The 57,671-nt window shown below is 27.9% G+C and carries 51 protein-coding genes, 2 riboswitches and 2 other annotated features (1 of these 55 running past the window's edge); of the genes, 16 read left to right on the forward strand and 35 right to left on the reverse strand.

The window, feature by feature from the left end:
* The 8 genes from AACH12_RS09840 to AACH12_RS09875 form a co-directional block, all read right to left on the reverse strand.
* A protein-coding gene (locus tag AACH12_RS09840) for a type II secretion system F family protein (protein WP_338535244.1) crosses the window boundary here: on the reverse strand, window positions 1-92 show its start. 730 nt of this gene lie to the left of the window's left edge; 92 of the gene's 822 nt are visible here — the first part of the coding sequence; the start codon lies at window positions 90-92; its stop codon lies beyond the left edge, outside the window.
* Window positions 92-862 (reverse strand): hypothetical protein, encoded by a 771-nt coding sequence (locus AACH12_RS09845; protein ID WP_338535245.1) that lies wholly within the window; start codon window positions 860-862, stop codon window positions 92-94. The genes AACH12_RS09840 and AACH12_RS09845 overlap by 1 nt, the downstream gene beginning before the upstream one ends.
* Window positions 831-1,928, reverse strand: a complete 1,098-nt coding sequence (locus AACH12_RS09850) for a CpaF family protein (protein WP_338537372.1) — start codon at window positions 1,926-1,928, stop codon at window positions 831-833. Before AACH12_RS09850 ends, AACH12_RS09845 begins: the two co-directional genes overlap by 32 nt.
* Entirely contained in the window at window positions 1,898-2,038 is a 141-nt protein-coding gene (locus AACH12_RS09855; protein ID WP_338535246.1) for a hypothetical protein, read from the reverse strand. The genes AACH12_RS09850 and AACH12_RS09855 overlap by 31 nt, the downstream gene beginning before the upstream one ends.
* Before the next feature lie 35 nt (window positions 2,039-2,073).
* A complete protein-coding gene (locus AACH12_RS09860; protein WP_338535247.1) occupies window positions 2,074-2,970 on the reverse strand; it encodes a hypothetical protein in 897 nt (298 codons plus the stop codon).
* Window positions 2,971-3,205: 235 nt separating this feature from the next.
* Entirely contained in the window at window positions 3,206-3,574 is a 369-nt protein-coding gene (locus tag AACH12_RS09865) for a hypothetical protein (RefSeq protein WP_338535248.1), read from the reverse strand.
* 17 nt (window positions 3,575-3,591) lie between these two features.
* Window positions 3,592-3,789 carry a hypothetical protein gene (locus AACH12_RS09870; protein WP_338535249.1) on the reverse strand — a complete coding sequence of 66 codons (198 nt, stop codon included), beginning with the start codon at window positions 3,787-3,789 and terminating at the stop codon, window positions 3,592-3,594.
* Window positions 3,790-3,989: 200 nt separating this feature from the next.
* Window positions 3,990-5,387, reverse strand: coding sequence for an oxaloacetate decarboxylase subunit alpha (locus tag AACH12_RS09875; protein WP_338535250.1), 1,398 nt, complete (start codon window positions 5,385-5,387; stop codon window positions 3,990-3,992).
* A 198-nt stretch (window positions 5,388-5,585) separates the two neighbouring features.
* Between AACH12_RS09875 and AACH12_RS09880 the strand changes: the two genes are divergently transcribed.
* From AACH12_RS09880 to AACH12_RS09890, 3 genes are all read left to right on the forward strand, one after another.
* A complete protein-coding gene (locus AACH12_RS09880) occupies window positions 5,586-6,017 on the forward strand; it encodes an Lrp/AsnC family transcriptional regulator (RefSeq protein ID WP_338535251.1) in 432 nt (143 codons plus the stop codon).
* A 161-nt stretch (window positions 6,018-6,178) separates the two neighbouring features.
* Complete coding sequence (locus AACH12_RS09885) at window positions 6,179-7,438, forward strand: ABC transporter substrate-binding protein (protein ID WP_338535252.1); 1,260 nt, start codon at window positions 6,179-6,181, stop codon at window positions 7,436-7,438.
* Window positions 7,439-7,471: 33 nt separating this feature from the next.
* A complete protein-coding gene (locus AACH12_RS09890; protein WP_338535253.1) occupies window positions 7,472-9,256 on the forward strand; it encodes an ATP-binding protein in 1,785 nt (594 codons plus the stop codon).
* 43 nt (window positions 9,257-9,299) lie between these two features.
* On the opposite strand, the gene epsC is transcribed toward AACH12_RS09890, so the two are convergent.
* The 5 genes from epsC to ilvA form a co-directional block, all read right to left on the reverse strand.
* Entirely contained in the window at window positions 9,300-9,875 is a 576-nt protein-coding gene (epsC, locus tag AACH12_RS09895; protein ID WP_338535254.1) for a serine O-acetyltransferase EpsC, read from the reverse strand.
* A 25-nt stretch (window positions 9,876-9,900) separates the two neighbouring features.
* Window positions 9,901-10,806: a cysteine synthase A gene (cysK, locus tag AACH12_RS09900; RefSeq protein WP_338535255.1), complete on the reverse strand. Its 906-nt coding sequence runs from the start codon at window positions 10,804-10,806 to the stop codon at window positions 9,901-9,903.
* Window positions 10,807-10,872: 66 nt separating this feature from the next.
* Window positions 10,873-11,101 (reverse strand) — a binding site (T-box leader).
* 66 nt (window positions 11,102-11,167) lie between these two features.
* A complete protein-coding gene (locus AACH12_RS09905) occupies window positions 11,168-12,229 on the reverse strand; it encodes a 4Fe-4S dicluster domain-containing protein (protein ID WP_338535256.1) in 1,062 nt (353 codons plus the stop codon).
* 421 nt (window positions 12,230-12,650) lie between these two features.
* On the reverse strand, window positions 12,651-15,422 hold the full coding sequence (locus AACH12_RS09910) for a right-handed parallel beta-helix repeat-containing protein (RefSeq protein WP_338535257.1): 2,772 nt from the start codon (window positions 15,420-15,422) through the stop codon (window positions 12,651-12,653).
* 192 nt (window positions 15,423-15,614) lie between these two features.
* Entirely contained in the window at window positions 15,615-16,850 is a 1,236-nt protein-coding gene (gene ilvA, locus AACH12_RS09915) for a threonine ammonia-lyase (RefSeq protein WP_338535258.1), read from the reverse strand.
* A 131-nt stretch (window positions 16,851-16,981) separates the two neighbouring features.
* Window positions 16,982-17,201 (reverse strand) — a binding site (T-box leader).
* Window positions 17,202-17,402: 201 nt separating this feature from the next.
* A riboswitch (SAM riboswitch) is annotated at window positions 17,403-17,500 on the forward strand.
* A 46-nt stretch (window positions 17,501-17,546) separates the two neighbouring features.
* Window positions 17,547-17,642: riboswitch (SAM riboswitch) on the forward strand.
* Window positions 17,643-17,714: 72 nt separating this feature from the next.
* On the opposite strand from ilvA, the gene AACH12_RS09920 reads away from it, so the two are divergent.
* From AACH12_RS09920 to AACH12_RS09945, 6 genes are all read left to right on the forward strand, one after another.
* Window positions 17,715-18,878 (forward strand): homocysteine biosynthesis protein, encoded by a 1,164-nt coding sequence (locus AACH12_RS09920; protein ID WP_338535259.1) that lies wholly within the window; start codon window positions 17,715-17,717, stop codon window positions 18,876-18,878.
* Complete coding sequence (locus AACH12_RS09925; RefSeq protein WP_338535260.1) at window positions 18,878-19,297, forward strand: NIL domain-containing protein; 420 nt, start codon at window positions 18,878-18,880, stop codon at window positions 19,295-19,297. Before AACH12_RS09920 ends, AACH12_RS09925 begins: the two co-directional genes overlap by 1 nt.
* A 12-nt stretch (window positions 19,298-19,309) precedes the next feature.
* On the forward strand, window positions 19,310-20,035 hold the full coding sequence (locus tag AACH12_RS09930; protein WP_338535261.1) for a UPF0280 family protein: 726 nt from the start codon (window positions 19,310-19,312) through the stop codon (window positions 20,033-20,035).
* A gap of 5 nt (window positions 20,036-20,040) precedes the next feature.
* Window positions 20,041-20,934 (forward strand): methylenetetrahydrofolate reductase [NAD(P)H], encoded by an 894-nt coding sequence (gene metF / locus AACH12_RS09935; RefSeq protein WP_338535262.1) that lies wholly within the window; start codon window positions 20,041-20,043, stop codon window positions 20,932-20,934.
* A gap of 112 nt (window positions 20,935-21,046) precedes the next feature.
* A complete protein-coding gene (locus AACH12_RS09940; protein WP_338535263.1) occupies window positions 21,047-21,721 on the forward strand; it encodes a vitamin B12 dependent-methionine synthase activation domain-containing protein in 675 nt (224 codons plus the stop codon).
* Entirely contained in the window at window positions 21,718-24,141 is a 2,424-nt protein-coding gene (locus AACH12_RS09945; protein WP_338535264.1) for a homocysteine S-methyltransferase family protein, read from the forward strand. Before AACH12_RS09940 ends, AACH12_RS09945 begins: the two co-directional genes overlap by 4 nt.
* A gap of 292 nt (window positions 24,142-24,433) precedes the next feature.
* Here AACH12_RS09945 and AACH12_RS09950 read toward each other — a convergent pair whose 3' ends face one another.
* The 3 genes from AACH12_RS09950 to AACH12_RS09960 are packed head-to-tail and all read right to left on the reverse strand — an operon-like array spanning window position 24,434 to window position 27,676.
* On the reverse strand, window positions 24,434-25,762 hold the full coding sequence (locus AACH12_RS09950) for a hypothetical protein (protein WP_338535265.1): 1,329 nt from the start codon (window positions 25,760-25,762) through the stop codon (window positions 24,434-24,436).
* Window positions 25,755-27,047 carry a glutamate-cysteine ligase family protein gene (locus tag AACH12_RS09955; RefSeq protein ID WP_338535266.1) on the reverse strand — a complete coding sequence of 431 codons (1,293 nt, stop codon included), beginning with the start codon at window positions 27,045-27,047 and terminating at the stop codon, window positions 25,755-25,757. The genes AACH12_RS09950 and AACH12_RS09955 overlap by 8 nt, the downstream gene beginning before the upstream one ends.
* 8 nt (window positions 27,048-27,055) lie before the next feature.
* Window positions 27,056-27,676, reverse strand: a complete 621-nt coding sequence (locus AACH12_RS09960) for a TetR/AcrR family transcriptional regulator (RefSeq protein WP_338535267.1) — start codon at window positions 27,674-27,676, stop codon at window positions 27,056-27,058.
* A gap of 177 nt (window positions 27,677-27,853) precedes the next feature.
* Between AACH12_RS09960 and AACH12_RS09965 the strand changes: the two genes are divergently transcribed.
* From AACH12_RS09965 to hslO, 4 genes are all read left to right on the forward strand, one after another.
* A complete protein-coding gene (locus tag AACH12_RS09965; protein WP_338535268.1) occupies window positions 27,854-29,017 on the forward strand; it encodes a M20 metallopeptidase family protein in 1,164 nt (387 codons plus the stop codon).
* 8 nt (window positions 29,018-29,025) lie between these two features.
* Entirely contained in the window at window positions 29,026-30,096 is a 1,071-nt protein-coding gene (locus tag AACH12_RS09970; protein ID WP_338535269.1) for a type II CAAX endopeptidase family protein, read from the forward strand.
* An 18-nt stretch (window positions 30,097-30,114) separates the two neighbouring features.
* Window positions 30,115-30,879 (forward strand): class I SAM-dependent DNA methyltransferase, encoded by a 765-nt coding sequence (locus AACH12_RS09975; protein WP_338537373.1) that lies wholly within the window; start codon window positions 30,115-30,117, stop codon window positions 30,877-30,879.
* A 128-nt stretch (window positions 30,880-31,007) separates the two neighbouring features.
* Window positions 31,008-31,895, forward strand: coding sequence for an Hsp33 family molecular chaperone HslO (gene hslO, locus AACH12_RS09980; RefSeq protein WP_338535270.1), 888 nt, complete (start codon window positions 31,008-31,010; stop codon window positions 31,893-31,895).
* 96 nt (window positions 31,896-31,991) lie between these two features.
* On the opposite strand, the gene AACH12_RS09985 is transcribed toward hslO, so the two are convergent.
* The 9 genes from AACH12_RS09985 to AACH12_RS10025 form a co-directional block, all read right to left on the reverse strand.
* Window positions 31,992-32,438 carry a putative zinc-binding protein gene (locus AACH12_RS09985; RefSeq protein WP_338535271.1) on the reverse strand — a complete coding sequence of 149 codons (447 nt, stop codon included), beginning with the start codon at window positions 32,436-32,438 and terminating at the stop codon, window positions 31,992-31,994.
* Window positions 32,439-32,507: 69 nt separating this feature from the next.
* The gene (locus AACH12_RS09990) at window positions 32,508-33,053 is read right to left on the reverse strand and encodes a permease (protein ID WP_338535272.1); all 546 of its coding nucleotides are present in this window, start codon (window positions 33,051-33,053) and stop codon (window positions 32,508-32,510) included.
* Entirely contained in the window at window positions 33,053-33,532 is a 480-nt protein-coding gene (locus tag AACH12_RS09995) for a permease (RefSeq protein WP_338535273.1), read from the reverse strand. The genes AACH12_RS09990 and AACH12_RS09995 overlap by 1 nt, the downstream gene beginning before the upstream one ends.
* A 394-nt stretch (window positions 33,533-33,926) precedes the next feature.
* Window positions 33,927-34,469, reverse strand: coding sequence for an ECF transporter S component (locus tag AACH12_RS10000; RefSeq protein ID WP_338535274.1), 543 nt, complete (start codon window positions 34,467-34,469; stop codon window positions 33,927-33,929).
* A gap of 28 nt (window positions 34,470-34,497) precedes the next feature.
* A complete protein-coding gene (locus tag AACH12_RS10005; RefSeq protein ID WP_338535275.1) occupies window positions 34,498-34,938 on the reverse strand; it encodes a DUF1893 domain-containing protein in 441 nt (146 codons plus the stop codon).
* A gap of 96 nt (window positions 34,939-35,034) precedes the next feature.
* Window positions 35,035-35,796 (reverse strand): MBL fold metallo-hydrolase, encoded by a 762-nt coding sequence (locus AACH12_RS10010; RefSeq protein WP_338535276.1) that lies wholly within the window; start codon window positions 35,794-35,796, stop codon window positions 35,035-35,037.
* Window positions 35,797-36,077: 281 nt separating this feature from the next.
* On the reverse strand, window positions 36,078-37,034 hold the full coding sequence (locus AACH12_RS10015) for an SLAC1 anion channel family protein (RefSeq protein WP_338535277.1): 957 nt from the start codon (window positions 37,032-37,034) through the stop codon (window positions 36,078-36,080).
* Between the two features lie 94 nt (window positions 37,035-37,128).
* Window positions 37,129-38,010 (reverse strand): pyridoxamine kinase, encoded by an 882-nt coding sequence (locus tag AACH12_RS10020; protein WP_463670984.1) that lies wholly within the window; start codon window positions 38,008-38,010, stop codon window positions 37,129-37,131.
* Window positions 38,010-40,565, reverse strand: coding sequence for an HD domain-containing phosphohydrolase (locus AACH12_RS10025; RefSeq protein ID WP_338535278.1), 2,556 nt, complete (start codon window positions 40,563-40,565; stop codon window positions 38,010-38,012). The genes AACH12_RS10020 and AACH12_RS10025 overlap by 1 nt, the downstream gene beginning before the upstream one ends.
* Window positions 40,566-40,802: 237 nt before the next feature.
* Here AACH12_RS10025 and AACH12_RS10030 point away from each other — a divergent pair, with 237 nt between their 5' ends.
* From AACH12_RS10030 to AACH12_RS10040, 3 genes are read left to right on the forward strand one after another with little or no spacing between them, the layout of a single operon-like run.
* Window positions 40,803-41,414, forward strand: a complete 612-nt coding sequence (locus AACH12_RS10030) for a TetR/AcrR family transcriptional regulator (RefSeq protein ID WP_338535279.1) — start codon at window positions 40,803-40,805, stop codon at window positions 41,412-41,414.
* Window positions 41,407-42,507: an efflux RND transporter periplasmic adaptor subunit gene (locus tag AACH12_RS10035; RefSeq protein ID WP_338535280.1), complete on the forward strand. Its 1,101-nt coding sequence runs from the start codon at window positions 41,407-41,409 to the stop codon at window positions 42,505-42,507. The genes AACH12_RS10030 and AACH12_RS10035 overlap by 8 nt, the downstream gene beginning before the upstream one ends.
* Window positions 42,500-45,517, forward strand: a complete 3,018-nt coding sequence (locus AACH12_RS10040; RefSeq protein ID WP_338535281.1) for an efflux RND transporter permease subunit — start codon at window positions 42,500-42,502, stop codon at window positions 45,515-45,517. The genes AACH12_RS10035 and AACH12_RS10040 overlap by 8 nt, the downstream gene beginning before the upstream one ends.
* A gap of 75 nt (window positions 45,518-45,592) precedes the next feature.
* Here AACH12_RS10040 and AACH12_RS10045 read toward each other — a convergent pair whose 3' ends face one another.
* The 10 genes from AACH12_RS10045 to AACH12_RS10090 all read right to left on the reverse strand — a co-directional run bounded on the left by AACH12_RS10045 (window position 45,593) and on the right by AACH12_RS10090 (window position 57,627).
* Window positions 45,593-45,868: a 4Fe-4S dicluster domain-containing protein gene (locus AACH12_RS10045; RefSeq protein ID WP_338535282.1), complete on the reverse strand. Its 276-nt coding sequence runs from the start codon at window positions 45,866-45,868 to the stop codon at window positions 45,593-45,595.
* Between the two features lie 106 nt (window positions 45,869-45,974).
* Entirely contained in the window at window positions 45,975-46,778 is an 804-nt protein-coding gene (locus AACH12_RS10050; RefSeq protein WP_338535283.1) for a Nif3-like dinuclear metal center hexameric protein, read from the reverse strand.
* A complete protein-coding gene (locus AACH12_RS10055; RefSeq protein WP_338535284.1) occupies window positions 46,769-47,458 on the reverse strand; it encodes a tRNA (adenine(22)-N(1))-methyltransferase in 690 nt (229 codons plus the stop codon). Before AACH12_RS10055 ends, AACH12_RS10050 begins: the two co-directional genes overlap by 10 nt.
* Before the next feature lie 97 nt (window positions 47,459-47,555).
* A complete protein-coding gene (gene rpoD / locus AACH12_RS10060) occupies window positions 47,556-48,662 on the reverse strand; it encodes an RNA polymerase sigma factor RpoD (RefSeq protein ID WP_338535285.1) in 1,107 nt (368 codons plus the stop codon).
* Between the two features lie 18 nt (window positions 48,663-48,680).
* Window positions 48,681-50,549: a DNA primase gene (dnaG, locus tag AACH12_RS10065; RefSeq protein WP_338535286.1), complete on the reverse strand. Its 1,869-nt coding sequence runs from the start codon at window positions 50,547-50,549 to the stop codon at window positions 48,681-48,683.
* Window positions 50,550-50,663: 114 nt separating this feature from the next.
* Window positions 50,664-51,668: a deoxyguanosinetriphosphate triphosphohydrolase gene (locus AACH12_RS10070; RefSeq protein ID WP_338535287.1), complete on the reverse strand. Its 1,005-nt coding sequence runs from the start codon at window positions 51,666-51,668 to the stop codon at window positions 50,664-50,666.
* A 101-nt stretch (window positions 51,669-51,769) separates the two neighbouring features.
* Window positions 51,770-54,394, reverse strand: a complete 2,625-nt coding sequence (ppdK, locus tag AACH12_RS10075) for a pyruvate, phosphate dikinase (protein WP_338535288.1) — start codon at window positions 54,392-54,394, stop codon at window positions 51,770-51,772.
* 169 nt (window positions 54,395-54,563) lie between these two features.
* On the reverse strand, window positions 54,564-55,391 hold the full coding sequence (locus AACH12_RS10080) for a pyruvate, water dikinase regulatory protein (protein ID WP_463670985.1): 828 nt from the start codon (window positions 55,389-55,391) through the stop codon (window positions 54,564-54,566).
* A complete protein-coding gene (locus AACH12_RS10085) occupies window positions 55,378-56,013 on the reverse strand; it encodes a helix-turn-helix transcriptional regulator (protein ID WP_338537376.1) in 636 nt (211 codons plus the stop codon). Before AACH12_RS10085 ends, AACH12_RS10080 begins: the two co-directional genes overlap by 14 nt.
* Before the next feature lie 225 nt (window positions 56,014-56,238).
* On the reverse strand, window positions 56,239-57,627 hold the full coding sequence (locus AACH12_RS10090; protein WP_338535289.1) for a glycine--tRNA ligase: 1,389 nt from the start codon (window positions 57,625-57,627) through the stop codon (window positions 56,239-56,241).
* Window positions 57,628-57,671: the final 44 nt, after the last annotated feature.

Genomic DNA, 57,671 nt, shown 5'->3' on the forward strand with positions numbered 1-57,671 from the left:
TTTAGTATTTTTAACCAATCTTCAGTTATTACTATTCTTTTCCTTAATATAATTTTTTGAAATATTATTATAGTTATTAATATTATTGACATTATTCATCCTCTGTAAGTATTCCTTTTAAAATAAATATTCCTAATAAAAAAATCAAATATATTATTAGAATAAACATATATCCTGAAGTGGCTAAAAAAATACTGCTAAAATAATTATTGTCATAATATTCAAGCAAATTTACTAAAATAGGCGGAATTAAAATCATAATACTCGCTTCCAACCTTTTATCAGAATAAGAAGCCCATATTTCATCTTCTATCTCATCTATTTTGCAAATAAATTCAAATTGATTATACAAAGTTTTGCTTATATCATTGCCAGTTTCAATATTACATTTTATTGTTTTAATAACATTATCAAGGTTAACATTTTCAATTTCGTACTGTTTTAATGCGTATATAATACTATTGCCTTTCTTAAGAGAATCAATAATCCTATCAATACTCCTAAATATATTTAAATGTATTAGCTTATCTTTTTCACTTATTCCTTTAAAATACTCACAAAATGAATTTTCAATGTTTAATCCAGAAGCTAATGAAGATAGTAGAGAATATATAAAATCCTTCAATAATTCTAATTCTTTTTTTTTATATTTTTTCAATATTATTCCTTTCAAAGTTAAAAAAAATAATATATAAAAAATAATAAATATAATAATAGAAAAAGCATTTTTAAAAAACATAGTAGCGTAAATAATTGATAATAGTAATGAAATTATAACAATACTATATAAATCCTTTTTTAATAAATTAATACTACTTTTATTAAGATATTTATCTGTAAAATTTCTTAAGAATTTCTTCATAAGCTTCTCCACTTTCAATGATTTTGTACTCGCAATTTTGTACATCATAAATTGTACTAAATAAATTTCTTAATTTATAACCGTTAACACTACTACTTTCTATTAAATCTATCGCTGAAATTCTCCTAACACTATCTTTATATCTTTTGATATTTATTAAAATATCAATTCCAGAGGTAATTTGATTTCTAACAGCTTCAATAGGATACTTTGCATTACTTAGTATCATAGTCTCAAGCCTATATAACATATCAATATTACTATTTCCATGACCTGTTGAAAGTGAACCATCGTGCCCTGTATTCATTGCTTGAATCATATCAATAGCTTCAAAAGACCTTACTTCTCCAACAATTATTCTATCAGGACGCATCCTAAGTGAAGCTTTAATAAGATCTGCAATAGTAATTTCTGAATTTTTGCTAAAATTAGAATTTCTTGTTTCTAAGGAAATAACATTATCGTGTTCCCAAAACTTAAGTTCAGCACTATCTTCAATAGTAATAATTCTCTCGTTATGATTTATATGATTTGATAGAGCGTTTAATAATGTCGTTTTTCCTGAACTTGTACCACCGGAAATAAAAATATTAAAATTATGTTTTATTATATGAATTAAAAATTTTAAAATCTTTTCATTAAATGCATTTTTGAGTTTTAATTCCTCAAGAGAATAACATTTTTTCTTAAATTTTCTTATGGTAACGCTTGGTCCTTTTATTGAAATAGGGTCTAGCACTACATTCACTCTAGAGCCATCGCTAAGTCTAGCGTCTACTATTGGAGAAGTTGTATTCACTTGCCTATTCACTTCTGAAACTATTCTGTAAATTAAATCCATCAATTTTTCTTTATTTAAAAATGAATTCTCCACTTTCACAATAATTCCATTTTTCTCTATATATATTTCATCAAAACTATTTATCATTATTTCATCGACTAAGTCATCATCTAAATATTCCTGAATAATATCATTTCCATAAATTTTATTATATATACTATTTACAATCCCTATTTTCTCATCAAAACTTTTGTCTATATACTCCTCAAAAACTTTAAAACTAATTTTTTTTTTACTTCTTCTGCGTCCTTTACAAAACTTACTTCTTTTAACACTAATTCTTTAATTCTTTCCAAATTCGAATCTGCGCTAACTTCTTTTTCTCTTAAATTCATAATCACCTCTAAAACTATCTAATAATCTTCAAATACTATCTAATACTCAGTATGGCTTCATGTACAATTTTTTCCATGGAATTTTCACATATACTATCTAGATCAATATAATTAGAAATAAATATATGTTTTTTAAACGTTTTATTTTTTTTTAGCTCTTCTAAATACCTTTGTTCTCTATAGTTCCTCTTATAATCAAGTATTAAGCTAATATTCGATTTTTCTATTAAAGAATATAGTAAATCTGAAATTCTAAGTCCATTGTTTAGAATAATATAGTCAAAATTTGCAGAATTCTTTAATTTTTCTAATATAATTAATAAATTATTTATTGAATCACTAATATCAATCTCATTATTAAAAGGTCTATATAACAAAAAATTATTTTCAGATAAAAAAAATGATACGTCAATTTTCTCATTCGAACTTAAATTCAAAATTGAATTTGTAATCTCATCCCAGTTACATTTTTTACTGGCCTCTGATAGATACTGTAGATCAATTTGAAGTATTTTAAGCTTTTTAGCTCCTAAACTTTTGCAAATAAAATTAGCAAAATGATCACAACTATAATAGTTATTCGAAGTTATATTCAAAATTTTAGTTATACTGTTATTATCAATATTATACATAATTTTATTTAAGATTTTTTCACAAGAATCATATTTATAAATACAATTACCTGCCAAAGTTTTACTAGTAATTTCTATGAAAATTAATTCCTCTAAATTATTAATCGTATCATTAGTTATTAAAAAATCATATATCTCTTTTTTGGCTACTACAACATCAATAATATATTTTCTAAAAAATTTTACTAATTCATCTTTTTCAGAAACTCCCAATAAAAAATATGTTATTTTTCTCTTAGATGATTCTTTAAGCAGCATATTCAATTTATCTTTATTTGAATCAAAAAATAATACTTTCATGATTTCACGATATTAATCGAACTCCCCCCTCTCTTTTATTCGATGCCTTAGAGTTCTAATACACTCCACTTCTTAAAAAAGTGGGGATATTAGAACTCTAAAAAGGCCCTGGATTATGTTTTCTTGTATTCAGTGGGAGTAAAAACTCCCTCTGAATACAAGAAGTTCGTTTATGAATATTATAACACTAATGTAAATATATGTATACTGTTTTATAAAAAAAAACCCGTAGGTTTTATTTTTGAGTTTTCATTTTCTTATTTTTTCTATTCTCTCTTTTTATTTTCTTTTCCAAAATAATTTTTTTCATATGTTTTTTATATTTACTCTCTGAAAGATACCATAATGCAATTCCCACAAAAATACCACCAATCATAAAAGTCAGTGTAGGCATTAATACCTGTGATTTAAAACTAATAAGTGTAAAATTTTTAGAAAGTCTATTTATGATTTGAAAAAATAAAGACGTTAAAGCTCCCCACATTAAGACACCATATAATATAGTATATTTAATAATTCCCATTTTTCTTGTTTCTTCCCATTTTTTCAGCCAACTATTATTTTCTCTTTTTTTCTTTTCTGCTCTATTTACTTTTTTAAACATATTTACCCCTGATTAATTTATTTTTTTACTAACCCACTTACATTTATTTCTCTATCGTTTAAATCTGAAGTTGCAGTGTTTTTTGAAAATGATACTATATTTTCATCATTTAGAGTATTTTCTACATATATAGTATATTCATCTTCATAAAAGACAGTAAAATTTTGTTCTTTACCTTTTCTTGGTTTATTAATTCTAACTAGAATTTCATACATAGTAGATCAGCAACTAATAACATCATCAATATAAATTGTAAATTCTTTTTTTCTATGAGCCATAAGTATGTTTTTAACATCTTCATCAATATTAAACTTCATTTTTATCCCTCCTCTTTACTAATTATATTATACTATTTATTATTAGTATTACTATTAAAAAAATACACAAAAATAATTTTGTGTATTTTTAAAATTCATTATACTGGATAAATTTTTTGATCTTCATCCACTAAAGTGGTGTCAATTTTATACTTTTCTGATTCTCTATAGTTAAAATAACTCATAGCAACTTGTGGAAACAAAATATATGATAAAACGTCTTCCTCATTTTCTATAAACTCTTTAATTTCAACCCGTTTATTTTCTAGCATAGGCTCTAATAAATCTGCTGGTCTAGAAGTAATAATTTCTGCATTTCCAATTATTTTTTCAATAATTTCTTTTTTTATTGGCACTGTTGACTTACCATACATTCCTTTAACATAAGCTTTAACTTCATTGGGAATCATTTTATATCTCTCACCAGTAATAACATTTAAAACTGCTTGAGTACCAACAATTTGACTAGTAGGAGTAACCAAAGGTGGATAACCTAAATCTTCTCTAACTCGTGGAACTTCCTTTAGTACTTCATCAAGTCTATCACCAGCATTTTGCATTTCTAATTGAGACACCAAATTTGAAAGCATTCCACCTGGTACTTGATAAATCAAAGAATTAATATTCACTCCTAGAACTTTAGTATTTAAAAGGCCACTCTTAATACTATCTTCCCTAATTGGAGTAAAATACTCTGCAACTTCATTTAATTTTTTCAAATCAAGCTTTGTGTCATACTTAGTTCCATTAAGGGTTGCTACTAACGATTCGGTAGGTGGCTGTGATGTACCAAGCGAAAATGGAGAAATTGCCGTATCAATTATATCTACTCCAGCTTCGATTCCTTTTAAATACGTCATAGAAGCAAGTCCACTTGTAGAATGCGAATGAAGTTCAATTGGAACTTTAACTGTAGATTTAAGTGCTTTTACCAAATCAAAAGCTGCATAAGGCGTTAAAAGCCCTGACATGTCTTTTATACAAATCGAATCCGCTCCCATATTCTCCATATCTCTAGCTAAATTTACAAAAGTATCCAAAGTATGAATAGGACTTGTCGTGTAAGATATAGCTGCTTGAGCATGTGCTCCTTCTTTTATAGTCGCTTCTATTGCAGTTTTTAAATTTCTTGTATCATTTAGTGCGTCAAATATCCTTACTATATCAATCCCATTAGCGACAGATCTTTTAACAAATTCTCTCACCACATCATCTGGATAATGTTTGTAGCCTAAAATGTTTTGACCTCTTAATAGCATCTGAAGTTTAGTATTTTTAACATTATCTTTAATCATTCTAAGTCTTTGCCATGGATTTTCATTTAAAAACCTAAGTGATGCATCAAAAGTTGCGCCACCCCACATTTCAAGTGCATGATATCCAACTGAATCAAGTTTATTTAATATTGGTAAAATTTGCTCAGAATTTAGTCTTGTTGCAATCAATGATTGATGTGCATCTCTAAGTATAGTTTCAGTAATTTTTATTTTTGACATAACAGCCTCCATATAGAATACTTTAAAAGCATTCATTCTAATAGATGAACACTCAATTAAACCTATTTTTCACTATCTGTGACAATATTAACATTTGCTATTTTATATGTACATACTAATAAAAAAGTGATAAAATTGTTTTAATTAATAAATTTAATATTATTAATATATTATCTTTATATATTAAGGAGGATTACCATGGATCAAACGGATTACAAAATATTGGACGAATTGCAAAAAAGCGGCAGGATTTCTATGAAAGATTTAGGAAAAAAAGTTGCTCTTACATCACCTGCAGTTACAGAAAGAGTAAAAAAACTTGAAGATGCAGGAATTATATCTGGCTACTCTGCAATTATTGATCCAAAAAAACTAAATAAACACGTTCAAGCGATTATCAATGTAGATTTACAAGTGCATAATCACAAAAAATTTATTGAGTTAGCAAAAAAAGAGCCTTCTATAATTGAATGCCATCATTTAACTGGAGAAGATTGTATGCAAATAAAGGTCATAGTATCTAACACTGAAGAACTCGAGGAATTACTTAGTAGGATACAATCTATTGGAAGCACAAAAACAACTATTATTCTTTCGACACCACTAAAAAACAAACCAATTTTACCATAGATAAATGAATTTCTAAGATTCAGAGGGAGTTTTTACTCCCACTGAATCTTAGAAAACATAATACATGGCCTTTTTAGAGTTCTTTATCTCCCACTTTTTTAAGAAGTGGGGCTATTAGAATTCTAAGGTATCGGATAAAAAAAGTATAAAGGGAGATTCATATGAAAAAAAATAAAGTGATTTTAATAATCCTATTAATTGCATTTGTCAGTGTAAATTCATATATACTACTCACAAAAAAAACCGTAGTAAACTTTTATTCACACCCAGATAAGCTAGGATTTTTAAACGAGGCTATTAACGAATTTGAATCAAAACATAAAAATATTGATATAAATATGATTGAATTACCTGACAACACTAACGAGAAATATGAAATTATTAGTTCTACTCTTGCACTAAAAGATGGGTCAATCGATGTAATTGATGCCGATGTCACTTGGCCTTCGATTTTCGTTAACGCAGGTTGGGTAGAAAATATTGACACTCTACTTCCAGAAGAAGAAAGAAAGGACTATTTAGATAGCGCAATAAGTTCTGCTACAATCGATGGTAATTTATACGGTATTCCATATAGAATCGATTCTGGAATGCTCTATTATAGAAGTGATTTACTTGAAAAATATGGATTTAAAGTTCCTAAAACTTGGAATGAACTCATTAGAATTTCAAATTATATTATAGAGAAAGAAAATAATGACAAGCTTTATGGTTATGCTGGAAGTTGGTTTAAATATGAAGGGTTAACTTGTAATTACTTAGAATTTTTATGGAGCGATGGTGGCACTTTTATCAAAGATGATCATTCACTTGGCTCAAAAAAATCAGCAATAAAAGCACTAACAACTATGAATGATATGATCTATAAAGATAAAATAGCTCCTCCAAATGTTTACGATTTAAAAAGTGGAGATTTGCGAAAATTATTTATTAACGGGCAATTAATATTTATGAGAGACTGGCCAACTGGTTGGAAATATACTAATAAAGATGAATCACTAGTCAAAGGTAAAGTTAAAGTTTCGCCATTACCTTATTATGACAACTATGGTAAAAGCCATGGCACTTATGGTGGTTGGCTTTATATGATATCAAAATATTCAACTCATAAGAAAGAATCTATGGAATTTATAAAATTTTTAACAAGTTATGAACAAGAAAAAAAGAATGCACTTCTCTATAATTATCTTCCATCTGTTAAATCACTTTATGAAGATGAAGATATTCTTGTTAAAATGCCTTTTATAAATAGAATGAATGGTTATTTTAATGAAGCAAAACCGAGACCAAGAGTATATAATTATGATATAATATCTTATATCATACAAGATGAAGTTTCAAATGCTTTAAAAGGTACAAAAGACCCTAAAACATCTATTGATGATATGTTTTTAAGAATTAATGATTTAAATGAAAAATAATCGTACAAATATGTACATCTGAGGTGTGAATTTATGAAAAAAATTATTATAATTACATTTATTTTAATGATATTATTTTTTTATAATTTTAGTATCATAAATTACTCAGATAATTCTAAGATTATCAAAGAGTTAAATTTCGTAGGAGTAAATAATAATTTTCCTTATATATTTAATGATAAAAATGGTAAAGCAAAAGGGCTTATTGTTGATATCTTAAATGAAATTTCAAAAGAGAGTAATTATAAAATTAATTTTATTCTAACTTCTCCCCAAAATATAATTTCAACTTTCAACGAAAAAGGTGATATTTTGTTTTCAGATAATTATATCGACTCATCAAACTATAATTACAAAAATACTGTTCCTTTTTTAACTATTAGAAATCATATATTTGCTTACAAAAATCTAAAAGAATTACTAAAATTAAAATCATATGATAATCATTCAATAATTGATAAATCTTTAAAAAATAAACAAGTAGGTATAAAAAATAAAGAATTATCTATAAATATGGGATTATTATATACTAATAAATCAAATTTAATTACTTTTGACAATTACTCAGAAGGACTTTTACTTTTAAAAAATAAAAAAGTAGATTTAGTAATTATGCCAGAAACAACCGGAAAAGCTTTAATAAGAGATGAGGGTTATAGCAATTTGTTGATTTCTAAAAAGCACATTTTCTTAGAAAACTATTTTTTTACAGTAAAAAATGAAAATACTGCTTTGCTTGATGAACTTAATAAGCAAATACTGTTACTTCAAAAAGGAACTTTTATATCTGAAACTAATAGCAAATGGATTTCTAATATACAGGTTAATAGCATAAATTATTCGTATCTAAAATATTTTAATATTATTATTTTTTTAACTATAATTTACATTTTGTACCTTATATATAAAAGTAATAGCCTTAAAAACACTGTTGAAAACAAAGAATTTAAAATCAATGAGCAAAAAGAAATTAACGAAGAATTATTATCTGAGCTACTTAAACACGAAAAAGTTAAAAATGATTATTTTATTAATTTATCTCACGAACTAAGAACTCCGCTAAATGTAATTTTAGGCGCTACTCAATTAAGCGAAACATATATAAAAAAAGAAAATTATACAAAATTAATTGAAAATGCTGCATACCACAATTCCATTATAAAGAATAACGGATATCGACTTCTTAGAGTTATTAATAATATTATAGATATTAATAAATTTGATATCGATGAATATGTTATAAATATTGATTTTGTTGATATTGTATATATTCTAGAAGAAATTATCAATTCCACAAAACAATACGTAAATATGAAGAACCTTAAATTAAATTTTACTAGCGATATTGATGAAAAAATTATCCAATGTGATCCATTTGAAATAGATAGAGTATTTATGAACTTACTTTCAAACGCAATTAAATTTTCAAAAATTGACGGAGAAATTTGGATAAATATTTATGATGAAAGTGAAGGAATAAAAATTGTTTTTAAAGATAATGGAATAGGAATTCCAAAGGAAAAACAAAGTTCGATTTTTAAACGATTTTCTCAAGTAGATAACAATTTAAACCGTGCACATGAAGGCAATGGAATTGGTCTTTACCTTGTTAAATCGATTATAAACTTACACGGCGGTACTATTGAACTCGAAAGTGAAGAAAATATAGGTACTACATTTACAATATTTCTTCCTACTAAATCAAATTATACTTCTACTAATACTTCAAATGGAATTAACTCAAATCTAAACAACCAATACAATGTTGATTTAGAATTTTCTGAGATTATACAAGAAAATTTGCAAGAAAAAAACTAGTTCGTATAAACCAGTTTTTTTCTTTTTTTCTTTAATTTTGCTATTAAATAATCATATCATTATAGATTTCAATTTTATCATTAATATTTACGATTTTTTTATGCGAACCTCTATTTCCACCAATCATTCTAGACGGAATTCCTACTGAGGTCGAATTAGTAATCGTATTTTTTAAAACAACAGATCCAGCTCCAATCTTACTACCAGAATCAATATAAATAGGACCTAAAATCTTAGCACCTGAGCCTATTGTAACATTATCACCAATTGTTGGATGTCTTTTGCCTATATCCTTTCCTGTACCACCTAAGGTAACACCTTGATAAATTGTAACATTATCACCAATTTCAGTAGTTTCTCCTATAACAACACCTGTTCCATGATCAATAAATAGATTTTTCCCTATTGTTGCTCCTGGGTGAATTTCTATTCCAGTAAAAAATCTTCCTAATTGAGAAAATAATCTTGCTAAAAATAGTAATTTTCTTTTAAATAAAAAATTACTTAATCTGTATATACCTAAAGCGTGAACTGAAGGATAAAGTAGTAATACCTCAACAGATGTTCTTGCAGCTGGGTCTTGTTTCTTTATATAATCTAAATAGTCAAATATTTTCATTTTATCCTCCAATCCATAAACCAATTTACAAATATATACCTGTTGAAACATATTTTTCTCCGCCATCTGGTGAGATAAATACTATATTTTTATCATATCCATATTTATCGAAAATTTTCATAACTGCTGCTAAATTTGCGCCTGTTGATATGCCAATAAACAAACCTTCTTGCTTTAATAATTTTTTAGTCATTTCAAAAGATTCTTCATCAGTTACAGTAACAACTTCATCAATAAATTCTTCCTTATAGTTACTTGGAATAAAACCAGCACCTATTCCTTGAATTTTATGTGGTCCAGGTCCATTACCTGAAATAACTGCACTAGATTCTGGTTCTACTGCAACAACCTTAATATTTGCATTATATTCTTTCAAGTATTTAGCTACGCCAGTTATAGTTCCACCTGTTCCTACTCCTGTAACAAATATTTCTATATCTTTATTACTTTTTATAATTTCTGGTCCTGTAGTTTCATAGTGGTAAAGGTAGTTGCTTTCATTTGAAAATTGATTTAGCATAAAATAATTTTTATTTGATTCAAATAATTCATTAGCTTTTTCGATTGCACCTTTCATTCCTTTTGTTCCATCCGTTAATATTAGTTCTGCTCCATATGATTTTATAATGTTTCTTCTTTCTATACTCATTGTCTCAGGCATAACTATTTTTACGTTATATCCCATAAGATTTCCTATCATAGCAATTGCAATTCCTGTATTACCACTAGTTGGTTCAATTATGGTACTGCCTTTTTTTAGTTTCCCTGTCTTCATAGCATCTCTAATCATTCCATAAACAGCTCTATCTTTTACACTTCCACCAGGATTTTTACCTTCAAGTTTCACATATAGATTCTCAGCTCTTTTTTCAACATTACTTACCTTTACAATTGGTGTATTCCCTATTAGTTCTAAAATATTATTTTTCATTTTCTTCCTCCAAATATATATAAATTAATAAAATCAAATACAAAAATAAAAAAACTCCGTCTCTATTTTAGAGACGAAGTATATTCGCGGTTCCACTCTAATTATTATAAATAATAATCACTTTTTCGAGCACATTAAAATACTCTATTTTATTAACGGAAAATCCGATGCAGCCTACTAAATTCGGTGCATAGCTCAAAAGGGCACTTCATAACATTTTTTATAAAAACCTCTCACCTTTGGTTTTCTCTCTTAAATAATCCATGTAACTACTTTCCTTTATCAAAGCTCTATCTTTATTAATTTGTAATTTTCTTTAGTATATATTCTTAATTCCTAGTTGTCAAGTAAGAATTAAAAATTATTTTAATATTTCTAGTGGAGTCTTAATAAATTCTCTTATACCATGATCTTTCTCATGTTTTCTAAGAATTTCTTTCATTTTATCTTTATTACCTTTCATTTCATTTATTTTTTTATAATCTACTCCTTGAGAAAATGGACACGCTGTAATACAAATTCCGCAATCAGTACCTAAACTTCTCCATCTTTCATAACAAGTCTCATGATTTATTTTCCATCTTAAATTATCATTTTCATCAGTTATTTTATTTATAGGAATAGATTTACCAGGACAAGTTTTTATGCACTTACCACATATTTCGCAAAATTCTTCTAAACCCCAATCATCTTTTTCATCAATTTCAAGTGGAATATCTGTTGTAATTACACCAATTCTAACTCTAGAGCCATATTTTTTTGTAGTAAGAATTCCGTTTCTTCCAAGACTACCAAGTCCCGCTTCTCTTGCTACTAAAGGAACTACAGAAAGAAAGTTTCCATCCATTTGATTTCTAGCATCATAGCCTAAATCTTGAATAAAATAACTACCAATCATACCAATAATGCCCGCATTAAGATAACCCTTTGTTACTTCAATTACCTCTTCAAGCATGGGAGCACGATTCATCATTTCCTTGTCCATTTCAACTAAAAAACAAATAGCATATTTATGTTTTTCTGTTACTTTTTTTCCATAAACTTCACTAGAACGACCTCTATACGAATAATAAAATTCATCCTTCATTTCACAAATTCCAACTTCTACAGCACCTAAATATTTTAGAAATTTCTTAATTCTTTTTGTAATTTCAATACTTTCTACAGGAGTTTCAATTTCTGATTTTTTACCAGAAGATAAATGCTTAATATCACCCAAGAATCTAAAAATAGTATCCGGAAACTTAGCATTAATAGGATGATAGGCCATTGTTCCTTCACCACAAATATTAGGTAATTCTCTAAGATAATCATCAAATTCCTTTTTATCAGGATTTCTAGAGTAATATTCATTATATTCATATGAACCCTTTCCATAAGTCATTCTTGAAAACATAATATCTCTTTCATCAAATTTTTTCATTTTCCCTCCTAAAAAAGTTCCTATTTTAAAAATAATACACTTTTTAAAATAAGAACTCAAGAATACTTTTGTACATAGAAGTAAAATTATATACTAACACGTATGTTTATATATGTTAGTTATGCCTTACGTCATACGTGAATCATGCATTCCCATACCTCTGCTTTTAAATTTCAAGGCAATGTATTTTCGTATATGTGAATGGCGCCTTACGCCCGATACGTGAAGCCATGAATTACCATGACTCTGCTTTTGAATTTCATGGCAATGTATTTTCGTATATGTGAATGGCGCCTTACGCCCGATACGTGAAGCTATGAATTACCATGACTCTGCTTTTGAATTTCATGGCAATGTATTTTCGTATATGTGAATGGCGCCTTACGTCGAAGACGTGAAGCCATGAATATATACGAAAATACTAATTTGTAACATTATTAAACATTTCAATTTGTGATTTATTTTTTTCATCAGTAATACTCTTATATCCATTATTAATAAAATATGAGTTTAATATTTTAAAATCGCTAACATCATTCATATTAATCATAATGCTTCGCTTGGGATTTTCTATTTTTTCAGTTGTAGGATTATAAATAGTTTGAACACCATTAAAAGTAATTCCTTTTACATTATCTAAAATATAAAGATTCTCTGTATCATTCTCATATATTCTTGAATCTTTAATCAAAATATTTTTTACATCCTTTAACTTAATAGGAACAATTGTAGAATCTGTTATCATTGATCCATCCATACTAATATTATCTGTTTTTTCTGCGTTAAGACCAATTAAGCCTGAACCAAATAAAAAAGAATCTGAAATATTAATATTGCTAGAATCTTTAATTCCAAAAACATCTCCTGAACACACATTATATAAATGTCCAACAATAAGATTATCAAAATTTAAATTTTTACTATTTTTTATATTAATAACTGTATCATATTCTGTCATAATAAATGCAGGTTTATCTCCTAGAGTCTTTATAGTTAAATTATTTCGTGATTCAAATTTTTCATTAAATACTTGTTCACCTGAATCATTATATGAGTATCCACCCAATATATGGTAAACTTTCGGATCTAAAATTAATGTTCTATCATCACCTAAATTTCTAACCAATTCATCAGAATTATGAATTCTAATTACTAAATTTTCATTTGCTGTTGAATTATTAAATTTTACAGTATCGTGCTTAATTTCCTTTTTAAATTTATCTAAAGAAGTTATATAGCTATTATATTTATTATATATTTTCTTAGCATTATCAAAAAACACACTATAATCCAAATCACCACTAATAATATTTTTTTCTACCAAATAATCTTTCATATCTTCTGTTATCAAATATAATTTTTTTGACAATAAACTTGGAATTTCTTTATATATACTGGTATATTTAGAAGTTGGATACGTTTCAATTAAATACTCGTACATAGAAATATTATTACTTGAAATGGCATAATCATAATAATATAATTCATTTTCATTTGAATTATTCGCCCAGTTCATAATTGCAAAAGGTCCACTTAAATTTAGTGCATAACTTTTTTCGTAATTAGTTATGCCATTTTTATAATCAAAAGCAGGATGATCTTCATTAAATTTTTCCCACATAATTAAATTATCAATTGCTTTATAGGAATATTCTGTTTGAACGTAAGTCCTATCCATATTTTGCGAAGCCGATTGTGAAGCAATCTCCTTATTTCTAAGTAATAAATACTCTAAAATATCTTCAGTAACATACTTGTTAACACTCGATATAATAAATCCCGGGTCTTCTTCAAAATAAACACCATCCATAGTATCTGATATTTTTATACCTGAACTTTCAAGCATGATAATCTTAGATTTTAGCAATGTATCGTTTATCTCAGATATTTCTTTAATAGTAATTGTATTATCATCGTTATAGTTTAAAATTTTATCTAAATCAGTATAGGAAAATAAATTAAAATCTGCATTTTGAATATACTTGTTATAATAGGCTAAAAATTCACTAAATACTTCATCATTAATAGAATCATACGATAATTTTTGAGAAACATCTTTATATGCATAAAGTGCCGTTTCAACACCTCTTAAATCAAAAATACCTAAATTATCTATAAGTTTACTATACTTTTCAATAGCTTTTTCTTTTAAGATATCTTCACTTAAATCTAAAGAATTATTTATCCAATCAGTGGTTTCTTTAATTAGCAAATCATAATATGAATTATCTTTCACAATGTAAGTATTATTAAAAATATCTTCACTATTTGTTTCTACAACAAATGTATTGTTTTTAATAACACTATTGGTAAATGCATCCCTAAAATTAAATAAATTATCAAGTTTATTTCCTTCAATTTTACAATTATAATATTTTATTGGATTTTCAGAATCATTGTTTGAAAAATTAGTATAAATATCCTCATTTGAATATTCACTATTATTTAAAAACTCAGTATTTACAAATCCTATATTTTTCGAATTATAGGCATTAACAACACCATCTATTATTGTATTATTTTCAAATTTTGAATTCGTAAATTCAATTTTATTAGAATTTTTTATTACTACTCCTGAATAAGAATTATCATGAATTACTGTTTTATCTATTTTAAAATTTTCAGAATCTTCAAAAGTAATACCAATCGTACCTGAACCAAATAAATTCAAATTATTTAATTCTACATTATCAGAATAATCAAAGTATAAAACTCCTCCAGAACATTCACCTTTATCTTCTGTGTGTCCCATAGTAATATTACTAATTTTAAGATTATCTACATCTTTAAAAGTTAAGACATTTGAATATCTTGGATTAATTAAAAATCTTGTGTTTTTTACATCCTCACCTATTAATGTTAAGTTATCAACTTTTCTAAATATAATTTGCTCACCATCATATGTAGATTCATATCTAATAAATTCATTATTAACTTTAACACTTAAAAGATCATAATCTCCGCTCTTAAGTTTTATTATTGCATTTGGTTTGATTGCATTAAGTAACTCTTCAGTTGTTGAAACTTCAACAGTATTTTTATTATTTTGTTCTACCTTATTGTCAATAATATCAACCGCTTCACTCTTATTAACATCAGTTACATCTGTTTTTTTACTATTATCATTTTTAGTACACCCACTTATAAAAATTGCTGTGAAAACTAATAGTAGTAATATTATTTTTTTATTCATAGTCCCTCCTGTTTTTTTTCAAATATTAAAGAAATAAAAACTCCCTCTGAAGTTTATAAATTCATTTATATATAATTAATTTTTACAAAAAATAAATTTAGTACACAAATTATTATATATTAATTGTGTACTAAACTCAGTAAATATTTTGAAATTGTAATTATATTTTAATTAAAGAATTAATATTCTAATCTAGTATATTTTTTCTAGAGAATACCCTATATCATTAAGAGATTCTATTATTTGCTTAATATGTTCATGACCACTAGTCTCACAGGTCACCTCAAGATGAACATTCATAAATCTATCTGTATTTTTAAATTGGTTATGATCAAGTCCAATAACATTTGCATTTAATTTAGCTAACCTATCAGCAATTCTAAGAAGTTCACCTGGCTTGTCAGGAAGCTGAACACTAAAACAGAAAAGCCTTCCTCTTGAAACTAAGCCTTTATTAATCATTGTTGAAACTGTTACTACGTCAATATTGCCACCACTTAAAAGACAAACTACTTTTTTATTCCAAACATTAAGCTTTTTAAGTGCTGCAAAAGGCAAACTACCCGCATTTTCTGATACAATTTTATGCTTTTCCATAAGAAGAAGGAATGCTTCCATAATTTCTCTATCACTGACAGTAATAATCTCATCAACATAATCTCTTATAATATCAAAAGTGATTACTCCAGGTTTTTTTACAGCAACTCCGTCTGCTATTGTGTCCACAAACGATAAATTAACGAGTTCATTTTTTCTAACTGATTCTTTCATTGCCATAGCACCTTCTGGCTCTACGCCAATTACTTTAATACTTGGATTAATTTCTTTTGCAGCCAGAGCAATTCCACTAATAAGTCCACCGCCTCCTACTGGCACTAATATATAATCAGTTTCTCTAAGTTCATCTAAAATTTCAAGACTTATTGTTCCCTGCCCTTCTATAACGTCCAAATCATCAAATGGATGAACAAACACATAATCATTTTCTTCTTGAAGTCGTTTTGCTTCTTCGTAAGCTTCATCATAACAGTCACCAAACAAAACAACTTTTGAACCATAATTTTTCGTAGCTTCAACCTTTATAATAGGTGTAGTTTTAGGCATTACAATAGTTGAAAGAACTCCAAGTTTAGTAGCCGCATATGCAACTCCCTGAGCATGATTGCCAGCAGATGATGCTATAACCCCTCTTTTTCTTTCTTCTTTAGTAAGTTTAGAAATTTTATTATATGCACCTCTGATTTTAAATGCACCTGTTCGTTGTAAATTCTCAGGTTTTATAAAAACCTCATTACCAGATTCTTTACTAAAAACTTCACTATAAATAAGTTTTGTCTCTTTAATCGTTCCCTCGAGATTTTTTGATGCATTTAAAAAATTGAGATAATCATAGTAATTTCTTTCTAATTTTAAAGCTCTTTGTTCCATTGTAATCCCTCCGTTTAAACTCTCTACATTTTTATATCTACATTTTTTATATTCAAATACTAGTCTCTATTTTTTTCTAGTATTATAATGAATTCATAATTTCTAAAACAAAAACAAAAATCCGTCCTTATATAAAGGACGGATATAATCCGCGGTACCACCTTAATTGCATAGCCACTCAGTTTTAGCTCTAACAAGCCTAAGCATAGTAACGATGCTAACCGTAAATTCTTACTAACTTTCAGAATTTCAACTCAAGAGTGATTAAAATTTTTGTTTTTATTAGCTTTCACCAAACGCTAACTCTCTAAAAAAAACGTACAAAATCTTCTTCTCTTTCAAAGTTTTTATTATTATTTTTAATATTTCTAAAATTCTAACAAATTCGTAAACTAATTGCAAGTGCTTTTCAAATAATAATTTATTTATATATGAATCCATGTAATTTTATATGTAAAAATCAAAAAAAATATTAAAATTGAAATTTACTGTTGACATTTTATAATTAAAGGCTATAATGAGTATTAATTAAATATTCATTCGAAAGAATGATCCTTATCAAGAGAGACGGAGGGGTCTGGCCCTATGAAGTCCGGCAACCTACATTATGTGTGGTGCTAATTCCAGCGGTTTTTACCGACAGATGAGATAATTTGTATATAACTCTATTCATCTGAATAGAGTTTTTTATTTATTATCTCATCAAGAGAGGCTGAGGGGTCTGGCCCTTTGAAGCCCGGCAACCTACATTATGTGTGGTGCTAATTCCAGCGGTTTTCCGGCAGATGAGTAAATATTACACTACATCTGTAGTGTATTTTTTTTACTAATTAGCCTAATATTACTATACTTAGGAGGCTTATCATGAATAAGAAAAGAACATTTAAAGACATTAATGAGAAAATTAAAAATGGGAACGTAGTTGTTGTTACTGCAGAGGAAATTATCGATATAGTTGACGAAAAAGGAATTGATGAAGCATTTGAACTTATAGATGTTGTTACTACTGCAACCTTTGGACCAATGTGTTCAACAGGAGCATTTTTAAATTTTGGACATTCTGACCCACCCATTAGACTAGAAAAATTAACTCTAAATAACGTTGAAGCATATGGCGGTCTTGCAGCTGTAGATACTTATATAGGAGCAACTGAGGAATCAAGTGATAAAGGCTATGAATACGGAGGAGCACATGTAATTAGAGATTTAATAGATGGGAAAATTGTAACACTTAACGCTTCAGCCAAAGGTACTGACTGTTATCCAAGAAAAACTCTTCATAGAGATATAAAACTGGAAGATCTTAACGAGGCATATTTATTTAATCCAAGAAATTGCTATCAAAACTATGCTGCAGCAATAAACACTACAGATGAACCTATATATACTTACATGGGAACTTTACTTCCTAATAAAGGAAATATAAATTACTCTACTGTAGGTGAACTTAGTCCACTTTTAAATGATCCATACCTTAAAACAATTGGACTTGGAACAAGAATTTTTATAGGTGGAACTACTGGATACATTGCTTGGAATGGCACTCAATTTAATACAAATGCCACTAGATATGAAAATGGAATAACTAAAACTCCTGGTGCAACACTTGCTTTAATTGGAAATTTAAAAGAAATGAGTACAGAATTTATTAATCCTGCCGTTTTTAAAAAGTATGGAACAAGCATAAACGTAGGCGTAGGTATCCCCATTCCAATTCTAGATAAAGAAATTTTAAGAGGATGTGCTATTAGAAATAGTCAAATAAAAACTAATATCGTGGATTATTCAGTAAAAAAATTATCAAAACCTGTTCTAACAAGCGTAACTTACGAAGAATTAAAATCAGGACAAATTGAACTCGATGGAAAATTAATTAAAACAGCTCCGCTTTCAAGCATGAAAAAAGCTAGGAAAATTGCATATATTTTAAAAGAACAAATTGAAAAAGGCGAATTTTTACTTCAAGAACCTATAAAAAATTTTGATTTAAATTCAACTGTGAAACCCCTTAAAAAGGAGGCAAAATAATGAAAACAAAACTGCATTTAAAATTCCCAGCGGAACTTACAGGATCACCTATAACTTATGACTTAATTAAAAAATTCGACTTAAAACTAAATATCCTAAAAGCTGAAATAGATTATAACTTAGTTGGAAATATTCTCTTTGAAATAGATGGGAAATCAAGTAATATAGCAAGTGCTATTGAATATCTTGAAAATAGAAATATTGAAAGTGATCTTATTCCAACTACTATTTTAATCGATAAAGAAAAATGCAATGAATGTGGACTTTGCACATCAGTTTGTAAAATTAAAGCATTATCAATTTCACCACCAAATTGGAATTTAGAATTTAACTCAAATAAATGTGTTGGATGTAATCACTGCATCGAAGTTTGTCCAACTAGAGCAATCTCTAATTTTTATTTTCCTGAAAACTATTAAGGTGTGATTAAAATGTATGAAGAAAGAACTTATAGAGAACTTGTAAATACAAATATCAATAAAACAACTCTAATAATTGATGAATCTGATCTTGATATTTACTATGATAAAGACCTAAATAATGCTGAAAACGAATTAAAAAGTATAAGAACTATACTGAAGAATCATATTAAAAACGAACCAAATTTTTTTAAAAGTTTAATTCCACTTAAAACAAATGAATCTGACCATCCTATTATAAAAAAAATGAAAAAAGCTTCAAATATAGCTAATGTAGGTCCTATGGCATCAGTTGCAGGAGCGATTTCTGAAACAGTTGGAAAATATTTATCGAAATACAATGAAGAAGTGATTATAGAAAACGGTGGAGATATTTATATAAATGCAAAGGAAGATAAGAATATTCTAATAAATGCAAGTAAGTCTCCACTCTCTAATAAACTCTATATTAAAATAAAAAAAGAACATTTCCCGCTCGGTATATGCACTTCTTCAGGAACAAAGGGACATTCATTAAGCTTTGGAAATGCTGATGCTGTTGTTGTTATTTCAAAGGATACATTTCTCTCAGATGCACTCGCTACGGCAATATGCAATAAAATTAAAACAAAAGATGATATTAATTTAGGTATTGATATTGCTAGAAATAATAAAAATGTATTAGGAATTATTATAATTATTGATAAATATCTTGGTGCCTGGGGAGATATTGAACTAAAGAAAATAAAGGAATGGTGAATAAATTGAAAATAAAAGATATGTTTAAAGAAAAAAGTCCCACGGTATCATTTGAAATATTTCCACCAAAGAGAGATTATCCAATCGATACAATTTATAAAACAATAGATGAACTTGCTATTTATAAACCAGATTTTATTAGTGTGACTTATGGAGCCGGCGGAAGCACTAAAGACCACACTATAGAAATTGCATCAAAAATTAAAAACGAATACAATATTGAGACAATAGCGCATTTAACATGTGTTACTTCTACAAAAGATAAAATACTTAGCACATTAGATGAACTAAAAGAAAATAATATTGAAAATATACTTGCACTTAGAGGCGATATTCCTGATTCATATAAAAATTTAAACAGCTGGACTCCTGAGTACAAATATGCACATGAGTTAATTACAGATATAAAAAATAACGGTGATTTTTCAATTGGAGGTGCTTGTTACCCAGAAGGACATATTGAATCTAAAAATAGAGTAAGTGACTTAAAATATTTAAAACAAAAAACTGATAAAGGACTTGATTTCTTAATAACACAGCTTTTCTTTGACAATAACTTATTCTATCAATTTAAAGAAAATCTTGAATTACTAGATATAAAAAAACCAGTAATAGCAGGAATACTTCCCGTAATAAATATAAAGCAAATAAAAAAGATTCAAGAACTTTCTGGGTGTAATCTTCCTCCAAAATTTATTAAAATCCTTAATAAATATGAACATTCACCAAAAGCTCTTGAAGAAGCTGGAATTGCATATGCAGTTGACCAAATAATAGACCTTATGTCAGATGGAGTGGACGGAATTCATATTTACACAATGAATAAACCATATATAACTAAAAAAATCATGAAAAGTATAAAAACAATTCGTTCAACACTAAATACAAATATATCCTAGCAATATATTTAAAAAGTTCTTTTATTATAAAACAAGAATTAAAATGAACCCTACCCTATTAAATTCATTTACATTTGGTATAATTAAAAAAATAATAAAAAGTGGTGAGAATATGATAAATAAAGATGAAGTTTTTAGGTACTTAGGTTATTCTAAAGATAAAAAAGATCTACTTACTAAAAATAAACTTGAGCAAATTGTAAACGAAATAGAAAAAGAAATAAAAGGAAAATATACATTCAAAGAGTATATTATAGAGACCAACACTAAAAATAAAGTTACACTGAAAAATTCATCTATTGTTTTAAGCGGAAAAGATATATCAAAGCATCTTATTGATTCAAAAAGAATAGTTATACTTGCAGTTACTCTTGGAATCGATGCAGAAAGATACATAATTAAAAAAAATTATTTATCTGCTCTCGATGGACTAATATCAGATGCCTGTATGTCTGATTTAACAGAATACTATGCAGATGAGTGCGAAAAACAAATCAAATCTACCATAAAGGCTAATGAAAAAACTACATTTAGGTATAGCCCTGGATATGGTGATTTACCACTAAACACTCAGAAAAATATAATTGAAGAACTTAATACTAATCGTATTATTGGCCTTAATATAACTGATTCGTATATACTTACACCAAGAAAATCAGTTATAGCTATCATTGGAATAGAAGATATAAATTCGAAAGTCAAAAAAAATCATCGATGCGGAGTAGATAACTGCAGAGAGTGCAAACTTTATAGTAGCTGTAATTTTAAAAAAGGATGTGTAATATGAGCATATTAAAAAAATTAGGTAAAGAATTAATTATATTTGATGGAGCAATGGGTACAATGCTTCAAGCAAATGGATTAAAAGTAGGTGCTATTCCAGAAGAATTAAATATTGAACACTCAGATATAATAATCAAAATTCATAAAGACTATATAGATGCAGGAGCAAATATTATAACTACAAATACTTTTGGAGCAAATAAATATAAACTTTCTTCATCGAAATATACGCTAGAAGAAATAATTAATTCTGCCGTTACTAATGCAAAAGAAGCAAGCAAAAACTCTGATTCATTAATTGCTTTTGATATTGGACCAGTTGGAAAAATGATGAAACCAATAGGCAACATGGACTTTGAAAGCGCCTATAACTATTTTAAAGATCAAGTTGTAATAGCATCAAAGCTTGAAGTAGATATTTTCCTTATAGAAACAATGAGTGATATTGGAGAAATGAGAGCAGCTGTACTTGCAGTAAAAGAAAACTCTAACTTACCAGTATTTGCAACAATGACATTTAATAACGATGAAAGGACAGTCACTGGAACTGATCCTGAAAATATGGTACTTATATTAGAATCAATTGGAGTAGATGCACTTGGTGTAAATTGTTCACTTGGACCAAATGAACTAAAACCAATAGTAAAAAGAATACTTGAATTTTCAAAAACACCAGTAATAGTACAGGCAAATGCTGGACTTCCAAGTAAAACAAATGGATTTACAACATTCTCTATTAATTCTATAGACTATAGTAAAGTAATAAGGGAATTTGTAGAATCAGGAGTTGCAGTTATTGGTGGATGCTGCGGAACTAATCCTAACTATGTAAAAGAATTTTCAAAATTAAAACCACTTTATAAAAAAAATACTAATTATAATAAAGAAGATTTTGTTTGTACTTCAATCAAAAGAGTTCCGCTAAATAATAAAATTACAATTATAGGTGAAAGAATTAACCCCTCTGGAAACAAAAAATTAAAACAAGAATTTAAAAACAATAACCAACTTTATGCAGTAAAAGAAGCATTTAAACAAATTGAGAATGGAGCAGAAATTCTTGATATAAATACTTCTCTTCCAGAAATAGATGAAGAATTATTTATGAAAAATATAGTTTCAGAGTTTAGCGGACTAGTTGATGCCCCGCTCCAAATTGATTCAACAAAACCAAAAGTAATAGAAACTGCACTGAGACACTACTCAGGAGTTGCAATTATAAACTCAGTAAATGGAAAACAAAAATCAATGGACTCTATCTTCCCTCTTGCCAAAAAATACGGTTCTTACGTAGTTGCACTTTGTTTTGATGAAAAGGGAATACCAAAAACTGCATCTGAAAGAATTTTAGTTGCTGAAAAATTAATAAAAAGGGCAAAAGAATATGGTATTAAAGAAGAAAGATTACTGATAGATTGTTTAGTACTTACAGCTTCAGCTCAGCAAGAAGCAGTTATGGAAACATTAAAAGCAATTAAAATAATAAAAAGTAAATATAATGTTAAAACAACCCTAGGTCTTAGCAATGTATCATATGGACTTCCATTTAGAACACTTATAAATAGAACCTATTTTGCAATGGCACTTTCATATGGACTAGATACAGTTATAATTGACCCAAGTGCCGATGGCATTATGGACACACTAAAAGCCTTTAACGTTCTAGCAAATTATGATAAGGGAGCTGTTAAGTACATTGAATACAATGAAAATCGGCCAGTGGTTGAAAAAAATACAGTAAATAAGGAAAATCATACAGTAAAAAAAACAATAACTAGTAACATAGAATATGAAAACTACCTAAGTAAATTTTTACTTGAAGGAGATACAAATGAAGTAATCTCTTATACAAATACTTTAATAGAAAAAATACAACCACTTGAAATAGTAAATCTACATCTAATACCTTCACTCGATGAAATAGGCCTTATGTATGAAAAAAAAGAAATATTTTTACCACAATTAATAAGAGCTGCAGAAACAATTGCAAGTGCTTTTGAAATAGTAAAAGAGAAAATATTAAGTAATAATAATGGAAATGAAAATATCTCAAAAGGAAAAATTATACTTGCAACAGTTGAAGGAGATGTTCATGATATAGGAAAAAACTTAGTAAAAATACTACTCGAAAACTATGGATATGATATAATTGACCTAGGAAAAGACGTTGCAATTCATAAAGTAATAGAGGCAATAAAAAAATACAATGTAAAACTAGTAGGACTAAGTGCCTTAATGACGACAACAGTAGAAAATATGGAAACAACAATAAAAGAAATTAGAAAGAATTTTGATGATATAACCGTATTTGTTGGAGGCGCAGTTCTGACAAAAGACTACGCCATGAAAATAGACGCCGACCACTACTGCAAAGACGCCAGAGAATCAGTAGTAACAGCCAATGAGTACTTTTCAAGAAAATAAAAGCAGTGCAGAAAAAAACAGAAATGATGACTCTTAAGCCAAAGGCTTAAAAGAGACATTATTTCTGTTTTTTTCTATAGGGCTAAAAGCCCGTGACAAGGCTAACCGAAGGTTTGCCTGGGCAAGCACTGCGAATACTTTTACAAAGAAATTTCGCTTGTAGAATGCTATTGATTTTATTTTTATTATAGGGCTAAAAGCCCGTGACATGGCTAACCAAAGGTTCGCCTGGGCAAGCACTGCGAATACTTTTACAAGGAAACTCACCTAAGTCAAAGGCTTAAAAGAGACATTATTCATCTAATACTAACGACGAAAGTGAATAACCATCATTTAAGTCTGAAATTACAGCATTAAATCCTGCTCTTGTAAATATACCTTTCATTTTTTCATTATAAACAAAAATACCTGTTATATTGTAAAATTCAGCAATATCAAAAGAACCATCTTCTTTGAAATTAAGATTTTTATTTATCGATCTCTCACAAAATTCTTGAATAATATAGCCTTCTTTAGCAGAAGCAATTAATAACTTACGCCACTCTTCAGTATCAAATTCTTTTCCAGCATAAACACCTTTTGATGCATAATAATCAACAGGTTTAATAATATATATTTCTTTATTTTTAACAAATGATTCTAAGTTTTCATCGATTCTAAGAGTACTTGTATAAGGAATATATTTATCAATATATGCGAGTTCATCATCACTTAAATATTTTCTAAACTCCTCGTGGTGAAGTGCCTCAAAATATTTTTTAGTATGAACAATTTGTGATTTAATTGATCCAATGATACATGTTTTATTTGCCTTAATTCCTCTAATTAAAGGCATTAATTCATCGTAATGTTCCATCATGTCTCTAGTAACCAATCTTCTATATATAATATCAATTTTTTCTTTATTATAAAATAAATTTCCATCCTTTTCTTCTAATTCATCAGGGCTAACAATCTGACAATTAAAACCACTTTTTATAAAAGCTTTCTTAAATTCTTCAAATTCATATGGAAAGCCTTTTGACATGTAATCCATAATTGCTACAAGTGGTTTTTCTGAAAATGAGCCTCCATTTTCTACAAATTCTTTATAAATACTTTTGACTTCCTCAACCCATGATTGATATAATTCATACCGCGAAATATTATGTTTTTTTTGTATTTCATTCATTAAAAATGAATCAATTAATATATCTGAAAGTGGAGTTTCCTCATTCATAGCTGATGTACCATCAGTATTTAATTCACAAAATTTATAAGTTCCATCAGGATAATAGAAAAAGTCAAAGCGACCCATGGGAACATTTGATTTAAATCTATGGGGAATTAAAATTAATTCTTCTAATCTAGCATCAAAATTCCAAATATGTCTTACATCAGGCTTCGTTAAATAAATATCAATAGAATGGTTTACTATATTAAATATATTTTTACTTATATCTTCAAATTTTTTTACATCTTCTCTTGAGTAAATAGACGGAAAGTACAAAAAAGGTAGTTGTTTGCCTTTGTATATTGCATTTGAACTTCCTACTTTACTATACATTTTTTTATAATCTTTTTGAATAATAGAAATAGTAGTAGATGCTAATTTTACTAGCTTCTCATTTATTTTAAACATTAAAACCTCCATTAATAACAGCGTATTTAAATTTATCAAAATTATCTTTATATAAAATTTTTAGATATTCGCTTACCGATCTATTTGTTTGTAACCATTCATTAAATGATTCCAAAATCACTCTTTCATCATTATCAAGCCCACTTATTGCATCCAAAATTAACTGGTTAATAAAAAATTGGCAAGATATGTTTTCATTAGCGCATCTAAAGTCAAAGTCATAACTTAATTTTATTTTATCGTTTATATTTTTAATATCCCTATCTTTAAAATTAAGTGATATATTATAGTATTTTTCAAGCGTGTTTTCGCTGTATAATATTCCTTTAATCAATGAAGGAACAGCTAAATTAAAGGGATATGGTATAGCGTCTGCAGTCCTAATTTCTATAAATTGTTTCACTCTTACATCTGGAAAAACCATTGAAGATACATGAAGTAATTGCTCTTTATTTAAATCCAATTTTTTAGAAATACTTTCTACAGTTTGATTGCCATAAGTAAGAACTTTACTATCTACTTTTAAAAATAATGGAGTAGATTTCATTATAAAATCAGCATATGATGAATATCCAAATTTTTCATCAAAGACACCCTTTGGTAATTTACATCTACTGATATCTGTCTTGTCCCAAATTTTAACCCTGAGATTATTTGCTTCATAAATCTCATTTTCAAAGATTGGTGAAGCATCAAATATCCTTGAAATAAATGGTGCTAAAAAATTAGCCACTCTATATTTTTTTATAAAATCAGCTTCATCTTCATAATCTATAGAAATCTGTGTTGATGCAGTCCCTTTCATCATATTACGAGCCAAAGTTCCTTTTGTAGATAAATAATCGTACATAAAGGCATACCTTTCTTTTGGTAAAAGTGGTAAATCATCTATTTTAGTAACTGGATGATATCCAAGTGAAATCAATACTTGATCATAATTCAAAAATGATTCTATTTCTGATTTAACTTTTAAATATTCCTTTTGAATATCCAAAATATTTTCTAAGGGTTTTAAACTTATTTCAACTTGACCACCAGGTTCAAAAGAAAATCCATTTCCATCTTTTGATGCATTTAATATATGATCATTTTCTTCATAATCAATTTTCCAACCACTATTAATCATTTTATTTGCTAGTTCATTTTGTCCATTCTTTTCAAAATACTTATAACTTATTAATGTATCACGATTAACTAAAAAATGTTCAAATTCAACGCCTAACAACTTACTTTTCTTTTCTCCATTACAATAATAATTTATTAATTTTTCACTAGTTGATTTCATATATGTTTTCATCCTTTGCAATTAGACTTTGTTTTATTGGTTTTTATAGCATCCCACGCAATATCACGCGCACTATAAATATATAGTTCAGATAATTTTGAACACGAACACAGATTTCTCTTTGCTAATTGAGATGATGGATAAAATGTGTATGCAAAAAGAATTTCATCTGAAACCGGTTTAATAACTTTATTTTCTTTCCCAATTCTAAACAATTCATATACTTTTGAAAAATAACATAAACCTAAATTTTCATTATATTTTTCCCCAAAAGGCGAATTTGTAAATTGCATCATATAATCGAATTCTTTGTTAAATTTTAAACAAAAATTATAATAATTTATCCACATTTTTTTGTACTCTTTTTCAACACATCCATCTAAGTTAATTTCTTCTAATACGAATTTACTCATCTTCGCTCTTACATCTAAATATAATTTGTTAATTAAATCCTCCTTATTTTCGAAGTAAATGTAAATTGTTGCTGGAGATACTCCAGCTGTTTTTGCTATTTTTGAAATTGAAGCTTTTGCAAAGCCTTCTAATTTAAACAAATCAATCGAGGCTTCAAGTATTGCATTATATTTATTTTCGTCTTTTATTCTCATAAGTCTATAATAAACGAACATTCATTTATAGTCAAATATTAAATTTCAATTATTACTTATCTTTAATTTTTTAGTATACTCTTTCATCGCAAATTTAAAGTAATTACCTTAAAATCCCTTGCAAATCAAATATACAATTGCTTACATAAAAAAAATACTTTATAATATAGAAGACAAGCTAATAAGGTGGTTATAAAAATGTATACGGAAATTTTTAAATTTAAAGATGAAATTACAAGTCTAAGACGTGAACTTCATAAAATTCCTGAATCTGGATTTAATGAAGAAAAAACTTCAAAATTTATAAGAGATTATTTAGATAGTATTTCTATTAAATATAAAACTTATGCTAAAACTGGTGTAATTGGATATATTACTATTGATGAAAATTTACCTTCTATTGCTTTTAGAAGCGATATGGATGCTCTTTCAATGCATGAATTAACTAAACACGATTTTAAATCTACACATGAAGGTTTTATGCATGCTTGCGGTCACGATGGGCATATGGCAATGCTTCTAATTTTTGCTAAGTATATGTCTTCTAGAAAGGACAAACTTACTAAAAATATTGTTTTCATTTTTCAACCTGCAGAAGAAGGTCCTGGTGGAGCTGAGGTTCTTTTAAAAGAAGGTTTAAAAGAAGACTTTAATATTATGGAGTTTATTGGAATTCATTTATACCCTGAAACAAATGCAGGTGATTTTTCTCTTAAGAGTGGTCCTATGATGGCTATGACTGGTGAATTTGATATTGAAATTACTGGAAAAAGTGGTCATGGAGCAATGCCTCACAAATCTCTTGATGCAATTGTTTTGTCCGTGGAACTAATTCAGAGCTTTCAAAACATAATTAGTAGAACTATTGATCCAGTATCTCCTGCTGTCTTGACTATTGGAAGAATGGAGTGCGGTGAAAGAAGAAATATTATTGCAGAATCTGCTATTCTTGAAGGAACTCTTAGAGCATTTGATGATACTGTTTACAATTTAATTAAGGAAAAAATGCTTAATCACGCTAAAGGACTTGAAATTTCTTATGGGTGTAAAGTTAATACTATTTTTAGAGATATGTATCCTCCTGTTGTTAATGATATTAATCTCTATAATGATTTTATTAACGCTAACAAAAAATCTTTTAATATTGAGCTTATTGATCCTCAAATGCTGGCTGAAGATTTTTCTTATTATCAAAAGTCCACTCCTGGATTATTTATATTTTTAGGAATACGAAATAAAGAAAAAGGTCATATATTTCCACTTCATAGTTCTAAATTTAATTTTGATGAAGAAATTCTTTTAACAGGAGTTCAGTCTTACATCAATTTACTCGAATATAAAAAAATACTTATAAATAATTAGGAGAAATTATGAATGAAAATTACAGTTTATTAAAAACAAATTTACTCTACACCGCATTAACAATAGTATTCTTAACTATTGGTGGCTATTTTCAAAACAAAGATTTTTATTCGGGCATTTTTATTACAGAATATATTATTATACTTCTTCCAGTTTTTCTTCTAGCAATTTTTACTAAAGTAAACATTAGAAAAGCTCTTAAAATTAACCCTATAAAATTAAAAACTTTATTTAAAATTTTTATTATGGCATTTCTTCTTTTACCTGTAATTGCATCTGCTAATTTACTAATTATTAGCATACTAAGTTTTTTTGGTAAAGTAATAATGCCTCCAATTCCCGAAGTTACAAATGGCAAGGAATTTTTAGTTCAGTTATTTTTTGTTTCAATTTCAGCTGGACTTTGCGAAGAATTTTTCTTTAGAGGAATGGTTCTAAATGCTTATGAAGGTTTTTTCAATAAAAAATGGGGCGTAATTAGTGCCGCTCTTTTATTTGGACTGTTTCATTTTAATATACAAAATCTTTTAGGACCAATTATACTCGGTTTAGTTTTTGGTTATATAGTTCAGCTTACAAATTCTATTTTTGCAAGCGTAATCGCGCATATTGCAAACAATGGTATTGCGGTTACTATTGCATTTATTGGTTCTTACTTTGCATCAGCGCTTCCTGATAATGCTAATAGCGCAGCTGCTTTAAATACACCGTCAATTGTAATTGCTCAGTTTATATTTTTTACAATTATTGCCTCAATAAGTGCATTTGGAGTTTATCTAATTATTAAATCAATTGCTAAAGATTATATTCCTCTTAAAGTATCTGACAATATAAATATTAATGAAACAAACTACTCTGTTATGGAGATTGAAGAAAATACAGCTTATATTAAAAATAAAGAAACTGAAGAACTAAAAAAAATAAATATTCCAAAACTGCTTAAAAGCAAGTATTCTAGGACGCTTAAAATTTGGGATGATAAAATAGAAAATAAACCTAAATTAATTTACTTTATTCCTATTGGAATTTCTGTTATTATGTATTTTATGGTTCTAAATCTTCAACTTACTATGAAATAATTAAAGAAAGAAGGAAAAATTATGTCAATTTACTCTGGGTTCGCTAGAGCATATGATTTTTTAATGAAAGACGTAGATTACGATAAATGGGTACAAATAATAGAAACTTATTTTAAAAAATATAATTATAATGGTAAAGTCATTTTTGAACTCGCATGTGGAACTGGAAATATCACTGAGAGACTATTTAAAAAAGGATATAATATTATAGGCACCGATATTTCCGAGGAAATGCTAATGATTGCCCAAGAAAAATCCTATGAAAATCACCATATGATTAATTTTATCAATCAAGATATGAGAGATATTAACTACAGAAAAAAAGTTGATGCTATACTTAGCATTTGTGATGGTATTAATTATATTACTAGTAGCGATGACTTAAAAAGTGTTATTAACGGAGCTCACAGAATACTTAACGAAAATGGTCTATTCATCTTTGATATTAGCTCTGAATTTAAGCTTAAAAATATTCTATCCAATAATACCTTTGCAGAAGTTTTTGATGATGCATCTTATATTTGGGAAAATTTCTTCGATGAAGAAACTAATATTTTAGAATTTGATTTAACTATTTTTCTTAAATCAGATGATAAAATAAATGATGAAGATTTTTTATATGAAAAATACACAGAAAATCACATTCAAAAAGCTCATTCTATTAAAGAAATAAAAACAGTATTAAATGATAAATTTGAAATTCTTGATATAGTAGATGGTGACACTGGTTATAAATTAATGAATGATTCTCAAAGAATTTTATTTGTTTGTAAAAAAATTTAATTCTTAATAATATTTATGTATTTATCAAAATAGAATACAACTACTATACTTTAAAGCAATAAAATTATAAAAAACTATATTAAAAAGGAGAGTTATGCTAGATAAATATATTTAGTATACATGGAAAAATGTCAAATAAATTAATTAGAGGTATAACAACAGACGGTAATTTTAGATTTTTTTTAATAGATTCAACAAACATGGTAGAAAATGCAAGAAAAATTCATTCTACTACACCCGTATCATCAGCTGCCCTTGGAAGAACTTTAACTGCTGCTTCTCTTTTAGGAAGTATGGATAAAGATGAAAAAATAAAAATAACTCTTCAAATAAAAGGTTCAAATTTAATTAAAACTATCCTTGCAGTTTCTTCATCTATTGGAGATGTAAAAGGTTATATATCAAATCCAAATGTTGATATTGATCTTAATAATGAAGGTAAACTTGCAGTTGGAGAGGCTATAGGAAAAGACGGAAAGTTAATTCTTATTCGTGATCTCGGTCTTAAAGAACCTTATATTGGTCAAAGCAGTTTAGTTTCAGGTGAAATTGCCGAGGACTTAGCTTCTTACTTTTTAAACTCAGAGCAACAACCTTCTGTAGTATCTTTAGGAGTTTTCGTAGATAAAGATTTAAGTATTAAAAGCGCTGGTGGCTTTATTGTTCAGCCTATGCCAAACACTCCCGAACAATCAATAATTGATTTAGAGTACAATGTTATTAAACTTGATCCAATTTCCAAATTAATTGCAGATAATAAATCTTCTACTGAAATTTTAAACGAATTATTTGATGGATTTGAGTATAAAATTTTAGAAGAAAAAGAAGTTAATTATAAATGCGATTGTTCTAGGGAAAAAATGGAAAAAGGACTTTTAAGCTTAGGCAAAAAAGAAATTAAAGAAATGATTGATGAAGATGGAAAAGCTGAATTATCATGTCATTTTTGTAATCATAAATACAATTTTAATTTAGAAGAACTTAGAAAACTCTATGATGAAGCTATGAAGTATTAATTATATTTGTAAATATCACTTTATTTCTATTACTATTTATAACTCAAATAAAAAAACAGATGCCTTTTACTAAAACGGTATCTGTTTTTTCTATTATTATTTTCTTAATAATTTCAAAATATCTTTTTCTACTTGATCAGCAATTTCAAGCATTTTTTTCTCATCAAAATCAGGTCCTGGCTTTTTTTCTGTCATATATGATTCATGATCAAGTTCATATGCTAAATCAATTTTAATATTTTCTTTTTCTAGCGTTTTCCTTAAACAAGCACCCTTACACCCATCAATTGTGACTTGATAATCATCATAAAAAATAACTTGTGACGGACCTTCCACTTCAGGATACAAGCCTACTGGACATCTCATAAAAGCATTTGGGATTCTTTTAACAATTTCACGTGCAATAAAAAAACTTTTTTGTCCAAGGTTTGAACTTCCAGCACAAGAATTTATTCCAATTGTTTTTCCAAATTTCTCATGTTGCATTTTAATCGTTTTCTTTGCATTTTCTGTTACAATATTCTCTAGTTTTTTCTTCTTCAAAATTATCATCCTCTCTCTTTTTTTATAAAAAAAACATATATCATTTTTTTCAAATGAAAAACTATTTTTCTATTCTTCTCCAATCAACTTTTCGCTAACTAACCCTATTATTATCGCAAGTGGAATAATTATACCAATTCTAAGAGCTGCAAACTTTACACCTAAAAACTCTGTTTCAAGAGGGAGTAATGGTGCTTTTCCTGCCCACGCAACAATGAATGTAATAAGAATTCTTATTGGTACACCTTTTTCTTTTAAAGTTTTAAGAAGTGGAAATATAGTTACGAGTGATCCACCAAGTATTATTGGGAATATTGATGCAATTGCCATTCCTTTAATACCAGATTCTTTTCCAATAAATTTTGATATCTGTTTTGGCGTTAGCCACACTTGTAAGAGTCCTATTATAAGAAAAACTCCTAACATAATTTTAATGGCTTTACTAAAGGTAAATTCGACTACTTTATTTACTTGCACTGCTTTTTGAGGTGATATGAAATATACGATTAAAATTATAACTCCACTAATCCCAATGTATTTAAGTGCTTCTATAAGAGTACTTTTTAATTGTTTTTTCATGTTTGGTTTTTCTTTAATAGGATTTTTCACTTCCATTACATCACCGCCTTAAAAATTAAACCAATAATAAATACTGCAAGAAAACTTAGTCCATTTCTTACAAATGTAAATCTTTTACCAAACATCTTTATTTCAAGTGGTATAGTCACAAATCCAATTAATATCGCTGCCATTACAAATGTATAAATTGCACCAAAATTCGCACCATTATCATGCAAATAACCTGCAAAAGGAAAAACTGCTCCTGGTTGTATTAAGGAAACGCTACCAAGTAATTCTCCTAAAAATATTGAAAACACACCACTACTTCCACCTAAAAATAACGCTATAGTATCTTTAGGTAAGAATACTTGAACGAGTCCCATTAATACAAATATAAAGAGTATAACTGGAAGCACGCTAATAGCAATTTTTAAAAATACGAAGCCAGCTTTTTTTGTTTTCTCTTTATTAATAAACCACGATAAAATAAAACCAATAATTCCGATATAAATATAAATATTTCCTGAATCCATTTTCTCACCCTCTTAATATAATTATATTAGAAAATTCTAATATAATTATATTACACCCGTGTTTGTTACTTGTCAATCAATTATTAGTTTTTTCTATACTAGTATTTTTAGATTGATACTTTAAAAAAACGACTTATCTTTTCACAAAAAAAATACCTACTAAAATTGACATAAGATTATAAGTGTCAATTTTAGTAGGTATTTTTATAAAGTTAATAAATTAAATGAATTATTTTAAAACCATAGACTATTTATAAATATTATCCGATGACTTAGAGTTCTAATACCCCCACTTCTTAAAAAAGCGGGGAATAAAGAACTCTAAAAGGACCCTAGATTATGTTTTCTAAGATTCAGTGGGAGTAAAAACTCCCTCTGAATCCAAGAAATTCATTTATGAATTAAAACTCTTTTTGAAGATTGATAAATTACTCATTTTAAGCGCTTTAATAATTACAGGTATAAGTATTATTTGAATTATTATCCCTGGAAGTCCAGTTAAAATCGCGCTCTTTAAGTAAAAAAATGGATTCATTTTAACTCCAAAGCCTATTGTCATAACCCACACTGTAATACCTGCCATTAGTCTTCCAAAAATCATTGCAACAATAAGAGATACATATATATTTTGCTTTAATCTTCTATAAAGAATAGATACAGTTGCTCCATAAATACCTAGTTCAAACATCATAATTATTGAAATTGGAAATAAGGGTGGCATTCCTGTTGTTAGACTGCTTAAAATCGGTGTTAACAATCCCACCATAAGTGCAAGTTCAGGAACTAATACAAAGCCAGCAATAAACACTGATATATGCATTGGTAAAAATATTTGTCCTGCTATACCAAAGGCATGAAATAACATTGGAAGTAGTATTCCTATTGCTAGTAAAAGTGATGCTAAAATAAATTCTTTTGTTTCAAAACGATTTTTCATGGTATCCCCCATTTTTTTGTAGTTTTTTCTATATAGCTTTAATAGATTTTAAAAATTTTTCAATTTCATTAATTAGATTTTTATAATCATAGTCATAAAACCTAGATGATAGTTTTTCTACTGGACATAAATCTGTTCTATCCCTATTTTTAATATTTCTAACTTTTTTATTGTAGCTTACTAAAATAGAATTCTTCTGTAAAATATCTATTGCACCTTCAGAAATAATTTCTGAATATACATTTTGGACTTTAGCATAAACACTTAAAAGTGCTGCTGCTCTACCTACAACTCTATCAGCGATTGATGCACCTTCAAGTGAAGGATACATTTCTCTTACTAATTTATACATAGGTAAGATTCCTCTATCTTCACTAAAAAAGATAAGAGCATCATTTTTTACTACACAAATTTTATAATTGTTTTTATATAAAATTTCTTTTGCCAAAACTAAATCACTATTATTCATTACTACTCCTAATTAAATATGTAGTTAATTCCTATTAAAACACTAGGCATTAATCATACCATATAACTTTTTCTATATCAATATCAAAATATGTAATTATTTATTAAGTTCTATATTTTGACCTTCATATAGTTTACTTACATTATTAAGTTTATTTATTAAATAATCAATCACCTTATCACTTGTACAATGTCCAGTATATATATAATCAATTTGTTCTTTTTCTAAGTAATTAATTGTTTTTTCTAAAATTTCATCAACTATTTTTAAATGAAAACCTCCAATTACTGCATATACTTTTGCTTGTCCTGAAACTCTCTTAGCATGTTCAATTATATTACAAATACCTGAGTGTGAGCATCCTGAAATAACGACTAATCCTTTTTCAGTATTAAAACACATTCCACTATCATCTTTCACAAGATCCATTTCACCATTTTCTTTTTCGAAAGTTGAAATTTTACCTTCAAAATTATTCGATTTATTTATTTCACCTAAAAAATAAACCCCATTTGAAATTTTATATGCCTTATCTTTCATTGTTAATTCAAACTTTTCTTTTAACTCTTCTTTATTTAACTTAAGTCCAATATAAGATCTATCCTTTGCTCTATAACGTTTTATAAAAGAATTTGGATGACATATAAGCTTTTTGTCCTTAAGATATTCCAATCCATTTCCATGATCCCAGTGTCCATGTGATAAGACTATATATTCAAATTCTAATTTTTTTTCAAAGAGTTCCTCATATCTTTTCTCTACATTTTGATTTCCTGTGTCAAAGAGAATTTTTTTCTTTGAATCAGTCTCTATTTGTAGTGAAAAATCTGGTCTCTCTGTAATAACTTTAATTAACATAGTCCACTTCCTTTATATATTTTAATAATTAATTTTAATATTTACAATCCTTAGTAAATATTAAATCATACTAATAAAGGTGAGCACACACATAATGTATAAACGCTCACCTTTATTTTATCATATAAATGAATTTCTTGGATTCAGGGGGAATTTTTACTCCCACTGAATCTTAGAAAACATAATCCAGGGCCTTTTTAGAGTTCTTTATCCCCCACTTTTTTAAGAAGTGGGGGTATTAGAACTCTAAGGCATCGGATAAAGTATACTTAGCTTCTATATCACTCTTCTACGCAAATTTCTTTACATTTCATAGCATTTATTGTTTTTGGTATTAGAATTAAAACTATTAATACTAAAATTATAAAAAATGCTAATGCTAAATATTTGTAAAATACAATTTTACTTACGCTAAACATAAGGACACTTGCAATTGTAATTGACGATATTGGAAATGAATATGCCCACCACGAAAGATAAAATTTAATACTTGAAAACATTTTAAATTCTCTTAATAAAAATGTAGTTAAAAATAGGGCAAAAAAGTATAATACTTTTGCAAATGAATCAATAGTCCCTGTCATTTTAACATAAGCAATAAATGCAACCGCTGGTGGTGCTATAAGTATTGCAAGCGTTGGTACAAGTTTTTCAGGAAGTGGATGATGAAAAATAATTCTATAAATAAAAATAGAAAATAATATAATCCAAAATACAAATCCAATACTATAGTAAAACCATGATATATCTGAAATAAAAAATTTGATTCCTGCTACAGGAATCAAAACATTTCCGACTACAGGGATAAACCACGCTGGATTAAAGTGCTTTATATCAAAATTTGGATGTAACATCCAAAATGAAATAATCACATAAGTAAAAAATGTGTGAATAATTACACCTACAATCCAAAAATATTTTGACAACACTAAGTTTACATCAAGTAATGCAACACTTATTAAAAGAAAACTTACTGAAATCGTTGCAAAAAAACTAACCTTTACTGGATTTTTGAACTCTTTTCTAACCTCGTCTCTATACTTAATAAATTTCGCAAAATACAAAATAAGTAGTACTCCAAACACTGCTATAGTTCCTAGTAACAAATACAAACTAATATTTACATTTAATTTAAATATTGCCTCCATTTTACCCATCGATATTGCAAGTCCTGAAAGACCTAGAATAATTGAAAAAAATGATATCGGGAAATTTAACAGTCTATTACTTTTATCCATTTTTAATCCTCTCCTTTTTAGTTATAATACAAAGTAATGTTATTATAACTCAACTGAGAATAATTATCAATAGGAATTTTCAATATATTTTTTACTATTCTAACATTTCATAAGAACTTGAAATCACTGGAAGTTTAAGCGTATCAAGTACTCTTTCTATTAAAATACCTTCTCTTTTAGGATAATCAAATCCATAGCTTGCTTTAATTCCATTTGATATAAACTGTACTCCCCTTTCAAGTGCAATTGGTAGATTATCTCCTTGAAGCAGAGCACCTACTACAACGCTTGTAAATGCGTCGCCTGTTCCAGGGTAAAATGCAGGTATGTACTTACATCCGACTTTCCAAAAAACATCATTTAGCCTATTATAGGCTATAACATTTGTTTGATTCTCAACTAAATTGTCCGGTACACTTGTTATAATGACAATTTCAGGGCCCATATCAGATAATTTAGTAAGCCACTCTTTTATTTCTTTATCTGAAATTTTTTCTCTGTAGTCTTCATTAAGTAAATACGTAGCTTCTGTAAAATTTGGAGTAATTATATCTGCTTTTTTTATCAAATTTTTCATAGCATTTATCATACTTTTATCCATTGTTTTGTACAAATTTCCTTCATCACCCATTACAGGATCTACCACAACAAAATTATCTTCATTTTTAAATAAATCTATAGCTTTTGATACTATTTCAATTTGTTTAGTAGAAGCCAAAAAACCACTATAAATAACATCAAATTCTAGTTTTAGTTTTGACCAATGCAAAATATATTTCTCCATTGAATCAGTTAAATCTACTAAAGTAAATTCATCAAACCCACCAGTATGAGTCGAAAGAATTGCAGTAGGTACTGGGCATACTTGTATACCCATGGTTGAAAGTATTGGAACAATCGCAGTAAGTGATGCTCTACCAAATCCCGATAAATCATGTATTGCCATGATTTTTTTTACTGGGTTACTCATTTTCATTAAATCAACTCCGAATTTTCTTTTTTTAATTCTTCTACAAATATATTTACTATAAATGGATCAAATTGAACCTTTGACATTTTAATAAGCTCTTTTATTGCATCTTCTTTTGAAAGTGATTCTCTATAAACTCTGTAACCGATCATTGCACTAAAAGCATCAGCAACTGCAATAATTCTTGATTGAATAGGTATATCCTCTCCCTTCAATTTTTTAGGGTAGCCATTTCCATTCCACCATTCATGGTGAGCTAGTACATAATCAGGTATTTCGCCCATTTCATTTATTGCATTAAGTATTCTATAACCAATTTCTGAATGTTTTCTAATTTTTTTATGCTCACTTTTAGAAAGTCTACCTTGTTTATTAAGTATACTTTCCTCTATTGCAATCTTACCTATATCGTGAAGTTTTCCTGAAAGAACTACCTCTTCAAGTTCCCTATCAGCCAATCCTATAGCTTTACCTATCAACTGGCAATATTTAGAAACCAACTCAGAATGTTCTTTTTCTCTATGACTATTCTCATATAATTCATCAATAATAGAATCAAACATTTTATTCTTAATAAATGGACTTTCTATAAGCTTTTCTCTATACATATTATCTTCTACTCTTTTAAAGAAATCTGCATAATTTTCTTCTTCTGTCATAGTTCCAACTCCAAAAGAAACTGAAATATCAATATTTTCAAATTTTTCTCTTTCACATTCTTTTCTTATTCTTTTAATAATCTTCTCCGTATCACTGTAAGTAGTATTTGGAAGTAAAACAACAAATTCATCTCCTCCAAGCCTAGCTACCACTTCATTATGTCGCGAAACTTTTTTAAGTATTTTTGATACTTTAAGCAAATATAAATCGCCTTTTTCGTGTCCAAAAGCATCATTAACTAATTTAAGGCCATTAACATCAGCCATAATTAAAGAAAGTGGAAAAAACTCTTTTGAAATAAACTTAACGAGTTCACTTTCAAAGTATCTTCTATTAAATAGATCTGTAAGTTCATCATGAAAACTCATATATTTCATTTTTTTCTCTGACACTTTTCTTTCGCCTATATCTGTATATATACCAAATCCACCTATAATTTCACCATTTTCCATAATAGGTACACCTTTAATATTTACATTTTTAGGCATTTTATCTTTTGAATATCTTACGCCTTCTAAAACAACCTTTGTACCGCTCATTAGTTTGTCTGTAAGATCGTTTAAAGTTTCAAAATTCTCATAACAAATTGCCTTATCAACATTATCGTCCCTTAATTCATCTATAGAATAACCAAAGAGTTTATTAAAATTATCATTTATCTCTAGTACATTCCTATCTTTATCAATCATAACAATAGCATCATATGAGTTTTTAAATAGTGATTCAAAGGTAGATTTTTGTCTTCTAAGTTTAGTTTCATATAATACCTGTTTAGAAATATCTCTATATACACTATAACCACCTATTACTTTTCCATCCTTAACAATTGGTATACCCATAATTTCTAAGAAAAGTTCTTTTCCAGATTTCGAAAATCTTACACCTTTCCTAGACACATTATTGCCTTCAAGCATCTTCTTTGTAATAGCTTTTGAATGCTCTATAAATTCATCATTAGATACAACTAAATCAACTTCAAGACCTCGAATTTCATCAAGTTTATATTCAAATAGTTCAGTAAATGTATTGTTTATATCAAGTACTTTGTGTTTTGCATCAAATTTAATTATTGCATCTAAAGATCCTTTAAAAAGAGTTTCAAATTCATTTGAGACATCAGAAACTTTCATCACCATATTATTAAGGTGTTCTCTCATTAAATTAAAAGTTACAGCTAAACTTCCTATCTCACAGTTACCAATAAAACCTATTTCTGTATCCATATCTCCAGATGTTATTCTATTAGCTCCTATTTCCAATAATTTTATAGGTCTAACAATATTATCAGCAATATATTTTGATATAACAATAAAAATAAACATAATTATAACTCCATAAATTACAATAAAATTTCTGAATTTATTACTTATTTCATTATATGGAGTATTTGGAACACCAACATACCATATTCCTAATATATCACCTTTAGAATTTTTAATTGGCTTATATGCAGTTTGATTTATCGTTCCAACAACATCCGCTTTTCCTAGAAAAATTTCACCTTGTTTTACTACAGTATCATATACGATATCTGATACTTTTGTCCCTAACGCTCTATAACCGTTATCAAGTTTTACTGTCGTTGCTATTCTCTCATTATCTAAAAAAATAGTAACAGTATCTCCTGTTAATTTTGCTATTTTATCTACCATTTCAAAATTGTTATTAATTAATACATCACCTTTATATAATTTGTTGTTTTTTACATGCCAATTACCTTCTATTTTTTCATTAAGAAGTTCCTCGCCTAAAAGCAAGTCTGACATTAATTTTTCGTTTGATGATTTAATTAGATTATTATGAAAACTTACAACAGAATATGTACCAATTCCAAGTATCAAGAAAAGTGAAATTGAAATGCTAAGTAAGATTATTTTATTTTTAATTTTAATATTAATCACCCACTATTATTTAACTTATTATACTTATATCAAAATACAGGGTATTCAAACATATAATAAAAAAACATCAGCCTCCACATCAAGTATATTACCTACTTATATTATAGCATAATTGTAAACTAATTGTTATATTTCACAACACGTTTCTTAATAATAAACACCAGTTAACTATTGACTTTTTAGAGAACTAGTTTTATAATAATAAACAGTCGTATATTATATAAAAAAGGAGAAATTATGGCGCAAGTACTTAAAGAAAATGTAAAACAAAAAATTCTCAAATCAGCTAAAAGTGAATTCTTTAAAAATGGTTACGAAAATAGTTCGCTTAGAAAAATATCTAAAAATGCAAATATTACTGTTGGTAATTTATATAGATATTATCCATCAAAAGATAAAATATATGAAGCTGTAGTAAATGAGTCTTATACTAAACTTAATAAAATTATAGAAAAGCATACTTTTAATAATTTTAAATTAGACACTATTCCAACTAAAGCAGCAATTGAAACTATTGAAAACGCTGATGAAATTAATTTTAATTCCATTGTTAAAAATATTATTAATGATGTGGGTACTTTATTTGAAAATGACTATCTAGGGCTACTTATTCTTCTTAAAGATGATAATCGAAATGAGAATATTAATTCAAGACTCAACCTTCAAAATTGGTTTAGCATGCATTTTACTCTTCAATATCCTAATTACAACATTTCTAAGTATCTATCATACAGCTTTACAGAAGGATTAATCAAAATTCTTCTTGACGAAGACAATAATAAAATAAATGAAAAAGTTGAGGCATTTATTAGCTTTTACTTTGAAAAAGGACGTGTAAAATATGAATAAAAAAATTATAAGTATACTACTACTAGTAAGTACTACTATCCTCATTTTTTCAGCTTGTACTCCTTCTCAAAAAGTTGTTAAAGAAAAAGTTAAGCTCGTAAAAGTGAAAGAAGCAAAAGTTCAGATTAAAAATGAAAGTATTAAATATTTTGGTTTTATTGAACCAAGTATGGTTAAAGCACTATCATTAAAAAATAGTGGCAAAATCAATAAAATCAATATTACAACAGGTCAAAAAATAACTAAAGATATGCCTTTAGTTTCACTTGATACTTATGAGTACGGCCTTGGAGTTAAAGCCTCTAAAGAACAAATTAATCTAGCTTCCTTAGATCTTGATAAGGCAGAAAAATCTTATGATTTCTATAAAAAACTATATAATGATACTTTAGCTTTATATGAAAAAGGTGCAATTTCCAAACAAAAACTTGATGAAATTAAACTTTCATACGATATAAATTCATCACAATATGAACAGGCAAAAAAGAACTATTCTAAATCAAAAATTGATTTAGATTATAAATCTAATTCTGTAAATGATTCAACATTAATTGCAGATATGGATGGCGTAGTCGTTGATATTTTGAAAAAAGAAGGGGAAATATACGCAGCAGGATATCCAATTGTTCTTATAAGAACCAATGAAAATATAGTAAATATTGGAGTCAGTGAAAAAGATATTAAAAGACTTACTTTAAATATGAAAGCAAGTATCGATGTAGATGGGAAAAAATACAGTGGAACTATATCAAAAATTAATTTAATGCCAGATAAACTCTCAAGAACTTATTCAGTACAAATAAAACTAAACGACGGTAATTTCATTATCGGTCAATCCTCAGAAGTAAGTTTTTTACTTAATAAAATCAAAGGTATTTGGCTTCCTATTACCGACATTCTAAACGATGGCGAAGATTACGTATATATAGTTAAAGACAATAGAGTTGTAAGAAAAAATATTGAACTCCATGAAATAAATGAATCTTTCGTAAGAGTATCGAACCTTAATAATGGCGATAAAATAATTGTTACAGCTACTAATTCACTTACTGAAGGTTATAAAGTTAAAATTGTGGGTGATACAAATGAATAAAATTATTGCTTCAGCTATTAAAGAGAGAAAAGTTACCATTCTTCTTTCAATAATTATTTTATTATTCGGTGTTTATTCATATTATTTTATACCTAAACAAGAAAATCCTGACACTTCAAGCCCAGCAGCTCAAATAGTTACTATTTATCCTGGAGCTTCTTCGAGTGATATTGAAACCTTAGTTACAAAACCAATTGAAGATGCTGTAGCTATTTTAGATGGTATAAATTATATTCAATCATATTCATACGATAATGTGTCCGTAACTGTAGTTATGTTAAATAATGATGTTGATTATGATAAACAGTGGGATACTCTTAGAACCGAAATAGCTAATGTTAAAACTAAACTTCCAAGTGATGCTGTAATTTCAAAAATTAATACTGACTTAACTGAGTCTGCCGGAATAATCCTCTCCTTATCCGGAGATAATTATTCTCTTGATCAACTCAATGAATTTGCAAATCAATTTAAAGATAAACTTGTATTAGTCGACGGTATCAAAAAAATAAATATTGATGGCAAACCTGATAAAAACGTAATTGTAAATATTAAAAACAAAAAACTTCTTCCATATGATATTTCTATTGAAAACATATATAACTTAATAAGAGCACAAAATGTAATCATACCTTCTGGTTCAATTGATACTAAATCAGGTAAAATTAATCTTACAGTACCTAAAAGCTTTGAAAATTTAAACGATATTTCCAATCTCATAGTTTATATGTCTAAAGAAAACGGAAGTATTGTTAGATTAAAAGATGTATCTGATATATATTTTGAATATGACAAAGAAAGCTTAAAATTTGAGAATATGGGGGAATCTTCGCTACTCATTTCTGGATATTTTAAAGATAATAAAAATATTGTTCTTGTTGGCAAAAATGTTAGAGATGTGATTGATACACTTAAAAATGAAATGCCAAAAGATTTAACAGTAAATGAAGTATTATTTTTACCTGAAGATGTTGATAAATCTATTTCAAATTTTATTACTAATTTACTTGAAGGAATACTTCTTGTAATACTAGTAGTTTTACTTGGAATGGGAAGAAGGAATGCAATTATTGTTTCTTTTACTATTCCACTATCAATCGCTATAACTTTTATATATATGTATATATTAAAATTAGATATTCAACAAGTATCAATTGCAGCGCTTATAATCTCCCTCGGTATATTAGTTGATAATTCTATTGTAATAAGTGATGCTATTCAAGTAAAAATTAATGAAGGAATACCCAACAATGAAGCAGCTTTTTTAGGTGCAAAAGAACAAGCAATTCCAGTTTTTTCATCTACATTAACAACAATAGCAGCATTTGCACCTCTAGCCGCTCTTCCAGCAGAGGCTGGTGAGTTCGTTAAAACACTTCCTGAGGTTGTAATAGTTTCATTAATTGCTTCTTATGTTGTTGCTATGCTTGTAACACCAGCTTTAGCTAGTAAATTTTTTAAGAAAAATCATTCGGAAAAAGATAGACTAGGTAAAATTAAAAAGGCTTATACTAAGCTATTAAATTTTAACTTAAATAAACCTAAAACTGCAATCTTTACAGTTATTTTTGTGCTAATTGTTTCACTCTCTTTAACATCTCTTATTAAAATTAAGATGTTTCCATATGTAGATAAAAATATTATGTATATAAATTTAAAATCTGATATTGGTGGAGATATTGATAAAACAAAAGGACTTGTTGAAAAAGCAGAAAAATTACTTATGGATGAGCCGGAAATAACATCCGTTACAGCTGCATACGGTGGAGGTCTTCCTAAGTTTTATATGACTTCAAGTGTTTTAAATCCATCCGCCGATAGCGGACAATTGCTTTTAAAATTCGATTTGTCAAAAACTAATAAATTTAGCTCTAAAGAAATTTTTGCAGTTTATCTACAAGACAAACTAGATGATAATATTTTAAATGGAAAATGCAAAGTAAATCTCCTCGAAATCAATATGCCTGGTGATCCTATTGATATTAGAGTTTCAGGTGAAGATGGTCAAATAATTAATAAAATTTCATCTCAAATATTTGATAAACTTCTTTCAATTCCAGGAACAATGGACGTTCAAAATGATAAAAGTAATTATAGATATGAATATAAATTAGATATAAATAATGATTTAGCAAGTTCTTATGGGTTAACTAAATATGATATAGAATATCAAATAAATATGGCACTAAGCGGAACTTATGCTAGCATCATGAAAACAAGTGGTAAAGAATATAAAATTAACGTTAAATCAAATATTAGTGATATCGACGATATTTTAAACTTACCTATCAGTTCAAAGTACATTCACAATAAAATTTTAGTTAAACAATTTGCTAAAGTAAAATTGGATAAACAGCTTTCATATTCTAAAAGATATAATAGGGAATCCCTCGTAACTGTTTCAGCAAGAGTAAGACCAGAATACGGTATAAGCAATATTCAAATGGAAATTGAAAATTACATTAACAATGAACTTGATACAACAGGGGTTAAGATAAATTATGGTGGCGATAGCGAAACAATAAGTAAATATCTCTCAGGATTATTTGCCGCAGGACTACTTGCACTCGTAATAGTTTATGTTATTTTATTAATTCAATTTAATTCATTAAAGCAGCCACTTATTATTCTAGTTACAATTCCACTTTCCTTTATTGGTGTTATAGCAGCTCTTTTAATTTCAAGAACACATTTTACATTTACTGTAGGTCTTGGGGTAGCCAGTTTGTTTGGAATAGTGGTAAATAATGCAATTCTTTTAATAGAGTATATAAATAGGGCAAGAAAAGAAGGCTTAAACGTAAGAGCAGCATGCGTTGATTCAGTAGAAAAAAGAATGAGACCAATCCTTCTTAGCACAATTACAACTATATTTGGTCTAGTTCCTCTTATACTTTCACACAGCTCATTTTTTTCCCCAATGTCAATCGCCTTGATAGGTGGACTTCTAATATCAACTATTTTAACTCTTACAATAATTCCAACCATATATTATTTATTAGAAAGATAGAATAATAAATACAAAAAACAAAAGATTAGCCTTTATGGTTAATCTTTTGTTTTAACATTTATTATTCTATATTTGTTAAGCTTTAATCTTAACACTTTTCATTTTAACCGCTCCATGAGGACAAACTGGAATACACTTTCCGCATCCAATACAAGCGTCCGCATCAATCACAGGTACATTTGCTTTAAAAAATGATACTTTTTGCTGAGTAATTGCTTTTACTGGACAAGCTCTTTTAACTGGACAAAATATAAATCTGTCACATATATTTGAATCTATTATAGCTTTTTTTACTGATTTTGTAGTAGTTTTTACCTTATTTGATTCTACACGTTTTTTGCTTTTCTTCATTGTTACACCCCTTATTGTTTTCTACCCCCACCTACCAGGGGTACTTTCTAAGTTTATTGAAAAACACAAATTTTGTCAAGGTATACAAGAAAAATTAACAATTTATTTATAAATATAAAAATGGATTAGTATTTACCGATGAAGCTACAACCTTTACATCATATCCTTTTCTTTCAAATTCTTTATCAAGAATTTCTTTTAAGCGTTTTGAATATATATTTTCTGATTCAAAGTGTCCCACATCAAGAATTTTTATATTTGTATGAAGTGCATCCTGAGCTTCATGGAATTTCACATCTCCTGTAATATAAATATCGCAAGCCTTTTCTTTTGCCTTTTGGTAATACTCCATTGCAGATCCTGTACAAAGTCCTACTTTGAATATTTTTCCTTTTAATTCTCCTACAAATTTTACATTCGTCAAATTTAATTTACTCTTAACGAATTCTATAAATTCACTAATATTTTGAGAACTACTAAGGTAACCTATTCTACCAATACCTTTGCTTGGGTCATCTATAAAATTACTAAGTACTTCAATTTTACTTAACTCCAATATTTCTGCTAAATAATCACTCAGCCCAATACTAGATGCATCTAGATTGGTATGTGCTATATAAACGCAAATATCATTTTTAATTAGTTTTGCTATTAATTTTCCCTTATAAGTATCTTGATCCAAGTTATTTAAAGGTTTAAATATTAAAGGGTGATGAGCAATTATTAAATCGATATTTTTTTCAATTGCTTCTTCAATAACATTATCATCAATATCAAGTGTTATTAGAACTTTATCAACTTCCGAATTAACATTGCCTATTTGAAAACCAACATTATCCCAGTTTTCTGCATCACATTTAGGAGCAAATTTTTCTACTATATTAATTATTTTGCTAGAATTTACAAACATAATAACACATCTCCTAGTTTCATGATTTTTTCATTAATTTTGCTAATTTTATCGGCATCAACACTAGTTGCATTTTTCAAAATATTTTCTTTTATATTTAAGTATTTATTTATTTTTTTATTGATAAATACCATATAATCATTTTTGCTTACGTTTTTCATGTTAACGCCTATTTCATACATTATATCATTTGTAATTGTCATTTTACCTTTTTTAACTTTTATAATCTCATATATTTTATTGCCTTCAAATGCCAAATCTTCTTCTACTATGTTATACTCGTTTTTTTCAAGCCACATTCGTAGTTCAATTTGTGAATTTTGTGGTTGCAATATAAAGTACTCTAACGAATCTATAATGGATTTACTCTGAATAATAATATCACGTATAAGAAGACCACCCATTCCTGCAATAATTGCTGAATTAATTTCATGTTCATCAATTTTTGTTAAACCTGATCCAAGTCTTACATCAATAGACTCAATCATATTATTATTTCTAATTGTTTTTTTTGCATTTTCAACTGGTCCAATATTTATATCTGTTGCAATTACTTTTTCACAAATATTTTTTTCAACTAAATATACAGGAATATATCCGTGATCACATCCAACATCAGCTACAATACTATTTTTTTCAACAAAATTTGCTATTTTTAAAAGTCTTGGACTCAAATTCATAATTACTCTCCTGTAAATATAAATAAAACTTAAAGATAAATTATTAATATCTTTAAGTTTTAAAATTGTAATAAATTTCAAAATAAGAAATTGTTTCTTATTCTAAATAATCTTTTAATTTTTTACTTCTACTTGGATGCTTGAGTTTTCTTAGCGCTTTTGCTTCGATTTGTCTAATTCTTTCTCTTGTAACATCAAATTGTTTACCAACTTCTTCAAGAGTTCTTGCTCGTCCATCTTCAAGTCCGAATCGTAATTTTAAAACTTTTTGCTCTCTAGGAGTAAGTGTCTCAAGAACCTCAATTAACTGCTCTTTAAGCATTGAAAACGCAGCTGCATCAGCTGGAGCTGGAGCATCATGATCAGGAATAAAATCACCTAAGTGACTATCTTCTTCTTCACCAATTGGTGTTTCGAGTGAAACAGGCTCTTGCGCAATTTTGAGAATTTCTCTAACTTTTTCAACTGTAATATCCATTTCTTTTGCAATTTCTTCAGGTTTTGGTTCTCTTCCAAGTTCTTGAAGTAACTGTCTCGATACTCGAATAAGTTTATTAATAGTTTCTACCATATGAACAGGAATTCTTATAGTTCTTGCTTGATCTGCAATCGCTCTAGTTATTGCTTGTCTTATCCACCAAGTAGCGTAAGTAGAAAATTTATATCCTTTTCTCCAATCAAATTTTTCTACAGCTTTAATTAATCCTAAATTTCCTTCTTGAATAAGATCTAAAAATAACATTCCACGTCCAACATATCTCTTTGCAATACTTACAACTAGTCTAAGGTTAGCTTCACAAAGTTTTTTCTTTGCTTCTTCGTCGCCGTCTTCCATTCTTTTAGCGAGTACAACTTCTTCTTCTCCAGTTAAAAGTGAAACTTTTCCTATTTCTTTTAAATACATTCTTACTGGGTCATCAATATTAATTCCTTTTGGAACAGATAAATCTTCTTTTATAATAACATCATCTTTTTTCTTATCTTCAACTATAGCTTTTTCAGTTTCAATGTCATCATCATCTACTACTTCAATTCCCATTGCTGCTAGAGAATCATAAATATCTTCGATTTGATCTTTATCAATTTCTAAAGTCATTAAGCCCTTTTGAATTTCAGAATAAGTTAAACTTCCTTTTTTCTTACCAGCTTTTTTTAGCTTTAAAACTGCTTCAAGTTCTGTTTCTTTAATGGTATTTTTAGCCATTTGCTCCCCCCCTTTCTATTAGATTTCGCCCGTAATTTTACTTAATTTTTTATTCAATTCTTTTATCCTTTCATTTAATACTTCTTTAGTTTTATTAAGTTCTATTTTACTCAAATTATCATCTGAGTTATTGCTAATTTTTTTTATCGTTTCTATTAATTCACTTTTATTTTGACTTATTTCGATATCTAGACATATCTTTAAATGTTGACGTAATAATTTTGATAGGTGCTTATCGTCATCCGAAATAGGTACCATATTTTTTATAACTTTCTCAAGCCCTTTTAAATCCTCTAAATCAAAATAATCGATTGCATTAGCAAGGTCAAATGATGATAGAACTTTATAATATTCTTTTAGAGAAAACATAATTTTTTTTATATTTTTATTAAAAATCTTTTCTACTTCATTAAAATCAAAAATTTTATTTAAGTATTTTTTGTCTTGAAGAGAATATTCAAGCATGCGAATTTCAATTTTTCTTGTTCTACTTATATTAATATTTTTAGACGCTTTTGTTTTTCTAACAAGCTTTGAAATACTACTTTTTATAACAAAATTATCATCAGAATTATAATTTCTATCTACTAATTTCATTTTTTTATTCAATTCATTTTTAATAATATCAAGATTAATAGAAACCTCTACTGATAAATACTCAATGTAAATATTTCTTACTACTTCATTATCATACTTTGCAAGATAATCAATACAACTATTAATGTAATCAATTCTCCCATCTTCCGTTTCAATATCATAACTATTTTTGTAAACAGAAAATACAAATTCAATAGATGGCTTAGCATTTTCTAAAAGTTCTAAAAATCTATTTTTTCCATACTTTTTTAAATAATCATCTGGATCATATCCATTTTTCAAAGTTAGTATTTTAACTTTTGATTTAATACCTTTAAGAACCTCAATACTCCTAAATGCAGCCTTTTGACCTGCACTATCACCATCGTAAGAAACTATTATTTCATCAGCGTATCTTGATAATAATTTTCCATGATCTTTAGTAAGTGAAGTTCCAAGTGTTGCAACAACATTTTTAATACCATACATATTAAGTGCAATTACATCCATATATCCTTCTACTACTAAAATTCTTTTAGTAGATGGAAGATTGTTTTTTGCAATATTAAGACCATAAAGAGTCTTGCTTTTATTAAAGGCTAATGTTTCTGGAGAATTCAAATATTTTGGAAGTGAATCATCAATAACTCTACCCCCAAAACCAATAACCTTTCCTTGAACATTTATTATTGGAAAAATAATTCTATTTCTAAACCTATCGTAGAATCCATTTTTTTGTTTATTTGGCAAAATCAATCCTGCTTTTTCAAGTGCAGCTAAATTTTTGCTATTAAAGTGTTTTATTAATGAAGACCATTCATCCTCCGCAAAACCTAAGCCAAAAGTCTTAATAATCTCATCAGTGATGTTCCTTGACTTTAGATATTCTTTAGCAACTGTATTTTTTTTTAGATTTTTATAATAAAAAATAGCTGCATTTCTCAATATTTCATATGAATCTTTTTTGTCATTATATGATACAGAATTATTTGAACTATTTTTTTTACTTTCATACTGTGATAAATCAATCCCACTTTTTTCTGCTAAAAATTCAATTGTGTCTAAAAAATCAAGATTTTCAATATTCATCAAAAATCCTATGGCATTACCAGAGGCACCACATCCAAAACAATGATATAATTGTTTATCTTCCGACACAACAAAAGAAGGTGTTTTCTCATTGTGAAATGGGCAAAGACCCTTATAATTATTTCCTGTTCTTTTTAACTGAACATATCCTGAAATCAAGTTTACTATATCTACTTTATCTAAAATTACTTCACTAATATTTCCTTCATAAAATTTTCCCATAAAACCACCAATCACTTCTAATACTTAGTATTCTCTATGGAACTCACAATCCCTTTATTTATTTTTAAAGAGCAAAATTTATGACACCAAAATGGTGTCATAAGTTTATAATAATTATATCCAAAATTCTGGTATAAAAATACTTTTATATTTGGAAATTGCATATCTATCTGTCATTCCAGAAACATAGTCTTTAATTGCTATATTTTTTAACTCTTTATACTCTTTAAAAAACTCATCAGGCAATTTTTCAGGATGATTTACAAAATAATAATATAATTTATTAATCAAATTCATTGCTTTTTCTTCATCTTTTTTTGCTTTTATATTTAAATAAACTTTTTCAAACATAAAATCTCTTAACATATTAAAATAGTATGATGTTTCTTCGCTAAATTTTATATCACCTGTTATTAATGAAGTTTCTACAATATCGTGAATTAGTTTATTTATTCTTTTGCTATGTGTTTGACCTAATACCTCAAAATACTCTTTTGGAAAAATATCATAAGAAAGTACATTTGCACGAATTGCATCATCTATATCATGATTAACATATGCAATTCTATCACTTATCCTAACTATTTTCCCTTCTAAAGTACTAGGCAAATTTTCTCCGCGATGATTCAATATACCATCTCTAACCTCATAAGTCAAGTTAATTCCTCTTCTTTTTCCACTTCTCATCTCTAAATAATCAACAATTCTAAGACTTTGTTCATTATGTCTAAAACCTTCTTTATGAATTTTATTAAGTTCCATCTCTCCGCAGTGACCAAAAGGAGTATGTCCTAAATCATGACCTAGGGCAATAGCTTCTACTAAATCTTCATTTAGTCTTAAGGCCCTTGCTATAGTTCTAGATATTTGTGAAACTTCTAAAGTGTGTGTAAGCCTAGTCCTATAATGATCTCCTTCTGGAGATAAAAACACTTGCGTTTTGTGTTTTAACCTTCTAAAAGCTTTGGAATGAATTATTCTATCTCTATCTCTTTGAAAAGGTGTCCTAAATTCACATAATGCTTCTTCTTTTTGCCTGCCTCTACTATTTTCAGATAAAGTTGCATTTTTTTGTAATATCATTCTTTCAATTTTATAAGTTTCTTCTCTTATAGTCATACTTCACCACCTAATTTAATGTATTTTACTCATTATAACATTAAAAACAAAGAGAAAACTAATTTTTAATATTTCTCTTTGCTTTTAGTATTAACCATTATTTATTTTTTGTTTTTTATAGTTGCTTGAGCTGCAGCAAGTCTTGCTACAGGAACTCTATAAGGTGAACATGACACATACTTCAAACCTACTTTATCACAAAATTCAATTGATTTAGGTTCACCGCCATGCTCTCCGCATATACCAATTTTAATATCCGGTCTAACTTTTTTACCTTTTTCAAATGCTATTTTTATAAGTTGACCAACACCATCTTGATCAATCGTTTCAAATGGGTCACTTTCAAATATTTCTTTTTTCTTATATTCAGGTATAAATTTACCTGAATCATCTCTTGAAAAACCTAATGTCATTTGAGTTAAATCATTTGTTCCAAATGAGAAAAACTCTGCTTCTTTAGCAATTTCATCTGCAGTTAGAGCTGCTCTTGGAACTTCAATCATAGTTCCAATTTTATAAGTCATTTCCATATTTTCTTCTTTTAAAATTTCATCTGCAGTTTCTCTTATTAATTTTTTAATAATAGTAAATTCTTTATTAAATCCAACAAGCGGAACCATTATTTCTGGTTTTATATCATATCCATTTTTCTTCTTAACTTCTACTGCTGCAAGCATTATGGCTTTAACCTGCATTTCATAAATTTCAGGATATGTTACCGCAAGTCTTACACCTCTATGACCTAACATCGGATTAAATTCTCTAAGTTCATTTACTATTGATTTTAAATTGTTAAACTCCATTCCAAGTTCAAGCGCTAAATTTTTTATATCTTCATCTTCGCTAGGAAGAAATTCATGAAGTGGTGGATCAAGTAGTCTAATAGTTACAGGTAGCTCTTTCATAACATTAAATATACTTACAAAATCATCTTTTTGATATGGAAGCAATTTTTTTAAAGCAATTTTTCTTTGTTCTATTGTAGTAGATACTATCATTTGTCTAACAGCAAATATTCTCTCTTCATTAAAAAACATATGCTCAGTTCGACAAAGTCCAATTCCTTCAGCACCAAATTTAATAGCAGTTTTAGAATCTCTCTCATTATCTGCATTAGTTCTAATATTTAGTCTTCTAATATCATCGGCCCATGACATTAGTGTTCCGAAATTTCCACTCATTGCAACTTCTTTAGTTTTTATTTCCCCTTTATACACATTTCCAGTATTTCCATCTATAGAAATGTACTCGCCTTCATTAACAACAGCATTTGCAGTTTTAAATAAGCTATTGTATGTTTCAACTCGAACGTCTCCACATCCAGCAACACAGCATTTACCCATTCCTCTTGCTACAACTGCTGCATGCGATGTCATACCACCTCTAGCAGTAAGAATGCCTTCACCTGAAACCATACCTTCAATATCTTCTGGAGAAGTTTCTACTCTAACGAGTATTGCTTTTTCTCCTCTAGCTTTAGCTTCAACAACGTCTTCTGAAGTAAAATAAACTTTACCTGTTGCAGCACCTGGAGAAGCTGGTAGTCCTTTTGCTATGATTTGCGATTCTTTTAATGCCGCGTCATCAAAAGTTGGATGAAGCAACTGTTCAATTTGATCTGGGTTGATTCTTAGAATAGCTTCTTCTTTTGTTATCATACCTTCTTCTACCATATCAACTGCTATGTTTATTGCTGCATTTGCAGTTCTTTTGGCAGTTCTTGTTTGAAGAAAATATAATTTCCCTCTTTCAATCGTAAATTCAATATCCTGCATATCTCTATAGTGCTTTTCTAATTTTCTAGAAATTGTCGAAAAATCATTATAAACTTCTGGTAAAACATTTTCTAATTCATTAATTTCTTTTGGAGTTCTAATTCCTGCTACTACATCTTCCCCTTGAGCATTAAGTAAAAATTCACCAAAAAATTTGTTTTCTCCTGTTGCAGGATTTCTTGTAAAAGCTACACCCGTTCCAGAAGTATCTCCCATATTTCCAAAAACCATTTCTTGAATATTAACGGCTGTACCCATATCATGTGGAATCTCATTAATATTTCTATAAATAATTGCCCTTGAGTTATTCCATGATTCAAATACACTTTCAATCGCCATTATAAGTTGTTTATTTGGATCTACTGGAAAATCTATTTTAGTCTCTTTTTTAACCAGCTTTTTGTACTTTTCTATTATTTCTTTTAAATTATCAACAGATAATTCTGGATCAGAAGATAAATTTTCTCTTTCTTTTACACTATCCAATATACTGTCAAATTTATGTTTAGAAATGTTTAAAACAACATCTGAAAACATCTGAATAAACCTTCTATAAGAGTCATAAGCAAATCTAGGATTATTTGTTAACTCACTTACCCCAATAACTGAATTATCATTTAAACCTAAGTTTAAAATTGTGTCCATCATTCCTGGCATTGATATCGCAGCTCCAGATCTTACAGATACTAAAAGTGGATTTTTATTATCACCAAATATTTTTCCAGTTTTGCCTTCTAATTCTTTTAGTCTTTCAAAAATACCCTTTATTAATTTTTCATCAATTTTCTCACCATCATCATAGTACTTAATACATGCCTCAGCTGTAATAGTGTAGCCGTTTGGAACTGGAAGCCCAATCTTTTTCATTTCCGCAAGATTAGCTCCTTTTCCTCCAAGAATTTTCTTTAACTCCTTACTTCCCTCTTCAAATGCATATAAATATTTTTTCATTTCTTACTTTTCACCTCTCATTTTTTAGTTTATCCGATGCCTTAGAGTTCTAATACCCCCACTTCTTAAAAAAGTGGGGGATAAAGAACTCTAAAAAAGCCCTGGATTATGTTTTCTAAAATTCAGTGGGAGTAAAAACTCCCTCTGAATCCAAGAAATTTATTTATATTTATTCTTTATTTCTTTCTTTAATTATTTCTAAAATTAAATTAGCAGTCTCTTCAATCGCCTTATTTGACACATTAATTACTGGACAACTTATTTTTTTCATAACTTTTTCTGCATAATCAATTTCTTCAAGAATTCTATCAACATTTGCATAAATTGCGGTATCACTTAAACCTAATGCTTTAAGCCTTTCTTGTCTTATTTCATTTAATTTCATTGGGTCAGTTGTTAAACCAATAATTTTTTTATTTGAAACCTCAAATACTTCATCCGGAATTGGCACTTCTGGTACTAAAGGAATATTTGCAACTTTAACATTTTTATTTGCAAGATACATACTAAGAGGTGTTTTAGATGTTCTACTTATTCCTAGAAGAACAATATCAGCTTTAAGTACTCCTCTTGGATCTTTTCCATCATCATATTTAACTGCAAATTCAATGGCTTCTACTCTTTTAAAATATTTTGCATCTAATCTATGAATAATTCCTGGTTCATTTTCAGGTTTAGTGCTTAAAAATTTTTCAAACGCCTTTATTGGTTCTTTCATAACATCTATATATGGAATTCCTTTAATTTCGCATTCAACAGTTATTTTTTCCCTTAAATTTTCAAGCACAGTAGTGAATACTATAATCGAATTTCCATGACTTGCATTTTCAACTAAATCTATTATTTCTTCTTCATTTGTGATATAAGGATATTTTTTAACTTCAAACTTCTTTCCCTTAAACTGTTCGAATGCAGCTTTTGCAAGCATATCTGCTGTTTCACCTACTGAATCTGATACCACGTAAACTTTATAAGTCTCTATATCACTCGCCTCCAATTTCTAAATTTGTAAAAACTTTTGTAATGTTTGTTTTTGAAATTCTCCCAATCACTTTGTAATTAATAACACCATCTCTAACTATATCTTCCACAACTGGAAGAGCATCGATTTGGTGGTCAATTATCTTTTTTGCAGCTGCATAAACAGATTCATTTGGATGAATAACAACAATATTTGGCATGCGAGTCATAATAATTCCAACTGGCATATTCTTCATATCTGCATCTCCAATTGCAGCTTTTAAAAAATCTTTTCGACTTACTACTCCAGCCAAGTAATTCTCTTGAAGTACATAAAGAGAACCTACATCTTCTAAAAACATGGTCACTATTGCATCGTAAACAGATACTTTTTCATCAACACATATTGGAAGTGATTTAAGTTCGTTAATTTTTAAATTTTTTATCATATTAACAACTAATTCTCTCTCGCTTTTTTGTATGTATCTATAGCCAACTTTTGGCTTAGCTTCTAAAATACCAGACATAGTAAGAATACTTAAATCTGATCTAATAGCTGATCTTGAAAGTTCGAGCTTACCTGCAATATTTACGCTTGTAATTGGTTCGAATTTTTTTACTATGCTAATAATTTCTGTTTGTCTTTCATTAAATTCTATTTAACTCACCTCTTTTCTTTTAATTGTGTATCACATTAAGTTGTTTTACGTAATTATACTACACTATATAGTAATAATTCAACACTTATAATGATATAAATTTATTTTTACACCCTATTCTTACGTATCATTTATTCCCCAAAATAACAAAAAAAAACAAAAACCTTTTGAAAGTTTTTGTTTTTTTACGGTAATTTAATTTTTCTATTTAAATTTTACTAATTATTAAAATTCAACTCTTTTTTCAATATACTCTACTAGTTCTTCTATAGGCATTCTTGTTTGCTCCATAGTATCTCTATCTCTAATAGTTACTGTATTATCTTCTAAAGAATCATAATCATATGTTATACAAAATGGAGTTCCAATTTCATCATGTCTTCTATATCTTTTTCCAATACTACCAGACATATCATAGTCTACATTGAATTTCTTAGATAGTAATTCAAACACTTTTATAGCTTCAGCATCTAATTTTTTTGTTAATGGAAATATTGCCGCTTTAAAAGGTGCAAGAAATGGATGAAGTTTTAATACAATTCTTTCTGATTTTTCATCTATTTGTTCTTCTTCATATGCATCAATCAAAAACGCTAATGTGACTCTATCCGCTCCAAGAGATGGTTCAATGCAGTAAGGTAAATATTTTTCATTTGTAATCGGATTTTGATACCTTAAATCAACGCCAGAATGCTCCATATGGCATTTAAGATCATAATCTGTTCTATCTGCAATACCCCAAAGTTCTCCCCATCCAAAAGGAAATTTAAATTCTATATCACTTGTTGCATTTGAATAATGTGATAATTCATCCTCGTCATGGTCTCTAAATCTTATATTTTCCTCAGTTATAGATAAATCTTTTAACCAATTAAACGAATAATTCTTCCAGTAGTTAAACCATTTTATATCTTCACCAGGTTCACAGAAAAATTCTAACTCCATTTGTTCAAATTCTCTAGTTCTAAAAGTAAAATTACCAGGAGTTATCTCATTTCTAAACGATTTTCCTATTTGTCCAATTCCAAATGGAATTTTTTTACGTGAAGTTCTTGCAATAACTCTAAAATTTAAAAATATACCTTGTGCAGTTTCCGGTCTTAAAAAAATTTCAGTTGAAGAATCTTCAGTAACACCCTGGTGTGTTTTAAACATTAAATTAAATTGTCTAATAGTAGTAAAATTTTTCTTACCACAAGTTGGACATTTTATATCATGACCTTCAATGAATTCTTCCATTTTTGAATTTTCCCATCCGTCAACTACTTCATCATGATCGTTTTTAAAAAAATAATCTTCAATTAATTTATCTGCTCTAAATCTTGATTTACATTCCTTACAATCCATTAAAGGATCATTGAATCCGCCAACATGACCAGAAGCAACCCAAGTCTCTGGGTTCATAAGTATTGCAGAATCTATTCCAACATTATAAGGCGATTCCTGAATAAATTTCTTCCACCATGCTTTTTTTACATTATTCTTTAATTCTACACCTAGCGGACCATAGTCCCAAGTATTAGCAAGTCCACCATATATATCAGAACCAGGATAAACAAATCCTCTTGATTTTGATAATGAAACTATTTTTTCCATTGTTGTATTTTTTCCCATTTTTTCCTCCTTTTGAACAAAAAAATATAATCCTCCATCCCTTA

It is taken from the genome of Helicovermis profundi (genome assembly GCF_033097505.1).
GTDB lineage: Bacteria > Bacillota > Clostridia > Peptostreptococcales > Acidaminobacteraceae > Helicovermis > Helicovermis profundi.

Bases quoted from the DNA above. Each gene is read 5' to 3' on its own strand.
- AACH12_RS09885 (WP_338535252.1), top strand. From the start codon at position 6,179: ATGAAAAAAAATAAAGTGATTTTAATAATCCTATTAATTGCATTTGTC.
- AACH12_RS09880 (WP_338535251.1), top strand. From the start codon at position 5,586: ATGGATCAAACGGATTACAAAATATTGGACGAATTGCAAAAAAGCGGC.
- AACH12_RS09865 (WP_338535248.1), bottom strand. From the start codon at position 3,574: ATGTTTAAAAAAGTAAATAGAGCAGAAAAGAAAAAAAGAGAAAATAAT.
- AACH12_RS10005 (WP_338535275.1), bottom strand. From the start codon at position 34,938: ATGAATAATAGTGATTTAGTTTTGGCAAAAGAAATTTTATATAAAAAC.
- hslO (WP_338535270.1), top strand. From the start codon at position 31,008: ATGTCAAATAAATTAATTAGAGGTATAACAACAGACGGTAATTTTAGA.
- AACH12_RS10020 (WP_463670984.1), bottom strand. From the start codon at position 38,010: ATGAAAATGAGTAACCCAGTAAAAAAAATCATGGCAATACATGATTTA.
- AACH12_RS10055 (WP_338535284.1), bottom strand. From the start codon at position 47,458: ATGAATTTGAGTCCAAGACTTTTAAAAATAGCAAATTTTGTTGAAAAA.
- AACH12_RS09930 (WP_338535261.1), top strand. From the start codon at position 19,310: ATGTATGAAGAAAGAACTTATAGAGAACTTGTAAATACAAATATCAAT.
- AACH12_RS09905 (WP_338535256.1), bottom strand. From the start codon at position 12,229: ATGAAAAAATTTGATGAAAGAGATATTATGTTTTCAAGAATGACTTAT.
- AACH12_RS10045 (WP_338535282.1), bottom strand. From the start codon at position 45,868: ATGAAGAAAAGCAAAAAACGTGTAGAATCAAATAAGGTAAAAACTACT.
- rpoD (WP_338535285.1), bottom strand. From the start codon at position 48,662: ATGGCTAAAAATACCATTAAAGAAACAGAACTTGAAGCAGTTTTAAAG.
- AACH12_RS09970 (WP_338535269.1), top strand. From the start codon at position 29,026: ATGAATGAAAATTACAGTTTATTAAAAACAAATTTACTCTACACCGCA.
- AACH12_RS10050 (WP_338535283.1), bottom strand. From the start codon at position 46,778: ATGTTTGTAAATTCTAGCAAAATAATTAATATAGTAGAAAAATTTGCT.
- AACH12_RS09960 (WP_338535267.1), bottom strand. From the start codon at position 27,676: ATGTTCGTTTATTATAGACTTATGAGAATAAAAGACGAAAATAAATAT.
- AACH12_RS09995 (WP_338535273.1), bottom strand. From the start codon at position 33,532: ATGGATTCAGGAAATATTTATATTTATATCGGAATTATTGGTTTTATT.
- AACH12_RS10040 (WP_338535281.1), top strand. From the start codon at position 42,500: ATGAATAAAATTATTGCTTCAGCTATTAAAGAGAGAAAAGTTACCATT.
- AACH12_RS09875 (WP_338535250.1), bottom strand. From the start codon at position 5,387: ATGTCAAAAATAAAAATTACTGAAACTATACTTAGAGATGCACATCAA.
- AACH12_RS10090 (WP_338535289.1), bottom strand. From the start codon at position 57,627: ATGGGAAAAAATACAACAATGGAAAAAATAGTTTCATTATCAAAATCA.
- ilvA (WP_338535258.1), bottom strand. From the start codon at position 16,850: ATGGAACAAAGAGCTTTAAAATTAGAAAGAAATTACTATGATTATCTC.
- AACH12_RS09990 (WP_338535272.1), bottom strand. From the start codon at position 33,053: ATGGAAGTGAAAAATCCTATTAAAGAAAAACCAAACATGAAAAAACAA.
- cysK (WP_338535255.1), bottom strand. From the start codon at position 10,806: ATGAAAAATAATATTTTAGAACTAATAGGGAATACACCAATTGTAAAG.
- AACH12_RS10010 (WP_338535276.1), bottom strand. From the start codon at position 35,796: ATGTTAATTAAAGTTATTACAGAGAGACCAGATTTTTCACTACAAATA.
- AACH12_RS09955 (WP_338535266.1), bottom strand. From the start codon at position 27,047: ATGAAATCAACTAGTGAAAAATTAATAAATTATTATTGTAATGGAGAA.
- AACH12_RS09870 (WP_338535249.1), bottom strand. From the start codon at position 3,789: ATGTATGAAATTCTAGTTAGAATTAATAAACCAAGAAAAGGTAAAGAA.
- AACH12_RS09855 (WP_338535246.1), bottom strand. From the start codon at position 2,038: ATGAATTTAAGAGAAAAAGAAGTTAGCGCAGATTCGAATTTGGAAAGA.
- AACH12_RS09910 (WP_338535257.1), bottom strand. From the start codon at position 15,422: ATGAATAAAAAAATAATATTACTACTATTAGTTTTCACAGCAATTTTT.
- AACH12_RS10070 (WP_338535287.1), bottom strand. From the start codon at position 51,668: ATGACTATAAGAGAAGAAACTTATAAAATTGAAAGAATGATATTACAA.
- AACH12_RS09860 (WP_338535247.1), bottom strand. From the start codon at position 2,970: ATGAAAGTATTATTTTTTGATTCAAATAAAGATAAATTGAATATGCTG.
- AACH12_RS09950 (WP_338535265.1), bottom strand. From the start codon at position 25,762: ATGTTTAAAATAAATGAGAAGCTAGTAAAATTAGCATCTACTACTATT.
- AACH12_RS09890 (WP_338535253.1), top strand. From the start codon at position 7,472: ATGAAAAAAATTATTATAATTACATTTATTTTAATGATATTATTTTTT.
- AACH12_RS10000 (WP_338535274.1), bottom strand. From the start codon at position 34,469: ATGAAAAATCGTTTTGAAACAAAAGAATTTATTTTAGCATCACTTTTA.
- AACH12_RS09940 (WP_338535263.1), top strand. From the start codon at position 21,047: ATGATAAATAAAGATGAAGTTTTTAGGTACTTAGGTTATTCTAAAGAT.
- dnaG (WP_338535286.1), bottom strand. From the start codon at position 50,549: ATGGGAAAATTTTATGAAGGAAATATTAGTGAAGTAATTTTAGATAAA.
- AACH12_RS10030 (WP_338535279.1), top strand. From the start codon at position 40,803: ATGGCGCAAGTACTTAAAGAAAATGTAAAACAAAAAATTCTCAAATCA.
- AACH12_RS10015 (WP_338535277.1), bottom strand. From the start codon at position 37,034: ATGGATAAAAGTAATAGACTGTTAAATTTCCCGATATCATTTTTTTCA.
- AACH12_RS09965 (WP_338535268.1), top strand. From the start codon at position 27,854: ATGTATACGGAAATTTTTAAATTTAAAGATGAAATTACAAGTCTAAGA.
- AACH12_RS09945 (WP_338535264.1), top strand. From the start codon at position 21,718: ATGAGCATATTAAAAAAATTAGGTAAAGAATTAATTATATTTGATGGA.
- epsC (WP_338535254.1), bottom strand. From the start codon at position 9,875: ATGAAAATATTTGACTATTTAGATTATATAAAGAAACAAGACCCAGCT.
- AACH12_RS10035 (WP_338535280.1), top strand. From the start codon at position 41,407: ATGAATAAAAAAATTATAAGTATACTACTACTAGTAAGTACTACTATC.
- AACH12_RS09925 (WP_338535260.1), top strand. From the start codon at position 18,878: ATGAAAACAAAACTGCATTTAAAATTCCCAGCGGAACTTACAGGATCA.
- AACH12_RS09920 (WP_338535259.1), top strand. From the start codon at position 17,715: ATGAATAAGAAAAGAACATTTAAAGACATTAATGAGAAAATTAAAAAT.
- ppdK (WP_338535288.1), bottom strand. From the start codon at position 54,394: ATGAAAAAATATTTATATGCATTTGAAGAGGGAAGTAAGGAGTTAAAG.
- AACH12_RS09845 (WP_338535245.1), bottom strand. From the start codon at position 862: ATGAAGAAATTCTTAAGAAATTTTACAGATAAATATCTTAATAAAAGT.